Annotated in this window: 39 protein-coding genes, 2 tRNA genes and 3 pseudogenes; 19 read left to right on the forward strand and 25 right to left on the reverse strand. The window is 56.7% G+C overall.

All coding sequences use genetic code 11. The features are described from left to right. Positions 1–270: 270 nt before the first annotated feature. Positions 271–1,470: a tyrosine--tRNA ligase gene (gene tyrS / locus CH74_RS14490; RefSeq protein ID WP_048308248.1), complete on the reverse strand. Its 1,200-nt coding sequence runs from the start codon at positions 1,468–1,470 to the stop codon at positions 271–273. A 101-nt stretch (positions 1,471–1,571) separates the two neighbouring features. Here tyrS and CH74_RS14495 point away from each other — a divergent pair, with 101 nt between their 5' ends. Beyond that, complete coding sequence (locus tag CH74_RS14495) at positions 1,572–2,720, forward strand: anhydro-N-acetylmuramic acid kinase (RefSeq protein ID WP_048308249.1); 1,149 nt, start codon at positions 1,572–1,574, stop codon at positions 2,718–2,720. Here CH74_RS14495 and CH74_RS14500 read toward each other — a convergent pair. After that, the gene (locus CH74_RS14500; RefSeq protein ID WP_048308250.1) at positions 2,717–3,859 is read right to left on the reverse strand and encodes a PilT/PilU family type 4a pilus ATPase; all 1,143 of its coding nucleotides are present in this window, start codon (positions 3,857–3,859) and stop codon (positions 2,717–2,719) included. The two genes, CH74_RS14495 and CH74_RS14500, sit on opposite strands and share 4 nt — an antisense overlap. A gap of 53 nt (positions 3,860–3,912) precedes the next feature. Continuing rightward, on the reverse strand, positions 3,913–4,956 hold the full coding sequence (locus tag CH74_RS14505) for a type IV pilus twitching motility protein PilT (RefSeq protein WP_048308251.1): 1,044 nt from the start codon (positions 4,954–4,956) through the stop codon (positions 3,913–3,915). Between the two features lie 36 nt (positions 4,957–4,992). On the opposite strand from CH74_RS14505, the gene CH74_RS14510 reads away from it, so the two are divergent. The 6 genes and pseudogenes from CH74_RS14510 to CH74_RS14535 all read left to right on the forward strand — a co-directional run bounded on the left by CH74_RS14510 (position 4,993) and on the right by CH74_RS14535 (position 9,468). Further along, positions 4,993–5,700, forward strand: coding sequence for a YggS family pyridoxal phosphate-dependent enzyme (locus CH74_RS14510; protein ID WP_048308252.1), 708 nt, complete (start codon positions 4,993–4,995; stop codon positions 5,698–5,700). 46 nt (positions 5,701–5,746) lie between these two features. Continuing rightward, positions 5,747–6,574: a pyrroline-5-carboxylate reductase gene (gene proC, locus CH74_RS14515; RefSeq protein WP_048308253.1), complete on the forward strand. Its 828-nt coding sequence runs from the start codon at positions 5,747–5,749 to the stop codon at positions 6,572–6,574. 26 nt (positions 6,575–6,600) lie between these two features. Then, entirely contained in the window at positions 6,601–7,191 is a 591-nt protein-coding gene (locus tag CH74_RS14520) for a YggT family protein (protein ID WP_048308254.1), read from the forward strand. Between the two features lie 27 nt (positions 7,192–7,218). Next, a pseudogene (locus CH74_RS14525) lies at positions 7,219–8,378 on the forward strand (homoserine O-acetyltransferase). After that, entirely contained in the window at positions 8,378–8,995 is a 618-nt protein-coding gene (metW, locus tag CH74_RS14530; protein ID WP_048308285.1) for a methionine biosynthesis protein MetW, read from the forward strand. Before CH74_RS14525 ends, metW begins: the two are co-directional and overlap by 1 nt. A gap of 26 nt (positions 8,996–9,021) precedes the next feature. Beyond that, on the forward strand, positions 9,022–9,468 hold the full coding sequence (locus CH74_RS14535) for a DUF4426 domain-containing protein (protein ID WP_048308255.1): 447 nt from the start codon (positions 9,022–9,024) through the stop codon (positions 9,466–9,468). An 18-nt stretch (positions 9,469–9,486) separates the two neighbouring features. Here CH74_RS14535 and CH74_RS14540 read toward each other — a convergent pair whose 3' ends face one another. Continuing rightward, a complete protein-coding gene (locus tag CH74_RS14540; protein WP_048308256.1) occupies positions 9,487–10,374 on the reverse strand; it encodes a ChaN family lipoprotein in 888 nt (295 codons plus the stop codon). A 43-nt stretch (positions 10,375–10,417) separates the two neighbouring features. Next, entirely contained in the window at positions 10,418–11,173 is a 756-nt protein-coding gene (gene sfsA, locus CH74_RS14545; protein WP_048308257.1) for a DNA/RNA nuclease SfsA, read from the reverse strand. Between the two features lie 277 nt (positions 11,174–11,450). On the opposite strand from sfsA, the gene dksA reads away from it, so the two are divergent. The 5 genes from dksA (at position 11,451) to CH74_RS14570 (ending at position 17,408) form a co-directional block, all read left to right on the forward strand. Then, entirely contained in the window at positions 11,451–11,888 is a 438-nt protein-coding gene (gene dksA / locus CH74_RS14550; protein ID WP_048308258.1) for an RNA polymerase-binding protein DksA, read from the forward strand. 62 nt (positions 11,889–11,950) lie between these two features. Then, entirely contained in the window at positions 11,951–12,853 is a 903-nt protein-coding gene (gene gluQRS / locus CH74_RS14555) for a tRNA glutamyl-Q(34) synthetase GluQRS (RefSeq protein WP_048308259.1), read from the forward strand. A 56-nt stretch (positions 12,854–12,909) separates the two neighbouring features. Next, positions 12,910–13,086 (forward strand): hypothetical protein, encoded by a 177-nt coding sequence (locus tag CH74_RS18815; RefSeq protein WP_048308260.1) that lies wholly within the window; start codon positions 12,910–12,912, stop codon positions 13,084–13,086. Further along, the gene (locus CH74_RS14565) at positions 13,076–16,057 is read left to right on the forward strand and encodes an ATP-binding protein (protein ID WP_048308261.1); all 2,982 of its coding nucleotides are present in this window, start codon (positions 13,076–13,078) and stop codon (positions 16,055–16,057) included. The genes CH74_RS18815 and CH74_RS14565 overlap by 11 nt, the downstream gene beginning before the upstream one ends. After that, positions 16,035–17,408: a sigma-54 dependent transcriptional regulator gene (locus tag CH74_RS14570; protein ID WP_048308262.1), complete on the forward strand. Its 1,374-nt coding sequence runs from the start codon at positions 16,035–16,037 to the stop codon at positions 17,406–17,408. Before CH74_RS14565 ends, CH74_RS14570 begins: the two co-directional genes overlap by 23 nt. Positions 17,409–18,166: 758 nt before the next feature. Here CH74_RS14570 and CH74_RS18820 read toward each other — a convergent pair. Then, a complete protein-coding gene (locus CH74_RS18820; RefSeq protein ID WP_172656347.1) occupies positions 18,167–18,376 on the reverse strand; it encodes a hypothetical protein in 210 nt (69 codons plus the stop codon). On the opposite strand from CH74_RS18820, the gene pcnB reads away from it, so the two are divergent. The 6 genes and pseudogenes from pcnB to CH74_RS14600 all read left to right on the forward strand — a co-directional run bounded on the left by pcnB (position 18,293) and on the right by CH74_RS14600 (position 23,914). Continuing rightward, positions 18,293–19,708, forward strand: a complete 1,416-nt coding sequence (gene pcnB / locus CH74_RS14575) for a polynucleotide adenylyltransferase PcnB (RefSeq protein WP_048308263.1) — start codon at positions 18,293–18,295, stop codon at positions 19,706–19,708. The two genes, CH74_RS18820 and pcnB, sit on opposite strands and share 84 nt — an antisense overlap. After that, positions 19,701–20,186, forward strand: a complete 486-nt coding sequence (gene folK / locus CH74_RS14580; protein ID WP_048308264.1) for a 2-amino-4-hydroxy-6-hydroxymethyldihydropteridine diphosphokinase — start codon at positions 19,701–19,703, stop codon at positions 20,184–20,186. The genes pcnB and folK overlap by 8 nt, the downstream gene beginning before the upstream one ends. 173 nt (positions 20,187–20,359) lie before the next feature. Then, positions 20,360–21,151, forward strand: a complete 792-nt coding sequence (gene panB, locus CH74_RS14585; RefSeq protein ID WP_048308265.1) for a 3-methyl-2-oxobutanoate hydroxymethyltransferase — start codon at positions 20,360–20,362, stop codon at positions 21,149–21,151. Next, positions 21,151–22,004, forward strand: a pseudogene (gene panC, locus CH74_RS14590) (pantoate--beta-alanine ligase). The gene panB and the pseudogene panC overlap by 1 nt, the downstream one beginning before the upstream one ends. 131 nt (positions 22,005–22,135) lie before the next feature. Next, entirely contained in the window at positions 22,136–23,317 is a 1,182-nt protein-coding gene (locus tag CH74_RS14595) for an acetyl-CoA C-acetyltransferase (RefSeq protein WP_048308266.1), read from the forward strand. A 225-nt stretch (positions 23,318–23,542) separates the two neighbouring features. Next, positions 23,543–23,914, forward strand: coding sequence for an acyltransferase (locus CH74_RS14600; RefSeq protein WP_156181540.1), 372 nt, complete (start codon positions 23,543–23,545; stop codon positions 23,912–23,914). Positions 23,915–23,992: 78 nt separating this feature from the next. Here the strand turns inward: CH74_RS14600 and pnp are convergent, their stop codons facing one another. The 15 genes and pseudogenes from pnp to rlmE all read right to left on the reverse strand — a co-directional run bounded on the left by pnp (position 23,993) and on the right by rlmE (position 39,264). Further along, on the reverse strand, positions 23,993–26,116 hold the full coding sequence (gene pnp, locus CH74_RS14605) for a polyribonucleotide nucleotidyltransferase (RefSeq protein WP_048308268.1): 2,124 nt from the start codon (positions 26,114–26,116) through the stop codon (positions 23,993–23,995). Positions 26,117–26,287: 171 nt separating this feature from the next. After that, a complete protein-coding gene (gene rpsO, locus CH74_RS14610) occupies positions 26,288–26,557 on the reverse strand; it encodes a 30S ribosomal protein S15 (RefSeq protein WP_048308269.1) in 270 nt (89 codons plus the stop codon). 112 nt (positions 26,558–26,669) lie between these two features. Then, positions 26,670–27,580, reverse strand: a pseudogene (gene truB, locus CH74_RS14615) (tRNA pseudouridine(55) synthase TruB). After that, the gene (gene rbfA / locus CH74_RS14620; RefSeq protein WP_048308270.1) at positions 27,580–27,996 is read right to left on the reverse strand and encodes a 30S ribosome-binding factor RbfA; all 417 of its coding nucleotides are present in this window, start codon (positions 27,994–27,996) and stop codon (positions 27,580–27,582) included. The pseudogene truB and the gene rbfA overlap by 1 nt, the downstream one beginning before the upstream one ends. Before the next feature lie 19 nt (positions 27,997–28,015). Then, on the reverse strand, positions 28,016–30,568 hold the full coding sequence (infB, locus tag CH74_RS14625; RefSeq protein WP_048308271.1) for a translation initiation factor IF-2: 2,553 nt from the start codon (positions 30,566–30,568) through the stop codon (positions 28,016–28,018). A gap of 23 nt (positions 30,569–30,591) precedes the next feature. Then, positions 30,592–32,088, reverse strand: coding sequence for a transcription termination factor NusA (nusA, locus tag CH74_RS14630; protein ID WP_048308272.1), 1,497 nt, complete (start codon positions 32,086–32,088; stop codon positions 30,592–30,594). Between the two features lie 27 nt (positions 32,089–32,115). Then, the gene (gene rimP / locus CH74_RS14635) at positions 32,116–32,577 is read right to left on the reverse strand and encodes a ribosome maturation factor RimP (RefSeq protein WP_048308273.1); all 462 of its coding nucleotides are present in this window, start codon (positions 32,575–32,577) and stop codon (positions 32,116–32,118) included. Between the two features lie 140 nt (positions 32,578–32,717). Further along, positions 32,718–32,794: transfer RNA gene (locus tag CH74_RS14640), tRNA-Met, on the reverse strand. A 108-nt stretch (positions 32,795–32,902) separates the two neighbouring features. Continuing rightward, positions 32,903–32,989 (reverse strand) — tRNA-Leu (locus tag CH74_RS14645). 60 nt (positions 32,990–33,049) lie between these two features. Next, positions 33,050–33,415 (reverse strand): preprotein translocase subunit SecG, encoded by a 366-nt coding sequence (gene secG / locus CH74_RS14650; protein ID WP_048308274.1) that lies wholly within the window; start codon positions 33,413–33,415, stop codon positions 33,050–33,052. Positions 33,416–33,418: 3 nt separating this feature from the next. Further along, entirely contained in the window at positions 33,419–34,168 is a 750-nt protein-coding gene (gene tpiA / locus CH74_RS14655) for a triose-phosphate isomerase (RefSeq protein WP_048308275.1), read from the reverse strand. A 102-nt stretch (positions 34,169–34,270) separates the two neighbouring features. Further along, on the reverse strand, positions 34,271–35,617 hold the full coding sequence (gene glmM, locus CH74_RS14660; RefSeq protein WP_048308276.1) for a phosphoglucosamine mutase: 1,347 nt from the start codon (positions 35,615–35,617) through the stop codon (positions 34,271–34,273). Continuing rightward, positions 35,614–36,474, reverse strand: a complete 861-nt coding sequence (folP, locus tag CH74_RS14665; RefSeq protein ID WP_048308277.1) for a dihydropteroate synthase — start codon at positions 36,472–36,474, stop codon at positions 35,614–35,616. The genes glmM and folP overlap by 4 nt, the downstream gene beginning before the upstream one ends. An 81-nt stretch (positions 36,475–36,555) precedes the next feature. Next, positions 36,556–38,544, reverse strand: coding sequence for an ATP-dependent zinc metalloprotease FtsH (ftsH, locus tag CH74_RS14670; RefSeq protein WP_048308278.1), 1,989 nt, complete (start codon positions 38,542–38,544; stop codon positions 36,556–36,558). A 93-nt stretch (positions 38,545–38,637) separates the two neighbouring features. Continuing rightward, a complete protein-coding gene (rlmE, locus tag CH74_RS14675) occupies positions 38,638–39,264 on the reverse strand; it encodes a 23S rRNA (uridine(2552)-2'-O)-methyltransferase RlmE (RefSeq protein ID WP_048308279.1) in 627 nt (208 codons plus the stop codon). A gap of 185 nt (positions 39,265–39,449) precedes the next feature. Between rlmE and yhbY the strand changes: the two genes are divergently transcribed. Further along, on the forward strand, positions 39,450–39,776 hold the full coding sequence (yhbY, locus tag CH74_RS14680; RefSeq protein WP_048308280.1) for a ribosome assembly RNA-binding protein YhbY: 327 nt from the start codon (positions 39,450–39,452) through the stop codon (positions 39,774–39,776). Between the two features lie 58 nt (positions 39,777–39,834). On the opposite strand, the gene greA is transcribed toward yhbY, so the two are convergent. The 4 genes from greA to dapB all read right to left on the reverse strand — a co-directional run bounded on the left by greA (position 39,835) and on the right by dapB (position 45,817). After that, on the reverse strand, positions 39,835–40,311 hold the full coding sequence (greA, locus tag CH74_RS14685) for a transcription elongation factor GreA (RefSeq protein WP_048308281.1): 477 nt from the start codon (positions 40,309–40,311) through the stop codon (positions 39,835–39,837). Then, on the reverse strand, positions 40,308–43,553 hold the full coding sequence (gene carB, locus CH74_RS14690) for a carbamoyl-phosphate synthase large subunit (protein ID WP_048308282.1): 3,246 nt from the start codon (positions 43,551–43,553) through the stop codon (positions 40,308–40,310). The genes greA and carB overlap by 4 nt, the downstream gene beginning before the upstream one ends. Positions 43,554–43,607: 54 nt before the next feature. After that, the gene (carA, locus tag CH74_RS14695) at positions 43,608–44,753 is read right to left on the reverse strand and encodes a glutamine-hydrolyzing carbamoyl-phosphate synthase small subunit (RefSeq protein WP_172656348.1); all 1,146 of its coding nucleotides are present in this window, start codon (positions 44,751–44,753) and stop codon (positions 43,608–43,610) included. 245 nt (positions 44,754–44,998) lie between these two features. Further along, positions 44,999–45,817: a 4-hydroxy-tetrahydrodipicolinate reductase gene (gene dapB, locus CH74_RS14700; protein ID WP_048308284.1), complete on the reverse strand. Its 819-nt coding sequence runs from the start codon at positions 45,815–45,817 to the stop codon at positions 44,999–45,001. Positions 45,818–45,977: the final 160 nt, after the last annotated feature.

Here is a 45,977-nt window from a genome sequence, read left to right on the forward strand (position 1 = left end):
AATCATTGTGTCTTTGCCCTCAAAAGGACAAACACGATCTTGCTCAAGGTCACAACGTCTCTTGACGAGTCGCTTGCCTCGATCTAAATGACGTCGCATTCGATCGCTTACAAGCGCCCACATGAATTACCTGATCAATTGTTAAAGAGCGGTGCTGCAACCCCGGGGCAAGCCCTCGTCGGCAGCAGCGGATGCGTACTTTACGGATCCAGACCGGAACTGACAAGCCCTTTTTGTAAAAAATTACGGCAAAGGTCGTATAGTCGACATTCAAGCCAGAACAACCCTTGCGTAGCGCTTCTTACCCGCCTGAATTACATAGCTTCTGCCTGTTTCGAGCATATGATCGCGAGGCACGACTTCACCATCGACCTTGACTCGTCCGTTGCCCAGCATGTCCTTTGCTTGAGCGCTGTTATTGACCAGGTTGGCGCGATTGAGCACCGTTGCGATTGGCGCTTGAGTATCATCCTCGAAATCGATGCCAACCTCTGGCATATCTTCGGGAAGCTCTCCTTCGGCAAGCTGGTTACCTGCAGAGCGGTGCGCACTGGCGGCGGCCTGCTCACCGTGATAGCGCGTAATCAACTCGCGCGCCAGCTCCATCTTGATATCCCGCGGGTTAGCCCCGGCTTCGATATCATGCCTAATGCTCTCTACCTCATCATTGCTCTTGAGTGACAACAGCTCGAAATAGCGCCACATCAGACTATCCGGCATGGATACCAGCTTGTTGAACATGACCCCGGGCGGCTCATCGAGACCCACATAGTTCCCTAGCGACTTGGACATCTTCTGCACGCCGTCGAGCCCTTCAAGCAACGGCATGGTGATGACTACTTGAGGCTCCTGGCCAAAATGCTTCTGGATCTCGCGCCCCATCAATAAATTGAACTTCTGATCGGTGCCGCCCAGCTCTACGTCTGCTTTAAGCGCCACCGAGTCATACCCCTGTACCAGCGGATAAAGAAACTCATGGATGGAGATGGACTGGCCCGACCGGTAACGCTTTTCGAAATCGTCCCGCTCGAGCATGCGCGCCACGGTGCTTTGCCCAGCAAGCTCGATCATGTCCGCGGCACTCAGTGTAGTGAACCATTCGGCGTTGAAGCGCACCTCTGTCTTGTCACGGTCGAGGATCTTGAAAACCTGCTCGCGATAGGTCTCGGCATTGGCCTTGACCTCTTCTTCGGTGAGCGGCTTGCGAGTGACATTCTTGCCGGAGGGGTCACCAATACGTCCGGTAAAGTCGCCGATCAAGAAAACGACCTCATGCCCTAAATCCTGGAACTGACGCATCTTGGTCAATAATACGCTATGACCCAGATGAAGATCCGGAGCCGTGGGATCGAAGCCAGCCTTGATACGTAACTTGCGTCCTGAGAGGAGTTTTTTCTCTAGCTCGTCTTCAAGCAATATTTCATGAGCGCCTCGTTTGAGTAACGCTAGCGTATCGGCAACGTCGATCATCGACTCCTCTCCACTAAAAACGATTGTCTGTGTGAACAGGGCAGAATGTTAGCATGTCTTTACTTGGCAGTTGAGCACCCAAACACCCTTGGAGAAGAAGAATGCCCCTGTTCGTTGGTTTGATGTCAGGCACGAGCCTTGATGGCATCGATGCTGCCTTGGTGCGCTGTGGCGAGGGGCGCCCCGAATTGCTGGCCGCAAAGGGCATCGACATGCCTGAGAAATTGCGTCAGCAGCTATTATCGCTGTGTCAGGCTAACAATATTGCTTTTGAAGACCTGGCCGCTGCCGAGGCAGCCTTTTGCCAACTACAGGCCGAAGCCGTCAGGCAACTGCTCGATACAAGCGGTGTATCGATAAAGGAGATCAGCGCAATCGGAAGCCACGGGCAGACCATCGAGCATGCGCCCTATGGTTATAAGGTTGGGAATGACTATAAGGCAGACAGCGCGCGCTACACCCTTCAATTGGACAATCCCAGCCTACTGGCCGAGTTGACCAAGTGCCCTGTCGTTGCCGATTTCCGGCGCCGTGATCTGGCGGCCGGTGGTCAGGCCGCACCGCTTGCCCCCGCCTTTCATGCGGCGCTGTTCACCGCCGAGAACGAATGGCGCGTCGTTCTTAATTTAGGCGGTTTCGCCAACCTGACCTTGCTGCCTCCTGCTACGTCCAAGGCCTCTGTCATTGGCTTCGATACCGGACCTGCCAATGCCTTGCTCGACGAGTGGCACGCCCAGCATCGGCAAGAACGCTTCGATCGCGATGGCCAATGGGCCGCCAGTGGTCAGGTCGATGAGGCATTGCTCGAACGCTTGCTAGATGACGATTTCTTTAGACGTACACCGCCCAAAAGTACAGGGCGGGAATATTTCAACAGGAGTTGGCTTGCCGCTCGGCTGGCAGGCCATGAGTCACCTCAGGATGTACAGGCAACTCTGGCGGAACTGACTGCCGCCAGTGTGACGCTAGGAATCGAACAGGCCTGTCGGCAACAGGCAGTCGATGGCGCGATGACACTTACCCCCTGTGGCGGCGGGGCTCACAATGGCGATCTTCTCAAACGACTCCAGCAACGTCTGCCTCAGGTAACGCTGGCGTTCTGCGAGCAGTTCGGCTGGTCGCCGGACTGGCTGGAGGCAGGCGCTTTTGGTTGGCTTGCCTGGCGACGCCTGGAGAATCTGCCCGGCAACCTGCCCAGCGTAACCGGCGCAGGCGGCCCTCGGGTGCTAGGCGGCGTTTACAGCGCCTAGTAGTCATCGTCCTTCAAAGAAAACCTGCCGGAGGCACTGACCGCAGCATCCAGGCCTGAACACGTCTGTTCACCGTACTTGATCATCATGCGCAGATCATTGGTCGAATCCGCATGTACCAAGGCGACATCCTCGCTGACTTTGTTCTCTCGATAAAGTTCGTAAAGGGCCTGGTCAAAGGTTTGCATGCCGTGATCCTGGGAGCGCGCCATGGTTGTCTTGATGCCGACGATGTCTCCTTTGCGGATCAGATCGCTGATAAGCGGAGTACGCAGCATGAGCTCCACTGCGGCATGTCGGGTCTTGCCATCTAAATCAGGCACGAGCTGCTGAGCAATAACCGCCTTGAGGTTGAGCGATAGATCGAGCCAGATCTGGTCGTGACGCTCCGCCGGGAAAAAATTGATGATGCGATCCAGCGCCTGATTGGCATTATTGGCGTGCAGTGTCGCCAGACAAAGATGACCGGTCTCGGCAAAGGTCAGCGCATGCTCCATGGTTTCCCGAGTGCGTATTTCTCCTATCAGGATGACATCCGGCGCCTGGCGCAAGGTATTCTTGAGGGCTATCTCGAAGGATTCGGTATCGATCCCCACCTCGCGCTGATTGACGATGGCGCGATGATGCGGATGAATGTACTCGATCGGGTCCTCGATGCAGATGATATGTCCACCCTGGGTTTCATTACGATGCTGAATCATCGAGGCCAAGGTCGTGGACTTGCCTGTTCCCGTACCGCCCACCACCAATACCAGGCCGCGCTTGATGTTTGACAGATCCGCAACAGCCTGGGGAAGCGATAGCTCATCGATGTGCGGAATATCGTAGGCGATACGACGTACGACCATGGCCATCTGGCTACGCTGGTAAAAAGCACTGACGCGAAAGCGTCCTTTGCCCGCAAGGCTCAGCGCGAAATTGGCCTCTCGCTCGATCTCGAAACGCTGATGATGATTATTGGGTAGCGTCGCGAGCACCAGCTCACTGACCTGCTCCACCGCTAGTGCTTGTTCCCCCAGCGCCACCAGTTTGCCGCCGATTTTCATACTCGGCGGTGCGCTGGTCGAGATAAGCAAGTCCGAAGCCTCCTTCTCGACCATGATGTTCAACAACTGCTCTAACCACTCTGCCGGCGTCATACCCTGGCACTCCTGTTGATTCTTGATTGTTATCGGCCAGCGCCGCGCACTTTTTAAGCGCCCATTTCCGGCAATGTGCCCTTGGCCTTCGCCTGAGCTTCTTGACGAGTCACGAGATTTTCGCTGACCAGTCTTGCCAGGGACGCGTCCAGGGTCTGCATGCCTTGCCCACCGCCGGTCTGAATGGCGGAGTAAATTTGTGCCACCTTGTCTTCGCGAATCAGGTTGCGTACCGCAGAATTGGCCACGAGGATCTCGTGCGCAGCCACCCGTCCGCCGCCATGCCGCTTGAGCAGCGTCTGGGCAATGACGCCCTGCAGGGATTCAGAAAGCATGGAGCGCACCATGGCCTTTTCGTCGCCGGGAAAGACATCGATGATCCGGTCGACGGTCTTGGCTGCAGAGGTGGTATGAAGCGTCCCGAACACCAGATGGCCGGTCTCGGCAGCGGTCAACGCCAGACGAATCGTCTCCAGGTCACGCATTTCACCCAACAGGATCACGTCCGGGTCTTCCCGCAGCGCCGATCTCAATGCCTCGCTGAAACCGCGAGTATCACGATGCACCTCCCGCTGATTGATCAGGCAGCGCTTGCTGACATGAACGAACTCCACCGGATCTTCAATAGTCAAGATATGGTCGTAGCGGGTGTCATTGATATGATCGATCATCGCCGCCAAGGTCGTGGACTTGCCCGAACCGGTGGGCCCGGTGACCAACACCAGCCCTCGCGGAAGCGATGCCAGGCGCCGGAAGACATCCCCCAATCCCAGCGCCTCCATGCTCAACACCTCAGAGGGTACGACCCGGAAAACCGCGCCCACACCTCGACCATGATTGAAGACGTTGACACGAAAGCGCGACACCCCGGGCACCTCGAAAGAAAAGTCGGTTTCCAGAGACTCCTCGAAATCCCGGCGCTGGATATCCCCCATGATGTCGTAGACCAGGGACCTTATCTCACGATCCTCCAGTGCCGGCACATTGAGGCGACGAATATCCCCATCGACACGTATCATGGGCGGCAGGCCAGCGGAGAGATGCAGATCCGAGGCGTTCTGTTTTGCCGAAAACGCTAGCAGTTCGGTAATATCCACGTTAGCTCCCTACTCATTCAAAAGGTTGGATCCGGCATGTCAGACGCTCCGGTCAGCGATTCACTAAAACGCGCGCAGCAACGGCTTATCGAGGCGCTCGAAAATGCCGGGCGTTCTTCGCAAGACGCGCATCTGCTCGCCGTAAGCAAGACCAAGCCTGCCACACTGATTCGTGAGGCTTATGCCTGCGGTCAGCGCGAATTTGGCGAGAACTATCTTCAGGAAGCGCTCGACAAGCAGGCAGAACTCGCGGATCTACAGGACATCGTCTGGCACTTCATCGGGCCGTTGCAGTCGAACAAGACCCGGGCCGTCGCCGAACACTTCTCCTGGGTGCACAGCGTCGATCGAATCAAGATCGCTCGCCGTCTCTCCGAACAGCGCCCGGACGCTTTGGGCCCACTCAACATCTGCCTGCAGGTCAACGTCAGCGCGGAATCCAGCAAGGCCGGCATCCCACCGGGTGAACTCGACGCCCTTGCCGACGAGATCGCCACGCTCCCCAATCTGCACCTGCGCGGGCTGATGGCCATTCCGGCACCCGCCACCGACCTGGCGAGCCAGCGCCAGCCCCTGGGTCACCTGCGCAATCTTCAGGAAGGGCTGCGTCAGCGCCTGCCGGACGCACCGCTGGACACCCTTTCGATGGGCATGAGCGATGACCTGGAAGCCGCCATTCTCGAAGGCGCTACCTTGGTGCGTCTGGGCACTGCCATATTCGGCGCTCGTGAATCTCATCGCTGATGCTGTATCGTTCACTCTTTCAACTTGCCACCGCACAGGTTTTTTCATGACACACAAGATCACTTTCATCGGTGCCGGCAACATGGCAAGCGCCATCTTCGGCGGCATGATCGACGGTGGCTATCCGGCTGATGCAATCACGGCCACCGCCTCACATGACAACACCCTTACGCAATTGCGCGACCGCTACGGCATCAACGTCAGCAGCGATAACAACACTGCCGTCACCGAGGCGGATGTCGTGGTGCTGGCGGTCAAACCCAACATCATGCGCGACGTCTGCGCTGATCTGCGAGACAGCGTCCAGACACGCCAGCCGCTGATCGTCTCCGTCGCTGCTGGTCTCACCGCAGATACCCTGGACGAGTGGCTCGGCGGCGGACTACCCATTATCCGCTGCATGCCCAACACCCCCTCGTTGGTAGGGGCCGGTGCCTCAGGGCTGTACGCCAACGCCCGAGTCAGCGAAGATCAGCGCCAGCTGACCACCGCCCTGCTGGAAGCAGTAGGCCTGGTCGAGTGGGTCGACGACGAGGCGTTACTGGAAGCCGTCACTGCCATTTCCGGTAGCGGGCCGGCCTATTTTTTCCTTGTTTTCGAAGCCCTGATCGATGCCGGCGAACGTCTTGGCCTGCCACCGGAAAGCGCTCGTCGTCTGGCACTGCAAACCGGCCTGGGCGCTGCCCAGATGGCTCAGCAGAGCGAACACGATCCGGCTCAGCTCAAGCGCAACGTCATGTCGCCGGGTGGCACTACCGAGCGGGCCATCGAAAGTCTCGAAGATGGCGGCCTGCGGCAGTTGTTCAACAATGCCACCCAGGCCTGTGCAGCACGCGCCAGGGCATTGTCTGAAGAGATCGGCAAGAAAGATTAAAAGTTTAATTCATACGGAGGAGCCCTATGGGCAGCCAACTAGGAAGCGCCGGCCTGATGCTGGTCAACACCCTGATCAACATCTACCTGTTTCTACTGATGCTGCGTTTCCTGCTACAGGTGTCGCGTGCTGATTACTACAACCCCCTCAGCCAGGGAGTGGTCAAGGCGACGCAGCCGGTAGTCAAACCCCTGCAAGGATTTCTACGCCCTATCGGGCGTTTCGATCTGGCTACCCTGGGCGCAGGATTCATCATCAAGGCCATCAGCATCGTCGCCATCATGCAGGTCGCAGGCTACGGCATGCCGCCTTTAGGTGGTGTTGCCATCGCCTCGATCGCGGCGCTGGCTAGCGCGATTCTGAAGATCTACTTCTTTGCGCTGATTGGCATGATCATCCTGAGCTGGGTCGCGCCTCAAGCGAGTCATCCTGGGGCCATCCTGATCTTTCAGTTGGTCGAGCCCATCATGGCACCGGTGCGCAAGGTCATTCCGCCTCTGGGAATGATCGATCTGTCGCCGATCGTGGTATTCATCGCCATCAACCTGATCGATGGGGTCGTCGTCGGCTCCCTGACCCGGGCGGCGGGCGTTTCTGGTGCCCTAGTTGGCCTTTGAAAGCTCGGCCTTTGAGAGCAAACCACGATGCCCATTACGCTTCCCGCTGACTCCGTTGGCCTGGTGACACCACAGAAGGCTCATTTCGATGAGCCGCTTGCGCTAGCCTGCGGCAAGACGCTGGCAGCTTATGATTTGGTGTACGAGACCTATGGGGAACTCAACGCCGAACGCAGCAATGCGGTGCTGATCTGTCATGCCCTGTCCGGCAATCATCATGCAGCGGGGTATCATGGCGAAGACGATGCCAAACCGGGCTGGTGGGATGCGCATATCGGTCCCGGCAAGACTATCGACACTCGTCGCTTTTTCGTCATCGCGCCCAACAACCTGGGCGGCTGTCACGGCAGTACCGGCCCTTGCAGCCCCAATCCCGCAACCGGCCGGCCCTGGGGGCCGACATTTCCGCTGATGACGGTGAGCGATTGGGTATCCAGCCAGGCGCGGCTGGCGGATCGGCTGGGCATCAAGCATTTCGCGGCGGTGGTTGGTGGCAGCCTGGGGGGCATGCAGGTACTGCAGTGGACGCTTAGTTATCCCGAGCGTATCGCCAATGCCGTCGTCATTGCCGCCACCTCGCGGCTTTCGGCGCAGAATATCGCCTTTAATGAGGTAGCACGCCAAGCCATTCGCTCGGACCCGGACTTTCATGACGGCTGGTACGGCGAACACGACACCTTGCCCAAGCGGGGCCTGAAGCTGGCACGCATGGTGGGTCACATCACCTATCTGTCCGAGCACTCCATGGGCGCAAAGTTTGGCCGCGATCTGCGCAGCGACGCGCTTAACTTCGGTTACGACGTCGAGTTTCAGGTGGAGTCTTATCTGCGCTATCAGGGCGATATGTTTTCCACCGTCTTCGATGCCAATACCTATCTGCTGATGACTAAAGCGCTGGACTATTTCGACCCGGCGGCGGCTTGCGATGGTAATCTGGCGGCGGCGCTGGCACCTGCCAGCTGCCCCTTCCTGGTAGTGAGTTTTTCCACGGATTGGCGCTTTGCCCCGGCCCGCTCTCGGGAACTGGTGGAAGCCTGATACGCGCGGGTAAATCCGTGAGCTATGTCGACATCGACTCACCCCATGGACATGATGCCTTCCTCCTGCCTGATCCACGCTATCAAGCTGTATTCGGCGGCTTCATGAAGCGGATAACGCGAGAACTCGATCTGGAGAAAGGGGCATGATGCGAGCAGATCTCGCGCTGATTTATGACTGGGTACCCGAAGGTGCACGCGTACTCGACCTGGCTTGTGGCGATGGCACCTTGCTCGATGCCTTGGCCCGGGACAGAAAAGTGGCGGGCTATGGTCTTGAGATCGATCCTGACGGCATCACCGCCTGTCTCGAGAAAGGGGTCAATGTCATTGAGCAGGATCTTAACCTGGGGCTCGCCAACTTCGACGACGACGCCTACGACATGATCATCATGACCCAGGCCCTTCAGGCTCTGCGCCGGCCAGATCTCATGCTTGACGAAATGCTTCGGGTGGCAAGCGAAGGCATCATCACCTTCCCCAACTTTGCCTATTGGCGTCATCGTGTGCATCTGGGCATCAGGGGCTACATGCCGGTGTCCAAATCGTTACCTCATGCCTGGTACGATACGCCCAATATCCATTTGTCCACATTCAACGATTTTGAACATCTATGCCGGCAAAAGGGTCTGATCATCAGTGATCGTGCCGTCGGCAATGGCGATCATGAGGGCCATTGGAGTTCGCGCTGGTGGCCTAATCTGTTTGGCGAAACCGCCATCTTTCGTATTAGCCGCGGCCGGAGCCATGAACGATCAAGGGCATGACAATAGGGAATACGGGGGAAACTACCATGAGAAGGGTTCTGCAAACGATAGCGCTATTCTGGCTTGCCTTGTTGTCGAGCTTGCCTGCCAGCGCGGAACAACTCGAGCGTATTGGTGATTATCGTATTCACTACAGCGCCGTGAATACCAGTTTTCTGACGCCGGAGGTGGCCGCCGCCTACGATATCCAGCGTAGCAAGGTGATGGCCCTGCTGAGTGTCAGCGTCCTTGAGGATCAACCGGATGGTTCTGTCCGGCAGGTACAGGCAAACGTGGAAGGCAAGGTCGGCAATCTCGCAGGACAATCTCAACCCTTGGCCTTTCGCACCGTGCGCGAAGACGAGGCCATCTATCAGCTGGCGTTGTTTCGCATTCAAGAAGACGAGCCCATGCGCTTCAACCTCGAAGTAGGTTTCGATCGCAACGAAGAGCCCGCCGAGATTGCGTTCATGCAACGCTTTTTCATCGAGTAACGCTTTTTTGTTGGGCACCTACTGCGCGAAGCGCTCCCTCAAGGCGATGCAGGGATCTTCGCGATTGGCTACCATCATCGTGAACCAGGCCAGATCGAAAGGCGGCTCAGCGTCGACGCTTGTTGGCAATGCGGATCTCCAGGTCTGGCCCGGAGGCACTTCCACTAAGCCTAGACATAGCGGTGTCTGTTTGGCGTGTAGCGCCACCCCAACGTCCCGGCGTGCATGGCCATTACCGCACACCAGCACGGAAGTCGGCGGTAGGCCGGCAAGTGCTGCAGCCATGGCTTGGTCCCGAGCCACCTGGGCGGCTAGCATGCCATCGAGCATGGACTCCGGCAGCATACCGCAGTGCCCTTCCATAAGCGCCTGGCGCTGTGATCGCGCTACTACCAGCGGCAATTCCGGCGCCAGATCAAGCTTGACGATCTCGCGAATCTCGGAAGCGGTGAGATTCGCCCCACGTACCGGGACATCGAGGCTCAGCGCTAGTTGAAGCGTCGGCCCATAGGCGGACCACTCCCAGCCCCGCTGCCACTTTAGCGCCTTCTGCCACTGAGCATCGGACATCGTTTGCTGCGCATTTTCGGCAAGCTGTTCAAGCAGCGTTTGCTGTTCGCTGTCGAGCATTTCCATAGCGACGCCACCCAATGCCTGTCGCGCAGCTAGCTGCGCGATAAGCCAGCGCTCCAGACGGTGATGCTCCGGGTTGTCATGAGTCTCGCCGATAACCAGGGCAGGACTTTCCACCAGGCGTATCAATAGTTCAGCGCTGCTGAGCCATGTATTCCGACGCAGGTCACGAATACGATTGATGCCAGAGTCCGGACTACCCTGTACAGCCCGCGGCAATCCCGTGCTGGCGACTACAGCAAGCAACATCTTGAGACACTCTCGTCGCTTCATGTTCTCTTCCTATCAGGTTGCGTCGTAGGTCAATCACTATTGCTCAGTCTAGGACCCGCTGGCTCAGGCGGCGTTCAAGCGACAGCGTTACGGGTTGATCGAGACATATACTCTGGGGGGTACCGTCGACACTCTCGATCCGGCAACCATAGGCCAGCACTTCGACCCCCTCGCCAACTACTCGGCGAAGCGCTTTAGCGTAAACCGGGTCGATATGCTCTGCCGGGGCCACATCCTTGATGCCGGTATTGGCTACACAAAACAGCAGTACCGCACGCTGCCCTGATGCGGCGAATCGACCAAGCGTTTCAAGATGGCGTGCGCCTCGCACTGTCACCGAGGCAGGGAAGTAGCCGTGACCATCAACTTCCTTGAGGGTGACTTGCTTGACCTCGATGAAGGCGCATCCCCGCGTCGAGTCCTCAAGACAAAAATCGAGCCGGCCATCTTCCACCCGAACCTCTCGCCGCAATGAACCATAGCCGCAAAGTTCCGGGATGCGCTGAGCCCGGAGCGCTTCTTCGACGATGGCATTGGCGCGTCCGGTATGTATTGATGAGAACGCCATGGAACCATCCGGCTGGGGCAGCTCGATCAACTCCCAGGTCCAGGCCAGCTTCCGCGCCGGATTGGTGCTGGCAGAGAGCCATACGCGACATCCAGGCACATTGGTCGAGCGCATCGAGCCGGTATTGGGGCAGTGCGCTACCACGACCTCGCCGCTGGCCAGTTCGATATCCGCTAAAAAACGTTTGTAGCGACGAAGTAGAATTCCTGGAGTTAGGGGAGCGTACTGCATTACCTGCCACACCTTGCCAATAAAACACTCGAATTCACAAGGGGTTCCTTGCCCGTTGATTGGCGTAGCCACTAGCGCTAAAAGAGGCCATCTTAGCTGACTCGATTCAAGATAGTCAGCGTTTAAACCATTGAGTGGTTGCAAAACACTGGCTTTTTCGCTAAATAAGCAAGGCTTCGGGTGGGTATACTCCGCCCCCGCAGGTTGCACGAAGATGATAAGCGCAACTTGATCGGCCGGGCATCGGCCCAAGTCACTTGAGTAATGAGGCAGCCCCATGCCAGTAGCGGAAAAGAAAACGGAAGCGCCAAAGAAATTCATCCCGTACGAGCCAGCGCCGGATGAAGAGTACATGAACGAAAAGCAGCTGGAGCACTTCCGCCAGATTCTACTTGACTGGAAGATGGACCTGATGGAGGAAGTGGATCGCACCGTGCGTCATCTTCAAGAAGACGCCAACAACTATGCTGATCCTGCGGATCGTGCGACTCAGGAAGAGGGCTTCAGTCTGGAGCTGCGCACCCGCGATCGTGAGCGTAAGCTGCTCAAGAAGATCAACGAAACGATCGAAAATATCGACGACGACGATTACGGCTTCTGTGAAGCGTGCGGGGTCGAGATCGGCATTCGTCGTTTAGAGGCGCGGCCTACCGCCACGCTTTGCGTGGATTGCAAGACTCTAGCAGAGCTCAAGGAAAAGCAGCTCGGCGGCTAATCGTTACACCCCGCTGGCATGGGCGCCCGCTGGCGCCCATTTGCGTTTCAAGAGGGTCACTCATGCCCGGCTATCGTGGCCGCTTCGCCCCCACTCCCTCCGGCCCATTGCATTTCGGTTCCCTGGTTACGGCATTGGCAAGCTTTCTCGATGCGCGTCATGCTAAGGGCTCCTGGCTTGTTCGCATCGAGGACATCGACCCGCCTCGCTGCCCGTCTGGTGCAGATAGCGAAATACTGCGCCAGCTTGAAGCGTTCGGGTTGCATTGGGATGAAGACGTTTGCTACCAGAGCACTCGATACGAGGCTTACCGGGCTGCGCTGGAACAGCTGATCGATCATGGCCTGGCCTATCCCTGCAGCTGCTCGCGCAAGGACTGGCAAGAATACGCCGTGTATCCAGGCTGGTGCCGCAGCGGTGTGCGTCATCCAGAGCGCGCTTTCGCCTGGCGTCTGCGTAGCGATCTAGGTGAGCGCCCCATCGTCTGGCAGGACAGACTGTTTGCACGTCAATGCTTCGATCCGGCGGGGCTTGGCGACGTCGTATTAAAGCGCCGGGACGGTTTATGGGCCTATCAGCTGGCAGTCGTCGTGGATGACGGCGACCAGCATATCAATCAGATCGTGCGGGGTACCGATCTGCTCGACAACACCCCCTGGCAATGCCAGTTACAGCGAGCGCTAAACCTGCCGCAACCCCGTTATCTTCATCTACCACTCATCGCCACTGATGATGGCCAGAAGCTTTCCAAGCAGAATCTGGCGCCGGCGCTACCCATCAACGATAAATCGGTTCGACGCTTGCTGCATGAAGCGTTGATAACCCTCGATCAAGCGCCGCCGCCCTTCCTGAGCGATGCCCCTGTTGCCGAACAGCTAAGTGCAGCTATCGCCGCCTGGGACAGCAACCGGCTGCAACCGCGCACATATCGAGCGCTGCCTTACTCTATCAAGATGAATAAATGATGTGTCCGCAGGTTACCTGGCATCTGACTCAAGAAAGGAAATAGTAGACAGCCTCCATGTACATTTATCGCATCATGCTATTTCTGGTTTTCGGCGGCTATTTACTGTCGCCGGTATTGATGAGCGGCTGGGGCGTGCCAGATATCGCCTGGTATCGCCCTTTCTTGATCTGGGGTGGGCTGATAGCGCTCGGGGTATGGCTGGAGCAAAAGAGAAAGCTCGATGAACGCTAGTCTTGCTGGGATTCTTGCCCTTGGGGCAAGCTATCTATCGTTGCTTTTTCTAAGCGCCATGGCGGTAGAAAAAGGGTGGGTATCAGAACGTTTCGTGCACCACCCGACGGTCTACTCGCTCTCTTTGGGCGTCTATGCCAGTGCCTGGGCCATTTACGGCAGTGTCGAACTGGCTTCTCAGGTCGGCTATGGCTATCTGGCCTACTATCTGGGTGTTTCCGGCGCCTTTTTACTGGTATCGGTCATGCTAGTACCTATTCAGCGTCTGGCGCGCACCTATCAATTGACCTCCCTGGCAGACCTGTTCGCTTTCCGCTTTCGCAGCCGCTGGGTCGGCACCTTGATCACCCTTATTACGCTGATGGCCGTGATACCGCTGCTGGGGCTGCAATTGAAGACCCTTGGCGATGCGCTTCAACGATTGACCGGCAGCGAATCGCCCACGCTGCTGGCCCTACTCTTTTGCGTTCCGATCACACTGCTGGCCATCATGTTCGGCGCGCGCCACAGTCATCTGCCGGTACGCCACGATACCTTGCTGGCGGTCATCGCATTGGAATCTCTGGTCAAGCTGGCTGCCCTGATGCTGCTGGGTGTGATCGCGCTTTACGGCGTCTTCGATGGCCCCAGCGATCTACAGAATTGGCTCGAGGGCCCGGGGCTTGTCTTGCAGAACGATATCACGCGACTTGATACCGGCCAGTGGCGTGTTCTACTGCTGCTGTTTTTTGCTGCAGCCTTCCTAATGCCGCACATGTTTCACATGACCTTTACGGAAACACCCTCACGCAAGGCACTGCTGCAGGCTGGCTGGAGTTTTCCGCTCTACCTGCTGCTGATGGCCTTGCCAATACCCTTGATCGTATGGGCAGCGCAGCGCCTGGGTGTCGACACGTCGCTGCCTGGTGGTGCTTATCTGGCGTTTGAGCTATCCACCAATTTCTGGATCGACGGTCTGGTTTTCATTGCCGGTCTGGCCGCCGCTAGCGGCACGCTGATCATTGTGGCGCTGGCGCTTGCAGGCATGACCTTGAATCATCTGGTGCTGGTTGCACGTCCTCCGGACAATCGGGAAAACCTTTACCGTCGACTACTCTGGTTGCGCCGCATTCTGATCACCTCTGTCATCTTCGGTGCCTGGCTGTTCTATTACAGCGTCGGACAGCGTCACGATCTTGCAGACATGGGGCTGACTGCCTTCGTTGGCATGGTGCAATGCCTTCCTGGCCTGCTTGCGATCCTTTATTGGCCCGGCGCCAACCGCAAGGGCATGCTCTGCGGTCTTGTCACCGGCTGCACGATCTGGCTGTCAGGAATGTGGCTATCCTTGCTCAGCGAGATGTCGCTCATGGAACTGCTGCCTTCCAGCCTGGCCTGGCTCCAGGACGAACCGGCCTGGTATGTCGTTACCCTAATCGCGCTCAACGCCAACATCCTGATCTTCATCCTGGTATCCCTGGTTACTCGAACCTCGTCTGGAGAACGCGCCGCCGCCGAAGCCTGTTCCGTGGAGGCCGTAATTCGCCCACAGCGCCTGCCATTGACGGCGCGAAACGCAGAGGAATTCAAGCATTTATTAGCCGATGCGCTAGGACCAGACGTGGCCAGGCGTGAGGTGGAGAACGCAGCAAGCGCATTGAAGCTATCCCCCCAAGACAACCGACCCTATGCTCTGCGACGCTTGCGGGATCGTATTCAAGCCAATCTGTCAGGGCTGATGGGTCCATCCGTAGCGCAAGATATCGTGGATCGCTTCCTGCCCTATCGAACAGATGGCGCAAGAAGCACGGACGACATCCACTTCGTCGAGCGTCGTCTAGAGGCATATCGCACTCGCTTTACCGGACTGGCCCGGGAGCTTGACGGATTGCGCCGCCATCATCGCCGCACGCTGGAGCGCTTGCCCATCGGCTTGTGTGTCTTCGATGAGGAGGGTGAATTGCTGATGTGGAATGATGTTCTGGCACAGCTTTCAGGCATTGATGGCAATCATGTTATCGGCGCTCATCGGGATGGACTTCCCTCGCCCTGGGGCGATCTTTTCAAGCGCATCTACGATGAACCGCAGGATTATCTTTATAAGCAAGCCGTGACACTGTCATCCCAGGTACGTCATCTGACGCTGCATCGGGCGCTGTTGCCGCCGGAAGAAGGCGATCATGGCGCCATGGTGATTCTCATTGAAGATCACAGCGAGCTGAAATGGCTCGAGGATGAACTGGTACACAGCGAGCGTCTGGCCTCCATCGGTCGTCTGGCTGCAGGCGTCGCCCATGAGATCGGCAACCCGATCACGGGAATTTCATCCCTGGCTCAAAACCTGCACTATGACAGCGACGATCCCAGCGTTCTGCAAACGGCCGAACAGATTCAGCAATTGACCCAACGCGTGTCAGCCATCGTCGGGTCCCTGGTCGGCTTCGCCCACGGGGGACGTCACATTCAGAACACTCGGCTGACGATGCTGAAACTGCGCCCGCTCGTGGATGAGGCACTGCACTTGATCCACCTGGCACGATCGGGCGAGGATATAACCTTTGATAATCGTTGTCCGCTCGAGATACAGGTCGAAGGCGATACACAGCGTCTGGTTCAAGTGTTGGTCAACCTGATCGGCAATGCCCGGGATGCCAGCTTACCAGGAGGTCGGGTGGTCCTAGATGCCGATGTCCAAGAAAACTGGATACGATTGAGCATCACCGATGAAGGTCATGGCATTGACGAATCGATTCGCGATCATCTTTTCGAGCCCTTTGTCACCACCAAAGCACCCGGAGAGGGGACAGGGCTTGGGTTGCCCCTAGTGTATAGCATCGTCCGCGAGCATCATGGCGATATTCGAATCGACTCGCCTGCTCCGGGTCAAGCGCAGGGTACCCGCATCACACTCCGCTTCCCTCGACCGCAAGAGGACAAGCCGCAACCACCACAGGATGATTCATACGCCGATGAGCAGAATTCTGATCGTTGAAGACGAAGCCATCATTCGCAGCGCCCTACGCCGTCTACTGGAACGCCATGACTATCAGATCAGCGAGGCCGGCTCGGTAGAGGAAGCCTTATCTCTCGATCCCAAGCGCTTCGATCTGATCATCAGTGATCTGCGTTTACCCGGCCCTCCCGGTACCGAACTCATCGATGCGGCAGATCCGGTACCGGTATTGATCATGACCAGCTATGCCAGTATGCGATCCGCGGTTGAGGCACTTAAACAGGGTGCCGTCGACTATATCGCCAAGCCTTTCGATCACGACGAACTCATCAAGACCGTTGCAACCACATTGCATCGTCATGCATCCACTTCTCAGGAAGACTGCGTTCAGGACGCGACGGCACCTCAGGAGATGATCGGCGACTGTCCTGCCATGCAGATCGTTTACGATCGCATACGCAAGACGGCACCTGCGGATGTCACGGTACTGGTTCAGGGCGAATCCGGCACCGGCAAGGAACTGGTAGCCCGCGCCTTGCACCGTCAGAGTCGACGTGCCAACTCGCCGTTGATCTGTGTCAACTGCGCCGCAATTCCTGAAACCCTGATCGAATCCGAACTGTTCGGCCATGAAAAAGGTGCGTTCACTGGCGCCAGTGCGGCACGCACCGGCCTGGTCGAGGCGGCGGATAGTGGCACGCTGTTTCTCGATGAAATTGGCGAGCTGCCATTAGATGCTCAGGCCCGGCTGCTGCGGGTTTTACAGGAGGGTGAGATACGCAAGGTCGGCTCCGTGGAGACGCGCCATGTGAATGTGCGCCTGATCGCTGCCACCCATCGCGATCTGCATGCGCTATCGCGCAGCGGTGAGTTCCGTCTCGATCTGTATTATCGCCTCAATGTCATGCAGATCGATCTTCCCCCGTTGCGTGAGCGGGAAGACGACATCTTGAAAATCGCTGACATTCTTCTGGATAGCGCATGCCGGCGCCACGCCCGGGAAGGCTTGAAGCTTTCGCGCGCAGCTCGGCGCGATATTCGTGACTATCCATGGCCGGGAAATGTTCGCGAACTGGAAAACGCTCTGGAGCGTGGAGTAATACTGGCGGAAAGCCATCTCATTCATCCTGAGGATCTTGGGCTTGAGTCGCCTAGACCCTTGCCGAATACGAGCAATCCCGTACCCGCCACGTTGCGCAGTGTTCCCAAGGAAGCGGAAGAGGATCTTTCACTTGAAGATTACTTCCAGCACTTCGTGCTCGAACATCAGGAACAGATGAGCGAAACCGAACTCGCACAAAAACTCGGCGTCAGTCGCAAATGTCTTTGGGAGAGGCGCCAACGCCTGGGTATCCCACGCAGGAAAGCCTCCCGCGCCCGCACCAATTAAGACCTTGGTCGAAAAAACGACCAAGGTCTAATGAGGCGAATTGCGTTTCTAGAAACATATTCTCGCTATATCAAAGCTGAAAATACTTCCTTTGTTACCTTCTTACCCACTTCGCACCACGTTCCGCATCATTTTCGGTAACACACGTTTATCGCCGATTGGGCAAGCACTCTTTGTCGAGCATAACCTCATGTTCTTCCTATAAAAAAAACACGGTGGCACACCACGTGCACTTTCTATGTCTAGAAAAACAAGAAACGAACGCTGATCACTGCGCGTACTCACTGTAATAACAACAAGAAAAACAGATGATGTGGCTGATGACATTCCAATAAGAACAATTGTCGATGAAAGATGCGCTTGCATTGACCCAATAACAACAATTGCCAAGCAACGTCTGTCAGCCCGGTAAGCACAATAAGATTGATTATCCGGTATTTTATCGGAACGCGATGTACCCAGAGCAGACTCGATAACAATAGCCGTCTGTCGGAGGCACGCCCTTGGAAACAATCATAAAAGCCAGGGGAAGGTAGAATTTCTACCGTCGTGGTTGGATTATTGTTTTGAATACGAGACGGTCGCCATCAGGCTTTCCAATAACAATAACACTGCTTACCTGATAGATTTCATTAGTGACCGTGGTGCGTATTCAAGGCGATGCGCCATCACGAAGAAAAACCAACAGCAGGGATGCTGAGCAACTTGCTTTAAGGGGAGGCCATAAGCCTCCCCTTTCTACATGTACTTTTACATATTCAATTAATAGGCCATTTCCGTAAGCCCGCCTCCTTTCCACGATGCCCAGGCATCGCCAATGCTTTGCAAGCCTTCTGCGCTCGGCTACACTTGCCGTTCAATTTACTGCGAGCCAATATCGCTGCATGTTCAAAGGATTTACTCGCTTTTTTCAACGCCCCGGTGAACGTTTGAAGACCCTGTTCGGCAATCAAAACGGCGTAGGTCATGTGACTCGACCCCATATCATTCCCCGCGAAGAGCATCCTATTTCACGTCAATTGTTCAGCGATAGCGCCTTGAAAGTGCTTTATCGGCTGCACAACGCCGGTTTTGACGCCTATCTGGTCGGTGGCTGCCTGCGTGATGCCCTACTCGGCAAGTCGCCCAAGGATTTCGACGTCGCAACCAACGCTACACCGGAGGAGTTGCGCGACCTGTTTCGCAATTCGCGCATTATTGGACGACGTTTTCGTATCGTACACGTGCGCTTCGGTCGTGAGATCATCGAGGTCACCACCTTTCGTGGCCGCCCTAATGATGACCACGGCGAACATCTGGCCCAGCAGTCCGAGCATGGGCTGCTCTTGCGAGACAATGTTTGGGGCAACATCGAAGAAGACGCGCTGCGTCGAGATTTCACCATCAATGCGCTGTACTACAACATCGCGGATTTTTCGCTGCAGGACTGGGTTGGCGGGATGGCCGACATCGACGATCGCGTCCTGCGTCTCATTGGAAATCCTGAAACGCGCTACCGTGAAGACCCGGTACGAATGCTCCGTGCCATGCGGTTTGCCGCCAAGCTAGACTTCTCTCTTGCCCCGGCTACCGAGGCGCCCATTGGCGACATGGCGGCTCTGCTTTTACAGATTCCGCCCGCCAGACTGTTCGAGGAAGTGCTGAAACTGTTCTTGTCCGGCCATGCTGTCGCCACTTTTAACCTGCTACGTCAGTACGGGCTTTCCGCCATGCTCTTTCCCGAAGCGGAAGAAGCCATCGAAGAGCTTCCCTGGGCAGAGCCACTCATCATTCAAGCACTGACTAATACCGATATCCGTATTCGGGAAGAACGACCGGTAACACCGGCCTTTCTTTTTGCAGCCCTACTTTGGCCTGGCGTACAGCAGCGTCGTAAGCAATTGCAAGCCGAGGGTCTAGCCCCCATTCCTGCCCAGCAGACTGCCGCCCAGCAAGCGGTATCCCGCCAGCTTCAGCACACGTCCATACCCAAACGCTTTAGCTTCCCGATGCGCGACATATGGGATTTGCAGCAGCGCCTTCCCAAACGACGTGGCAAACGTGCATTTCAAACGCTTGAGCATCCTCGCTTTCGCGCTGCTTTCGATTTTCTGCTGTTGCGTGAGGCAGCCGGTGAAATCTCTTCTGGGCTCGGCGCTTGGTGGGAGGCTTTCCAGAGTGGCGACGAGCACGAACAGCGGCGCCTTCTGAATAAGGTCGATGCCGATCCCGCTGGCACCAGCGATGCCCGCAAACGCCGACCACGCAAACGCCGGCGCAGTAATAAACCTGAAGGATCAACACCGTCAGGACATGAGTGAATCCGTGCATCATGCCTACATCGGTCTGGGCAGCAACCTGAACGGGCCACGTCAGCACGTCGAGAAGGCATTGATAAACCTGCAGTATCTTCCAGTAACGACGTTGGTGGCTGTATCGCCTTGCTATGCAAGCAAGCCCGTAGGCCCCCAGGATCAACCGGATTTCATCAATGCGGTGGCCCGGGTAGACACACGCCTATCTCCTTTGGCGCTACTCGATCAACTTCAGGCCCTGGAACAGCAGCATCGACGGCGTCGCTTGCGTCACTGGGGGCCCCGCACTCTGGATCTGGATCTGCTTTTGTTCGACGATCTGGATCTTGATCTACCACGTTTGACACTACCCCATCCCGCCATGCAGGAGCGAGCTTTCGTGCTGTTTCCTTTGGCTGATATCGCACCTGAGCTGACGATTGGGGCCACACGATTGAAAGATCTTCTGCTACACATGAAAGACGACGACCTGCAGCGTCTTTGATCCTATAGTTAGGGTTGCAAGATATTTGTTACCCTTCCACACTATCATCGAGCATAAAGTAACAAATACGGGTAACAAACGACTGTGCCCGACATTGAGGCCTTTTTTTAACTGCACTGTTCTCCCATGCTGACAACTTTATTAGCATGCCATTTGAGACGAGATTGCACGCCATGAAGACCGTTACCACGCGCACACTCCAGGCGCTCAAGCACGCCGGTGAAACATTCAGCTGTTTGACCGCGTACGATGCCTCCTTCGCCCGTATTGCGAGCCAAGCAGGCATTGAAGTGCTGCTGGTCGGTGATTCTCTGGGCATGGTGTTACAGGGCCACCCCACTACCCTTCCTGTCACCCTGGACGATATCTGCTATCACATCCGCTGTGTCGCTCGCGGTAAGGAAAAAAGCCTGCTGATGGCAGATCTACCGTTCATGAGCAATACGAGTACGGAGCGTCTGCTGCAAGATGCCGGCGTACTGATGCGTGCTGGCGCCGAGATGGTCAAGATCGAGGGAGAAGCGTGGCTTGCAGAGGGTATCCGTGAGCTGACTCGGCGTGGCGTTCCTGTCTGCGCCCACATGGGACTGACGCCTCAGTCAGTGCACCAATTCGGAGGGTACAGGGTGCAGGGCCGAGATAGCTCTCAAGCCGAGCAGATGATGGCTGATGCCCAGGCATTGGTCGATGCCGGCGCATCAATCATTTTGCTCGAATGCGTACCCGCCCACCTGGGTCGCATCATGCGAGATACTCTAAAGGTACCCGTAATTGGCATTGGCGCAGGCGTCGATGTCGACGGGCAGATCCTGGTGATGCATGACGTGCTGGGCGTCACCCTCGGTCGTCCGCCTCGCTTTGCCAAGAACTTCCTGACCGGAACCGACTCGATCGAAGCTGCTTTCAGGGCTTATCATGAGGCCGTCAAGACGCGCCGTTTCCCCAGTGAAGAGCATAGTTTCTAATGCAAACTCTGAGCAATATCAAAGCGCTACGCCAGACGCTTGCCACTCGTCGTCGCTCAGGCGGCAAAATCGGCCTGGTGCCCACCATGGGCAACTTGCATGCAGGCCATGCGGCCTGGTAAAGATGGCGCGGCAACACTCGGATGTCGTGGTAGCGACGATCTTCGTCAACCCTCTTCAATTTGGCGCCGGCGAAGATCTCGACGCCTATCCGCGCACCCTTGGTGAAGACCAGAGCAAACTGGAGGCTGCCGGATGTGACCTGCTATTCACGCCAAGCAATGCCATGCTCTATCCCGATGGCCTCGAGGCGCACACTCGAGTGATCGTACCCGAGGTTTCACAGGGACTTTGCGGCGCCAGCCGGCCAGGCCACTTCGAAGGTGTAGCGACCGTGGTCACGATGCTTTTCAACCTGGTGCAACCGGACATTGCTTGTTTTGGCGAGAAGGATTATCAGCAGCTAGCGGTGATTCGCAAACTGACCGCAGACTTGCATCTGCCGATTGACATCATTGGGGCATCCACCGTACGAAACGACGACGGGCTGGCGCTATCATCACGCAATGGCTATCTCGATGAGGCTCAACGCGCCAAGGCACCTGCACTATATCGTACCCTATGTCGTGCCCGAGATGCCCTTGAGAACGGCATGCAGAGCAGTGACGTGATACATCAGGCTCTGGAAAGTCTCACTGCAGCACATTTCAAACCGGACTATTTTGAGCTGCGGCGTGCCCATGATCTTGGCCCAGTGACCGATACGACCCGGAACGCCAGGCTGCTTGCGGCTGCCCATCTGGGTACGACTCGCCTGATCGACAATATTCCCATCTCATTACCGGTCAGTTGAGCGGAAGCTGTATCAAGAAATGCCGAATCAGCTTTATTACATGGTCATGGCACGTATTAGCGATTGCGGCGATGCCCATGGGTCTCCTATGCTGATAGCGGGACTATTCGTTCGAACATAAGGAGTTTCGTATGCAAGATGTGGTCATTGTCGCCGCTCGCCGCACCGCCATTGGCACTTTTGGCGGTTCGCTCTCCACGATTCCCGCCAAGGAGCTAGGAGCTCGTGTTATCAAGGATATTCTTGCTAATACCGGCGTCTCTCCCGATCAGGTCGATGAAGTGCTGCTTGGTCAGGTATTGACTGCTGCCTGCGGCCAGAACCCCGCCCGTCAGACCTCCATTCTCGCCGGCTTGCCGGACGCCGTACCTGCCATGACCATCAACAAGGTCTGCGGTTCCGGTCTCAAGGCACTGCATCTCGCGACTCAGGCCATCCGCTGTGGCGATGCGGAACTGATTCTGGCCGGTGGTCAGGAAAACATGTCGCTATCGCCCCACGCTTTGCCCCACTCCCGTACCGGACAGCGCATGGGTGACTGGAAGGCCCTCGACACCATGGTGTATGACGGACTGTGGGACGCCTTCAACGATTATCACATGGGCATTACCGCGGAGAATCTGGGCGAGAAGTACGGTATCACTCGAGAGCAAATGGACGAATTCGCCGCCGCTTCTCAACAGAATGCCAGTGCCGCAATCGATTCCGGACGCTTCGACAGTCAAATCGTGCCAATCGAGATTCCTCAGCGCAAGGGCGATCCTGTCGTCTTCGACAAGGATGAAGGGCCTCGTGCCGGCATCACCGCTGAAAAGCTTGGGGGAATGAAGCCTGCCTTCAAGAAAGACGGTTCAGTGACTGCCGGCAACGCCTCTGGCATCAACGACGGCGCGGCGGTGGCCATGCTGTGCTCCGAGTCCAAGGCACGGGAACTGGGTCTCGAACCGCTGGCATATATCAAAGCCTATGCCAATGCGGGGGTTGATCCGTCGATCATGGGCATCGGTCCGGCGCCGGCAACGCGTCGCTGTCTCGAGAAGGCCGGCTGGAGCATGGACGAGCTTGATCTGGTAGAAGCCAACGAAGCCTTTGCGGCCCAAGCAATGGCGGTGAACAAGGAACTAGGTTGGGATACCAGCAAGATCAACGTCAACGGCGGTGCCATCGCCTTGGGCCATCCTATCGGCGCCTCCGGTTGCCGCGTATTGGTCACGCTACTGCATGAAATGATCGCCCGGGATGCCAAGAAGGGCCTTGCGACGCTATGCATTGGCGGTGGGCAAGGGGTTGCCCTGGCTATAGAACGCCGCTGATCTGTTTGACTGACAACATCACGGCTCTCCTTTCGAGAGCCGTGTTCACGTCCGGCACATCATAAAAGAAGCATTTCGTAACGACATATCTTTGCGTAAAAAAACTTCTCCTGCTAACTTGCCTACCTCTTGATGCTGCCGTGGCATTGCCATCTTGTACGTCGCTTCCCAGGGATGGGACAAACTCATGTTGTTTTCGATTCAGTCACTACGCGTTTTCGCAGCGTGGCTTGGCGTCTTTCACCACTTCGTCTAATTACCTGGGGGCTACCTAGCGCCGCATTGATTATCGCCTTCATCTCCCTGGAGACCGCGTTCAAAGCCAATACAATTTGCAAGACACTCGGCAACTGGTCCTATTCGACCTATCTTTTACACGTCATTGTGCTGTGGACGGCTCAATATGTCCTTGGAGAGACCTTTGGTCTTGCTCCTTACGCCATTCTTGGTTTGTGCCTACCGATCATTCTCCTGCTCTCTTGGGGGAGCTACGAGTTTATCGAGAAGCGATTTGCACGCTATCTCAAACATGCGCTCTCTGCTGTTGTTCGTCATCGAAAGCATCGTTTCCTGGGAAGTGCGAACATATCGCCCTGAAATGCAAAAACCCCGCCATCAGTGGGCGGGGTTACAGGAAGAACAAGCAGACCTTGAAAGGACGGCTCTGATCGTCGGTTATCCGGCCAATTCCGCCTCGAAGGCGGCTTTCTCCTCAGCACCAATCTCCTTGATCGAAAGCTTCACACGATTGCGGTTGTCGATGTCGAGCACCTTGACCGTCACCTCGTCGCCTTCGTTGAGGAACTCCCGCACGTCATTGACGCGCTCCGGTACGATTTGCGAGATATGTACCAGTCCGTCGGTACCTGGCATGAAGTTGACGAAGGCACCGAAGTCGGCGATACGCACCACCTTGCCCCGATAAAGCTTTCCGATTTCGGCTTCGGCGGTAATTCCAAGCACGATGTCGGTTGCCTGCTTGGCAGCCGCCTTGTCGTCGGCGTAGATACGCACGGTGCCATCATCGTCGAGATCGATGGAGGCGCCGGTATCATCACAGATCTTGCGGATGGTGGCGCCACCTTTGCCGATGACGTCACGAATCTTGCCTGAATCGATCTTGATGGTAATCATGGACGGTGCGTTTTCAGACACTTCCGTACGGCTTCGGTCAATCACTTCGTTCATCTGAGCGAGGATGTCCTGACGCGCTTCATGAGCCTGCTGTAGCGCAGTTTCCATGATCTCTTCGTTGATGCCCTCGATCTTGATATCCATCTGCAGAGCAGTGACACCTTTAGCGGACCCGGCCACCTTGAAATCCATGTCACCAAGATGGTCTTCGTCCCCCAGGATGTCCGTCAGCACGGCAAACTTGTCGTCGTTCTTGACCAGTCCCATAGCGATACCCGCTACCGGCGCCTTGAGTGGCACCCCGGCATCCATCAAGGCCAGGGAAGTGCCGCATACCGACGCCATGGAGCTTGAGCCATTGGACTCGGTGATCTCGGACACCACGCGAATAGTGTAGGGAAAGTCCTCGTCGCTAGGCAGCATGGCCTGAACGCCACGCCGGGCCAGCCGGCCATGGCCGATCTCGCGACGCTTGGGCCCGCCCATGAAGCCAGCCTCGCCCACACAATAAGGGGGGAAGTTGTAGTGCAGCAAGAAGCGATCCTTGCGCTCCCCTTCCAGGGATTCGATCAGCTGGGAGTCGCGCAGTGTGCCCAGGGTCGCGATGACCATCGCCTGGGTTTCACCCCGGGTGAACAAGGCAGAACCATGGGTACGCGGTAGCACACCGACCTGAATGTCCAGTGGCCGCACGGTCTTGTGATCTCGCCCATCGATGCGCGGTTCACCATCGATTACGCGGCTACGCACGACGCGCTTTTCCAAACCGGCAAAGGCACCGCTCACGTCATCGGTGCTGAACCGAGCGTCATCGCCGCTAGCCAACTGCTCGACAGCCTCGGCCTTGAGATCTGACAGGGCGTCCTGGCGCGCCATCTTATCGGTCACCCGGTAAGCATCACCAATCTTCGCCTCGAAGCCGCTCGCCAGAGCGTCTTTGAGTTCGGTGTTTTCCTGCGCCGGCTGCCACTCCCACTTGGGCTTGCCGGCTTCGCCGACAAACTCATTGATCGCCGTGATAGCCACTTGCATTTCCTGATGGGCAAAGAGCACTGCACCAAGCATCTCGTCTTCAAGCAGCTCCTTGGCCTCGGACTCCACCATCAGCACGGCTTTCTCGGTGCCGGCAACGACCATGTTGAGTTCTGAGGTCTTGAGCTCCTCGACGCTGGGATTGAGGAAGTAGCCCCGTTCTTCGCTGAAGGCTACTCGAGCGGCGCCAATGGGGCCACTGAAGGGCACGCCGGAAACGGCAAGTGCTGCTGACGTCCCGATCATTGCAGCAATGTCGGGATCCTGATTGCGATCCGCGGACAGTACGTTACAAATGACCTGGACTTCATTCATGAAGCCTTTTGGAAACAGAGGACGAATCGGCCGATCGATCAGCCGTGACGTCAACGTTTCCTTTTCGGTGGGGCGTCCTTCACGCTTGAAGAAGCCACCGGGGATTTTGCCGACCGCATAGGTCTTTTCCTGGTAATGCACGGAAAGCGGAAAAAAGTCCTGGCCTGGCTTGGTATCCTTTCTGGCCACTACGGTACATAGCACCACGGTATCGTCCATGGTGACTTGTACAGCGCCAGTCGCTTGACGGGCGATACGCCCTGTTTCGAGGGTCACGGTGCTCTGACCGTACTGAAATGTTTTCTTGACCGGATTCACGGGGACATCCTTACCTTGTCGATTTCATTGGGGTCGTTTTGACTCGGCGACCATTCTACCAGTCTGGCGGGATCACTGGTTAGCGCCAGCAGGCATCCAAAAACGCAAAACGGGCAACCCTCGGGCTGCCCGTTCTTGTCTTGCATGTGCGCAGAAGCGACTTGTCGATCCTCAGCGACGCAAGCCGAGACGCTGAATCAAAGACTGGTAACGCTCCAGATCCTTGCGCTTGAGATAATCGAGTAGCTTGCGGCGCTGGTTAACCATTCGGATCAGGCCACGACGAGAGTGGTGATCCTGCTTGTTGGACTTGAAGTGAGACTGCAGTCCGTCAATGTTGGCACTCAAAAGTGCGACCTGAACCTCCGGGGAACCGGTGTCGTTTTCACCACGACCGTATTCATTGACGATTTCAGCCTTCTTTTCAGTGGTCAGTGCCATCTGTATACCTCCAGTAAGCAATATGCTTGAGATGATAAATGTCGGAGACCACGCATATTTGCAGTCTCCAGGTTGCGTCGCTATCGGTTAGCGACAAGGCTACTTTCACTCGTCAAGCGGTAGCCACCAGCCGACGGGGGGTTATCTCTCCCGCCATGAGAATCGTGACCAACCCCAAAAAAACGTCGTCACGATACAAGCGTGCCAGGCTGTCTATTGATAGCCCGGCGGTATCTGTTTGTACGCACTGTCCCAGTAACAAACGCCTTGCAACATCGTCAGCGACGCTCAGTCGTGGCAAGTGCTTTACCAGCACGTCCGTTTCCAGCAGCTGCAGCTCGCGCTGGCCTTGATCATTCATCAGGCCAGCGTCTCCAGCGAGACCATACCGCTATCGTCGAAGGTGCCGGTTCGCAGTCGCCGCAGCGCCGTAATATGCGCTCCACATCCCAGTGCATGACCAATATCTTCGGCCAGCGTGCGAATGTAGGTGCCCTTGCTGCAGGCCACTTCAAGCTCGAAACCCGAGGCATCGCGCCCAAGAAGCCGCATATCATAAACCGTCACGGGACGCGGTGCACGCTCGATCGTCTTGCCTTGACGTGCCAGTTCGTACAGTGGCCTTCCTTGATGTTTGAGCGCCGAATACATGGGCGGTACTTGCTTGATCTCACCGCGAAATGACGCCAACGCCCTTTCAATATCGGTATCGGTAAAGCCCGCGACCGAACGACGCTCGACGACCGCACCTTCTGCATCGCCGGTATCGGTGATTTCACCCAGGCGAACGTAAGTGCGATAGCACTTGTCAGCATCCAAGAGATAGGATGAAAACTTGGTCGCCTCGCCAAAGCATACCGGCAACAGCCCCGTCGCCATTGGGTCCAGCGTTCCGGTATGACCTGCCTTTTGTGCTTGAAACAGACGACGAACCCGTTGAAGTGCGTGATTGCTCGACATACCAGCAGGCTTGTCGAGCAACAGCACACCGTTCACCGGCAAGCCTTGGCGACGTCTCGCCATCAGCGCTCCTCTTCTCCTGTAGAGGTTTCGCCATTCCCGGGATCATCGCTGTGATGCGCGCGATCCGCCTCTACAGCCTGATCGATCAGCGAGGAGAGTTCTTGACCTCGCAGGACGCTTTCATCGTAATGAAAACGCAGCTCAGGAACGTGACGCAGCTTGATGCGTCGGGCAATTTGGCTGCGCAAAAACCCGGCGGCATGCTTAAGTACCGCCAGGTTCTCCTTCACTCGTGCCGGGTCGTTGTCGCCCAACAGGGTGATGTAAACCTCGGCATAGCCCAGGTCCCGGCTGACGTCGACACCGCTGACGGTGACCATACCCAACCGCGGATCCTTGACCTCCCGCTGGATGAGCACTGCAAGCTCCTGCTGCAGCTGATCCGCCACCCGATCGGTACGCTTGAACTCACGCATCCTGCTCTCCTTTCTTGCCTTAGAGGGTGCGTTCGACCTTCACCTGATCAAAGACTTCGATCTTGTCGCCGACCTGAACGTCGTTGTAGTTCTTTACGCCGATGCCGCATTCCATGCCATTGCGCACCTCGTTGACGTCATCCTTGAAGCGCCGCAGAGACTCCAGCTCACCCTCGTAGATGACCACGTTTTCGCGCAGCACACGGATCTTCTTGTGTCGATGCACGGTGCCTTCGACCACCATGCAACCCGCGACGGCCCCGATCTTTGGCGCCCTGAACACATCGCGCACCTCGGCAATACCCACGATGTCTTCGCGCCACTCCGGAGCCAGCATGCCGCTCATGGCCTGCTTGACCTCGTCGATGAGCTGATAGATCACACTGTAATAGCGCAGATCCAGCCCTTCGCGCTCGATGATTTCTCTAGCGGCCGCATCTGCCCGCACGTTGAAACCAACGACGATGGCATCACTCGCCAAGGCCAGGTTGGCGTCGGTACCGGTGATACCACCAACCCCGGAGGACACTACTGCTACTTGGACTTCGTCGGTAGAAAGCTCTTCAAGCGCACCCCGAATGGCTTCCAGGGAGCCCTGCACGTCCGCCTTGAGCACGATATTGACCTTAGCCACTTCGTCCTGACCCATCTGGCTGAACATGTTCTCCAGCTTGGCCTTTTGCTGACGCGCCAGTCGCACCTCACGATACTTGCCCTGACGGAAGTTGGCGATTTCCCGCGCCTTCTTGTCGTCCGCCAGTACCATGAAGTCCTCACCGGCTTCCGGTGTGCCATCTAGCCCTTGGATTTCCACCGGCATGGACGGCCCGACCGACTCGACCTGCTGACCAAGCTCGTTGGTCAGTGCCCGCACACGGCCATAATGCAAACCGGCCAGCACGATATCGCCACGCCGCAGCGTCCCGTTCTGGACCAGCACGGTGGCTACCGGGCCGCGACCCTTATCGAGACGCGACTCCACGACCACACCCTTGCCCGGCGCTGACGGTACTGCCTTGAGCTCGAGAACCTCGGACACTAGCTGCACGGCCTCGAGCAGCGAGTCGATATTTTCTCCAGTTTTGGCGGAGACATGCACGAACTGTGTATCGCCGCCCCACTCTTCGGAAATGACACCACGCTGAGACAGCTCGTTCTTGACCCGGTCCGGATCGGCGCCCGGCTTGTCGATCTTGTTGACCGCGACCACTAAGGGTACCTCGGCCGCCTTTGCGTGCTCGATCGCCTCAACGGTTTGAGGCATCACGCCATCGTCCGCCGCCACGACTAGAATGACCACATCCGTCGCCTGGGCACCACGTGCGCGCATGGCAGTAAAGGCTGCGTGGCCCGGCGTATCCAGGAAAGTGACGCCGCCCTGCTGATTACCGACGTGGTAGGCACCGATGTGCTGGGTGATACCGCCAGCCTCACCGGTCGCCACCTTGGTGCGCCGAATGAAATCAAGTAGTGATGTCTTGCCATGGTCGACATGACCCATGACCGTGACCACGGGTGAGCGCGTAATTTCTTCACCTTCGTAAGAAATGCCCTCAAGCACTTCGGTTTCCAGCGCATCGTCCTTGACCAGCTTGGGCGTGTGGCCCATCTCCTCGACGACGATCGCCGCGGTGTCCTGATCGATGGTCTGGTTGATGGTGACCGCAGCCCCCATGGTGAACATGGCCTTGATGACTTCGTTGGCCTTGATTGCCATCTTGTCAGCAAGCTCGGCGACACTGATCGATTCCGGAATTGCCACCTCGCGCACGATTGGCTGAGTTGGCTTTTGGAAAGAGTGCTTGCCGCCGCTTTCACGACCACCGCGGCGGCTGCCGCGACGCTCGGCACGTTTGACTTTCTTGCCGCTACCACGACGACGCTCGCTGCGTTCCTCGCGATCTTCGTCACGGCTGGTATCACGCCCTTTCTTGGCCGGCGCTTTCTTTTGCGCACGGCGATTGTCGCTGCGAGGCTCTTTGGGGGGCGCCTCGACGACCGGCTCGTCACTTTGAGGAAGCTCTGGCTTGCTAGGCTTCTTGGACACTGGCGCCGGCGCTGGCTCTTCCTGTGGGACGGGCGTTGCAGCAGTTTCCTGCTGAGAAGCAGCGGCTTTCTCCTGAACCGCAGCCTCAGACTTTCGTGCTTCTTCAGCTTCGGCTTGAGCACGCTCGGCCTGCTCGGCCTCTGCGCGTGCCTGAGTGGCATTCGCCATATCGCCGACCAATTGACGGGGTCCCTGCTCCTGCTGGGCAGGCTGCTCGGCAACCTCTTCCTCGGCACGCTTGACGTAGGTACGCTTCTTACGCACCTGCACTTCAATGGTCTTGCCGCGTCCTTCGCCGGTTCTGATGCGGCTCTTGGTCTGACGGGTCAAGGTAATGCGATTCTTAGCACCTCGGCCACCACCGTGACTCTTGGTCAGGTGATCAAGCAACCGCTGTTTATCCTCTTCGGACACGGCATCACTCTCGCCCTGATGGGGAAGACCGGCTTCTTTCATTTGCTCCAGCAGGCGGGACGTATCACGACCTACCTTGACTGCGAAATCCTTCACTGTCATTTCTGACATTACGACCCTCCTGAGCCCATGACCTAGTTACTTTCGCTTGCGAACCAGGGCGCACGGGCGGTCATTATCAGTGACGCGGCGCGCTCTTCGTCGATACTCTCGATATCCTTGAGATCGTCGATGGCCTGCTCGGCGAGATCTTCCATCGTGACGATACCGCGACTGGCTAGAATGAAGGCCAAGTGGCGATCCATGCCCTCCATTTCCAATAGATCGTCGGCGGGATGGGCACCATCAAGAACCTCTTCAGAGGCAATCGCCAAGTTCAGCAGCTCATCCTTGGCCCGCGAGCGTAGTTCTTCCACCAGATCTTCGTCGAATTCTTCGATTTCCAGCATTTCTTCAAGGGGAACATAGGCCAACTCTTCGAGAGAGGTAAAACCCTCTTCGACCAATATGCGCGCCAGCTCTTCATCGATCTCGAGATGGTTAATGAAATATTCGACCAAGCTATCGACTTCCTGCTCGCGTTTCCCCTCGGCTTCATCTTCCGTCATCACATTGAGCGCCCAACCGGTCAACTCACTGGCCAGACGCACATTCTGCCCACTGCGCCCAATCGCCTGGGCCAAGTTATCCTCACCGACAGCAACATCCATGGAGTGCGCATCTTCATCGACAAGGATGGAAGCCACTTCTGCCGGCGCCATCGCGTTGATCACCAGTTGTGCGGGATTGTCGTCCCATAGAATGATGTCGACACGTTCATTTTGCAGTTCGTTGGAAACCGCCTGAACCCGGGAGCCCCGCATGCCGACACAGGCACCAACGGGGTCAATGCGGCGATCGTTGGTCTTGACTGCGATCTTGGCTCGCGAGCCAGGATCCCGGGCCGCACCCTTGATCTCGATGAGCTGCTCGGCAATTTCCGGCACTTCGATCTTGAACAGCTCAATGATCAGATCAGGGCGTGTCCGAGTAAGAATGAGCTGAGCGCCACGCGCTTCGGGCTCGACTTTCCATAGCAGAGCACGTACGCGTTCATTCATGCGATAGCGTTCACCAGGGATCATCTCGCTACGTGGCAAGAAGGCCTCGGCATTGTCGCCCAGGTCAATGATCAGCCCATCCCGAGTCGTCTTCTTGACGATGCCCGCCACCAGCTCACCCTCTCGCTCGGCATACTGGCGCACGACTTGCGCACGTTCTGCTTCGCGCACCTTTTGTACAATGACCTGTTTAGCGGTCTGGGCAGCGATACGACCAAAGGCAGCATTCTCGATGCGCTCTTCGACAACGTCTCCCAGAGTCAATGGCGGATTACGACGTTCCGCATAGGACTGCTTGATTTCGGCGTCGGGGGTCTCAAACTCGTCATCCTCAACCACTGCCCAACGACGAAACGTTTCATAATCCCCGGACAGACGGTCGATTTTGACGCGAACACTCGCCTCCTCGCCCTCGAAACGCTTGCGTGATGCACTAGCCAATGCCGCTTCGACTGCCTCGAAGATCACGTCCCGGGGGACGCCCTTCTCGTTCGAGATCGCGTCAACGACCAGCAGAATCTCTTTACTCATGCTAAAGCCTCGCCAAAAAACCAGTCCTCAGGTATCGAACTGCGGAACAACCCGCGCCTGCTCGATCCCATCGATGGGAAAGCAGTACTCTTCACCCTCAAGATGCAGTAGCACCTCGTCATTCTCGATACCCGCCAGCAACCCTTTGAATTTTCGCCGGCCGTCGTAAGGCACACGTAGGCGCAGCGCCACGTTATTGCCTTTGTAACGCTCGAACTGCTCGAGGGTGAAAAGTGGACGATCCATACCGGGAGAAGACACCTCCAGCTGGTATTGTCCAGGGATCGGATCCTCGACATCCAGGATTGCGCTCACTTGACGGCTGACTTCCGCGCAATGATCAACGGTGACACCGTCAGGGCTATCGATATAAATCACCAGACGTGAGTGCCTGCCTTGGGCAGTACGCTCAACTCCCCAAAGCTCAAAGCCCATGGCCATTATCGCTGGTTCGATAAGCGCCTTCAGCGCGACATCCTTGATTGCCACAAACAAAAACTCCTACAACAGTTGCATCAGGCACCTGACCAGGAGTGAGAGAAAAGCTAGGTGGCTGACTGATGTTAGCCGCAAAAAGCGAACCGCTAACAAAAAGCCCCTTCAGAGGAAGGGGCCTTGCATAAGAAACTTGGTAGCGGGGGCCGGATTTGAACCGACGACCTTCGGGTTATGAGCCCGACGAGCTACCAGACTGCTCCACCCCGCATCATAGATCGACAAGTATAAGAACTTGCTTGCTGCTGGGTCAAGAAAGCGAATTGCGTATGACAATACAAAACAATTCTGCTGACATCCTCAAAGCAAACAACATCGTTGGTGCCGAAGGGGGGACTTGAACCCCCACGACCATAAGGTCACTACCCCCTCAAGATAGCGTGTCTACCAATTCCACCACTTCGGCAACAGGGGATGAACAAGCTAAGCGAGATATTTTTCGCTTCACGCCAAACATATCAACGAGTTACTGTTGCTCTCCGCCGACCTCTAGCGCTGGCGCAGCATTATCCGTATTTTGCGCCCCGTCGTCAAGAGTAGGTGCCGCATTACGTTGCTCGATCAACTCGGCATCTGGAATACCCTGCTCTGGGGCTTCCCCTGCCTGAGAAGCAAAATAGGCAAGTGTTAGTGACGTAGCAAAGAATGCAGCAGCCAGGACACCTGTCAATTTAGCAAGAAAGCTACCGCTACCCCGGGAACCAAAAACAGTCTGGGAAGCGCCGCCACCGAATGATGCACCCGCCTCGGCTCCCTTACCCTGTTGCAAGAGAATGAGCGCGACCAGGGCAATGGCAATCACCACATGAATGATGAGAATGACAACTTGCATGTATTAACCTACTGACTGGCAAATGGCTAAAAAATCGTCGACCTTGAGTGAAGCACCGCCTATCAGGCCGCCATCGATATCTGGCTGAGCAAGCAGCTCAGCCGCATTCTCACGTTTCATACTACCGCCATAAAGCAAACGCAGCCTGGAGGCCATCTGCTTATCGTAATCAACCAGACAGGCGCGAATGGCCGCATGAACTTCCTGCGCTTGCTCTGGTGTAGCAGTCCTTCCAGTACCAATGGCCCATACAGGCTCATAGGCAATGACCATATGCTGACGCTGCTGAGCATCGAGCATATCGAATACGGCCTTCACCTGATTCAATACTGTCGTTTCAGTACGCCCTTCATCCCGCTCGTCGAGTGTCTCGCCAACACAGAGAACTGGAATGAGGCCTGTTTTCAAAATGGCCTGAGCCCGCGCCAAAACTGCCTTGTCATCTTCTTGATAAAGCGAGCGCCGCTCCGAATGTCCTACCAGAACATAGCGCACTCCAAATTCCGAAAGCATGCTGGCACTAACCTCACCGGTGTAAGCGCCAGATGGCTCAGGGTTCACCGTTTGCGCCCCTAATCCAAGCGAAGTCTTTCCAAAAGCTGTCTGCGCTGCGGCTAAATAGGGCGATGGAGGCAGTATGACCGCTTCCATCGATGACGATAGATCGGCCTTGGCGAAGGCTTGGCCAAACTGCTCGACCAGCGCCAGAGAACCGTTCATCTTCCAATTGCCGGCAATCAGTGGCACGCGCATGAAGCCCCCTTTCTCGAAGTGGTGCAAAATGGTATAGGAGTCGCCGAGTCAAGACAACCAGCGCGCCTGCAACTACACTATCAACTCTTGGGCTATCGACTTCTACGTCATCAATATTTCGACATCTGTCGCAATTCGTTGTGCTAATGCGACGACATCAAGATGAGGGCGTCCTTCAACCATCACTCGAATCAATGGCTCTGTACCAGAAGGACGCAACAGGACCCGGCCTTCGTCACCAAGCTCCGCCTCGACGTTAGAAACCGTTTCACGCAAGCGATCACTTTCGAGCAATGCCTTTTTGTCCGTTCCAGGCGTTAAACGCACATTGATCAAGGCCTGCGGCGTCTTTTCGAACCCTTTGAGCTCTGCAAGCGAACACCCTTGCCCTACCATGATAGCGAGTACCTGTAGGGCCGATACGATGCCATCCCCCGTGGTCTGAACATGGCCGCAGACGATGTGGCCTGACGATTCGCCGCCTAGATGCCAGCCATTGGCCGCTAGACGTTCCATGACATAACGGTCACCTACCTTGGCGCGCTCGAAAGGAATATCCATTACTTCCAGGGCAGCCGCTAAGCCAAAGTTGCTCATCAGCGTACCCACGACGCCCCCATCCAGTTCGCCACGATCATGGCGATCCTTGGCAATCATGTAGATGATGCCGTCGCCATCAATTTCCTGTCCGTCCGCATCAACCAGTACCACACGATCCCCATCACCATCGAAAGCGATTCCAAGATCGGCGCCCCGTTCGATGACTGCCGCCCGCAGCGATGCCGGGTAAGTTGATCCGACCTGCTGGTTGATGTTCAAGCCATCCGGCTCGGCACCCAGTAAACTGACTTTAGCGCCAAGCTCACGAAAAACACTGGGAGCAATGTGATAGGTAGCCCCGTGAGCACAATCCAGCACGATCTTGAGTCCATGCAGCGTCAGGCGGTGAGGAACGGTAGATTTACAGAATTCGATGTAACGCCCGGCAGCATCGTCGATACGAGTGGCCTTCCCCAAGCGATCCGCTGGCACGGTCTCAAGAGGCTTTTCGAGTTCCTCTTCGATTCGCGCCTCAATCTCGTCAGGCAGTTTAGTTCCGTCCGCAGAAAAGAACTTGATGCCATTGTCTTGAAAAGGGTTGTGCGAAGCCGAGATCACGATACCGGCATCGGCTCTCAGCGTGCGGGTCAAATAGGCAATCCCCGGCGTCGGCATCGGTCCGAGCAAAGAGACATCGACACCTGCCGCGGATAAACCCGCCTCTAAAGCCGACTCGAACATATAGCCCGAGATACGCGTGTCCTTACCGATCAGCACCTTGGCACGACCATCTTGCTTGTTTAAAACACGCCCCATCGCCCAGCCTAACTTGAGCATGAAGTCTGCAGTGATAGGGTATTCACCAACGGCTCCACGAATACCGTCGGTACCAAAATAACGTCTCGTCATAGCTCAGTGCCTTCCTGTAGCACGCTCCAGGTCATATTAATTGCATCTACGTTAGGCGCGACATCATGTACGCGCAGCAGCCGTGCACCACGCTCTACTGCCAATGATGTCAATGCCAGTCCTCCATACAAGCGCTCTTCGACAGCTCGCCCAAGGACGTTGCCTATCATACTCTTGCGCGACATGCCGACCATCAACGGTAGATCGAGCTCATTCAATACCGTCAAGCGATTAAGGAGTCGAAGATTGTGTTTAGTCGTCTTGGCAAAACCGAACCCGGGATCGAGCAACAGTTGTTCACGTCTTATCCCGCCAGCTTCGCAGTCTGCTACTCTTGCTTTGAGAAAACGCAGCACCGCATGCTCCACCGGCTCATCATAATGAGGAGCCTGCTGCATGTCCTCCGGTTCGCCCAGCATATGCATCAAGCAAACTGGTAAACCGTAGCGGGCGGCGGTCTTTATTGCATCGGGCCGACGCAGCGCCCGTACATCATTGATCATTCCCGCTCCGCACTCGGCAGCCTCCTGCATTACTTCAGGAGAGCTGGTATCTACCGATACCAATGTATCTAATTCGCGCACCAGATACTCGACAACCGGAATTACTCGATCAAGTTCCTGTTGGATTGGCGTCGCTGTCGCGCCTGGACGGGTGGACTCACCGCCTACATCAATGACTGCCGCCCCTTCTGCAAGCATCGTTTCCGCGTGGCGCAAGGCCTCATCGCGCAGGACATAGTGCCCGCCGTCGGAAAATGAATCAGGGGTGACGTTGAGGATACCCATTACTCTAGGATAGGAAAGATCAAGGCGGTGGCGACCACAGTGCAATAGATTGGCGTCGATTGGCGTCATCAAACGATCCCGGAGCAAGACATATCAAAGAGACGGAAGGCGCCTTTTGGGCGCCTTCCGTATTCATTGGCAAACAGACTGCTAATGGCCAGCGGGACCACCTAGCGGATCAGAAGGGCGTCGTCGAGGACCCTTGTCCTCCTCCTCATCGCCGTCTGGGCCAGGGCCAACCTCATTGCCGCCGGGACGCTGAGAAGGATCGCCCGTGACAGCGGCGCCTCCACCAGAGCCATCGTCACCCCAATCCTTGGGCGGACGCGGTTTACGTCCTTCAATGATGTCCTTGAGCTGTTCTGCGTCAATGGTCTCGTACTGCATCAAGGCTTCGGCCATCGTATCCAGCTTGTCACGATTGTCTTCGAGAAGCTGTTTGGCCTGAGCATAGCACTCATCGATGATGCGTCGTACTTCCTTGTCCAGCTTGGTGGTTGTGTCTGGCGAATTGAACCTACTACCGGCACCACCCGGCCCCCCCAGGAATTGATGCGATTCATCTTCATCGTACATCAGAGGCCCCATTTCTGAGGAGAGCCCCCATTTGGCCACCATACTATGAGCAAGCTCGGTTGCCCGCTTGATGTCATTGGAGGCACCGGTGGTCACGCCATTCGGCCCCAGGGTCATCTCTTCGGCAATACGCCCACCAAACAGCGAGCAAATTTGGCTGAGAATCTGCTGACGCGAAAAGCTGTATCGATCCTCTTCCGGCAGGAACATGGTGACACCCAGCGCACGCCCTCGAGGAATGATCGTTACCTTATAGACCGGATCATGCTCTGGCATCAGTAGACCAATGATCGCATGACCCGACTCATGGTAGGCCGTATTGAGCTTTTCCTTTTGAGTCATGACCATGGACTTGCGCTCGGCGCCCATCATGATCTTGTCTTTGGCAAGCTCCAGCTCTTCCATATTCACTAACCGGCGATTTCGCCGCGCTGCGAACAAGGCCGCCTCGTTCACCAGATTGGCCAGATCCGCCCCGGAAAAACCTGGCGTGCCGCGCGCGATCACGCTGGGCTTTACATCTTCCCCTAGAGGCACCTTACGCAGATGCACCCCAAGGATGTGTTCACGACCCCGGATGTCGGGCAGACCTACGGTAACCTGACGATCAAAGCGACCGGGGCGCAGCAACGCCGGATCGAGTACGTCAGGGCGGTTGGTCGCGGCGACGACGATAATGCCATCGTTAGCCTCAAAACCGTCCATCTCGACCAATAGCTGGTTGAGTGTCTGTTCCCGCTCATCATGACCACCACCCATGCCAGAACCACGATGTCGGCCTACCGCATCAATCTCGTCGATGAAGATGATGCAAGGCGCCTGCTTCTTGGCCTGCTCGAACATGTCACGCACCCGTGAAGCACCGACGCCCACGAACATTTCAACGAAGTCAGATCCTGAAATACTGAAGAATGGCACTTTGGCTTCGCCAGAAATGGCTTTTGCCAGCAAGGTCTTACCGGTACCCGGAGGGCCTACCATCAACACGCCTCGGGGTATCTGACCACCCAAGCGCTGGAACTTGCTGGGGTCCTTGAGAAAGTCCACCAGTTCTTCGACTTCTTCTTTAGCTTCATCACAACCTGCCACGTCGGCAAAGGTCGTTTTGATCTGATCCTGGGTCAGTAGCTTGGCCTTGGACTTGCCAAAACTCATCGGGCCGCCCTTGCCAGCCCCGCCGCCCTGCATCTGACGCATGAAGAACAGGAAAATAGCCAGAATGATCAATATCGGGAAGCTTGCAATTAGAAGCCTTGTCCACAGGCTTTGCTCTTCTGGCTTCTTGCCGACCACGTTGACATCATTGGCCAATAGATCGTCCATCAGCTTGGGATCTTGAGCTGCCGGACGAATAGTTTGAAATTGCGATCCATCTTCACGCTCACCGGTGACCGTATAGCCATCGATGGTGACCGAGCGGACCTGCCCATTTTGCACCTGCTGCACGAACTGAGAGTAGTTCATTGACTGCGGTGCAGTGTCGACACTGAAATTATTGAACACCGTCAGCAGAACTGCTGCGATGACCAACCACAGAATCAGGTTCTTCGCCATGTCATTCAAGGCAATACCCTCGTTGCATCAATTCGTCTGCCAAACGTCGTGTGTTCTTCTGACACCATAACAGATGGGGTCGTTCCATCGCGATTCCAAGCGTCAACCCTTGTATCTTTTCGCCAGGAGATAGACTTCCCGGGATCGCGCTCGAGAGGATTCAGGTTTACGGGTAACCACCTTGCCAAACGCCTGCCTTAGCGCTTTCAAATAGTCATCGAACCCCTCTCCCTGAAATACTTTTATCAATAGAGTGCCACCAGGGGAAAGCACTTCTCGCACCAAATCCAACGCCAGTTCTACAAGATACATTGCCTGGGGCTGATCGATGGCCGACATACCGCTCATATTGGGCGCCATATCGGAAATGATCAGATCCACTGGTCGTCCTTCAAGTGCTTCTAGAATGGCTGCCAATACATGATCTTCGGTGAAGTCGCCTTGCACGAAATCAACACCTGCCAGAGCATCCATCTCAAGGATATCCGAGGCAACGATGCATCCTTGCGAACCCACCTTGTCCACGGCAATCTGGCTCCAGCCACCTGGGGCTGCGCCTAGATCGATTACCGTCATGCCAGGCTTAAAAAGATGATCCTTGGCATCGATCTCCAGCAATTTATAACTCGCCCGAGAGCGATAACCATCCTGCCAAGCACGCTGAACATAGGTGTCATCGAAATGCTCCTTGAGCCAACCAGCGCTACTCTTGGAGTCGGATCGAGCCACTAAATCACCTGAGTCATCATGAAAATTAAAATGGGGCCATTGATCAAATAGTGATTTTGACGAAAACAGGCTACACCTTCCAAAAAGGCTGGCCACTTTGCACACCTGGACTTTCGCCGTACCATGGCGCGACTCTTCGTCTTATCTCTTTTCGTCATACACCTACGGATCAAGGGCACGATATCATGGGCTTGTCACAGGCACAAAAGAAAGCAATGCGCAGCATCGGGCACCATCTGGACCCCGTGGTAACGGTTGCAGAAAATGGTCTCACTGAGAACGTCATCGCCGAACTCGAGCGTGCCTTGGCCGATCACGAACTGATCAAGATCAAAATAGCGCTAAGCGAGCGTGAGACACGCCAGCAACTCATCGACACCATCGTTCAGCAAACTCAAGCTGAAGTCGTGCAAACCATTGGCAAAATGGCCTTGTTTTATCGTCGCAACCCCAACGCCAATCCCAAGCTTTCCAACGTGGCCCGAGCCAACGAACATCATGGCCGGCACTAGGCAGTAAACCCCGTGGTCAGTAGGTTGAAAGGCCCACTGATTTACTGCACGGGAACGATCAAATGTACTGAACGCCGCTGATCTCGTACTCCACTTCACCACCAGGAGTACGTACCAGCACGACGTCGCCCTCCTCCTTGCCGATCAGTGCCCGAGCGATGGGCGACGTCACCGATATCTTGCCGGACTTTATATCGGCTTCGTCCTCACCAACGATCTGATAGCGGACCTCTTCATCGCTATCCAGATTGAGCAACTCTACGGTAACGCCAAAGATGACTTTCCCCGACTTTGGCATCTTGGTGACGTCGATAACCTGAGAGGCGGAAAGCTTCGACTCGATTTCCTTGATGCGACCCTCGATGAAACCCTGCTCTTCACGGGCAGCGTGATACTCGGCGTTCTCTTTCAGATCGCCATGCTCGCGCGCCTCGGCGATGGCACTGATGACTCGGGGCCGTGCTTCACTCTTAAGCCGACCGAGTTCTTCCCGTAGACGCTGTTCACCCAGCACGGTCATCGGGACCTTGTTCATGTTGTTGCTCCTGCATGCAGTTCCTGAAGACGACGCACCGTTATTTCATTACCGTACTCGAGCGCCATACACACGGCACGCGCACCTGCTAGCGTCGTGGCGTAAGGCACTTTACGCGATAGTGCGGTGCGACGAATCACCGAAGAGTCATTGATTGCCTGACGGCCTTCGGTTGTATTGACGATATAGGCTACTTCATCGTTTTTGAGCATATCAGCGATATGCGGACGCCCCTCGAAAACCTTGTTGACCGTCTCCACCGGGAGTCCCGCAGCCTCAAGGGCGCGAGCGGTGCCGCGAGTGGCGCAAAGGGTAAACCCTAATGCTAGCAAAGATTCCGCCACCTCGATAATGCCGGCCTTGTCCGGCTCGCGCACGGACAAAAATGCCTGGCGATCGCCGGTCAGCGGTGGAATCGCATCGCCGCCGCCCAGCTGGGCCTTGTAGAAGGCTTCGGCGAAGGTAGCCCCGCTTCCCATCACTTCCCCGGTGGATTTCATCTCCGGCGACAAGATGGGATCAACGCTGGGGAACTTGTTGAAAGGGAATATCGCCTCCTTGACACTGAAGTAGCCCGGAATCAGCTCCTGGGTAAAACCCTGCTCTGCAAGGGTCTTGCCGGCCATGCAGCGAGCCGCGATCTGGGCAAGCGAGGTGCCGATGCACTTGGAAACGAAGGGTACGGTACGCGAAGCACGCGGGTTGACTTCGATGATGTAGATCTCACCGTCCTGCCAGGCCAGCTGCACATTCATTAATCCCACCACGTTGAGTTCAAGTGCCATGCGCTTGACCTGGGCCCGCATCGCATCCTGCACATCCGCGGGCAACGAGTACGGCGGCAGTGAACAGGCAGAGTCGCCGGAATGCACCCCGGCCTGCTCAATGTGCTGCATGATACCGCCGATCACCACCTGACGGCCGTCGCTGACTGCATCGATATCGATCTCGATTGCCGCATTGAGGAAGTGATCGAGCAACACCGGCGAGTCGTTGGAGACCTTGACCGCATGGGTCATGTAGCCCTCGAGCTCCGAGGCATCGTAGACGATCTCCATGGCTCGCCCGCCCAGCACGTAGGAAGGCCGAACCACCAAGGGATAACCGATCGTTTCGGCCTTGGCAAAAGCCTCCTCGAAACTACGCGCGGTAGCATTGGGCGGCTGCTTGAGTCCCAGCTTGTCGATCATTTGCTGGAAACGCTCGCGATCCTCAGCCCGATCGATGGCATCCGGCGTGGTACCGATGATCGGTACGCCAGCGGCCTCAAGTGCCCGGGCCAGTTTGAGCGGCGTCTGGCCACCGAACTGCACGATGACACCAACCGGCTGCTCTTTATCGGCGATCTCCAACACGTCTTCCAAGGTCACCGGCTCAAAATAGAGACGATCCGAGGTGTCGTAATCCGTGGAGACGGTTTCCGGGTTGCAGTTGACCATGATGGTTTCAAATCCATCCTCGCGCATCGCCAGGGCCGCGTGCACGCAGCAGTAATCGAATTCGATGCCCTGACCAATGCGGTTGGGCCCGCCCCCCAGCACCATGATCTTCTGGCGATTGGAAGGTGCGGCCTCGCACTCTTCTTCGTAGGTGGAGTACATATAGGCGGTGTGGGAGGCAAATTCGGCAGCGCAGGTATCCACCCGCTTATAGACCGGCCGAATGCCGTGCTTGTGCCGCGTCTGACGAAACTCCTGCTCAGAGACACCGAGCAGATTGGCCAGACGCGCGTCAGCAAAGCCCTTACGCTTGAGAGCGAACAGTTCCCGGGCATCAAGCTCAGCCAGAGAACGCTGGGTCAAGTCCTGCTCGATACGCACCAACTCCTCGAGCTGCACTAGATACCAGCGATCGATATTGGTTAGGGCAAATATTTCGTTCACGCTCATGCCGGCGCGCAGGGCATCGGCGATGAAGAAGATGCGTTCCGCGCCAGCAGCCTGAAGCTCGCCCTTGATCAACCCCAGGTTGGCCTCACTGAATTCGCCGGACTTGTACTCAGGAAACTTGGAATCGAGTCCGTCGTTGCCGGTCTCTAGGCCGCGCAGCGCCTTCTGCAACGACTCTTGAAAGGTACGCCCGATGGCCATCACCTCACCCACGGACTTCATCTGGGTGGTCAGGCGATCGTTGGCCTGAGGGAACTTCTCGAAGGTGAAGCGCGGAATTTTGGTGACCACATAATCGATGGACGGTTCAAAAGAAGCCGGGGTCTTGCCGCCGGTAATGTCGTTTTGCAGCTCGTCCAGGGTATAGCCCACCGCCAGCTTGGCGGCAATCTTGGCGATCGGAAAGCCAGTGGCCTTGGAGGCCAGGGCGGATGAGCGCGACACCCGCGGGTTCATCTCGATCACCACCATGCGCCCGGTGTTCGGATCGACGCCGAACTGCACGTTGGAACCACCGGTCTCGACGCCGATCTCGCGCAGCACCGCAAGGGATGCGTTGCGCATGATTTGATATTCCTTGTCCGTCAGCGTCTGGGCCGGGGCCACGGTGATGGAATCGCCGGTATGAACACCCATGGGATCGAAGTTCTCGATGGCGCAGACGATGATGCAGTTATCGTTCCTGTCGCGAACGACCTCCATCTCGTACTCCTTCCAGCCCAGCAGCGACTCGTCGATCAAGAGCTCATGATTGCTGGAAAGCTCGAAGCCGCGCCCGCAGATCTCCTCGAACTCTTCTTTGTTGTAGGCTACCCCGCCGCCGGAGCCACCCATGGTGTAAGAGGGGCGAATAATGGTCGGAAAGCCCAGTTCGCTTTGAATCTCCCAGGCTTCCTGCATGGAGTGAGCGATTTTTGCCTTGGGACACTCAAGCCCGATGTTACGCATCGCCTTGTCGAACAGATCCCGATCCTCGGCCTTGTTGATGGCGTTGGCGTCGGCTCCGATCATCTCCACGCCGTATTTTGCCAGCACACCGTGCTTGTCGAGATTCAGCGCGCAGTTGAGCGCGGTCTGGCCGCCCATGGTGGGCAGGATGGCATCCGGACGCTCCGCCTCGATGATCTTTTCCACCACCTGCCAGGTAATCGGTTCGATGTAGGTGGCATCTGCCATCACCGGGTCGGTCATGATGGTGGCCGGGTTAGAGTTGACCAGAATGACCCGATAGCCCTCCTCGCGAAGCGCCTTGCAGGCCTGGGCGCCGGAATAGTCGAACTCGCAGGCCTGGCCGATGACGATGGGGCCGGCGCCGATGATCAGAATGCTTTGGATGTCGGTACGTTTGGGCATGACGATTTCCGCTGAAGAAGGTGACTAGCGATGAGGCAAACAGACTCGGCGTAATTATCGACCCGCGCTCAGCATGGCAATGAAGCGATCGAACAAGGGCGCCATATCCTGCGGCCCAGGGCTCGCCTCCGGGTGGCCCTGGAAGCTGAAAGCCGGGCAGTCGGTGCGCTCGATTCCTTGCAGAGTGCCGTCAAACAGCGAGCGATGAGTCGTACGAAGCGTGCTTGGCAGGCTGGTTTCGTCCACGGCAAAACCATGGTTCTGGCTGGTAATCATCACCTGACCACTGTCGAGATCCTGGACCGGATGATTGGCACCGTGATGGCCGTGGTTCATCTTCACCGTGCGTCCACCGGAGGCCAGCGCCAAGAGCTGATGCCCTAGACAAATGCCAAACAGCGGAATGCCACTTTTGAGCAGTTCACGAATCGCCGTGATGGCGTAGTCGCAGGGTTCCGGATCACCCGGGCCATTGGATAGGAAGATGCCGTCCGGCTTCAGTGCCAGCACCTCGGCGGCGGGCGTCTGGGCCGGCACCACCGTCAAACGGCACCCCCGGGAGGCCAGCAGACGCAGAATGTTGTGCTTGATGCCGTAATCAAACGCGACGACATGATAACGTGCCTCATCCGAGGCAGTTTCCGCATACCCCTTGCCTAGCGTCCAGTCGCCCTGGCTCCACTCATAGGTCGCCTCGCAAGAGACAACCTTGGCCAGATCCATGCCGGCCAGACCCGGGAATGCCCGGGCCGCTGCCAGGGCCCGTTCGACGGCATCGCCGCCCTCGGCATCTGGTCCGGCCAGGATGGCGCCGTTCTGGGCGCCCTTGTCCCGCAGGATGCGGGTCAGGCGGCGGGTATCGATATCAGCGATCCCGAGAACACCATGTTCCTGCAGGTAATCGTCCAGGCGCTGCTGGCTGCGAAAGCTGCTGGCCAACAGGGGCAGGTCGCGAATTACCAGTCCAGCAGCTCGAATGCGATCGGACTCGACGTCTTCCTGGTTCACGCCAGTATTGCCAATATGGGGGTAGGTCAAGGTGACTATTTGGCGAGTGTAGGAAGGATCGGTCAGGATCTCCTGATAGCCGGTCATGGCGGTATTGAATACCACTTCGCCAGTGGTTTGCCCACTAGCGCCAATGGCGCTGCCATGAAATACGCTGCCATCTTCCAGGGCCAGTATCGCGGGTCTGTTCAACGCAACGTCCTCCACTCTATTTGAATCCCGTTAAGCCGTTGGCCAAGGCCTTGCCAAGACACTCAAGTCGTAAAAAAGCGGGACGAAACCCGATGCAGACTGGTTTCATCCCGCTTGATTGTATTCGCTCGGCACCATGGCCCTCTTGACACCCGATTGTCTGGCCAAATTGGCGCGATATTACAGGATTCAGTGGATAGGTACTACCCTCCATCATTGGCGGGCCTTGTCATCACTTCAAGTCATCACTTCAAGCCCAGCACGTCCTGCATGTCGTAGCGCCCTGGGGGCTGCTCGCTCACCCAGCGCGCCGCACGCACTGCACCCTTGGCAAAGGTCATGCGACTCGAGGCCTTGTGAGTGATCTCGATTCGCTCACCCTCGGTGGCGAACAGCACCGTATGCTCGCCGACGATGTCTCCGGCGCGTATCGTAGCAAAGCCGATCTCCTTGTCCGATCGCGGGCCACACTGGCCGACACGCTCAAAGACACCGTGTTCTTTGAGGCTGCGGCCCAAGGACTCGGCAACCACCTCGCCCATCTTCAGGGCAGTGCCGGATGGCGCATCGACTTTGTAGCGGTGATGCGCTTCGATTACCTCGATATCGTAACCCTCGTCCCCCAATGCCTGGGCTGCCGTCTCGAGAAGCTTGAGAGTCAGGTTCACTCCCACGCTCATGTTAGGAGCAAATACCAACGGCACCCGATCTCGATAGCCATCCAGCTCGGCCAGCTCGCCTTCGCCAAGACCAGTGGTCCCGATCACCATGCATTTACCATGTTCGGCACAGAACGCCAGATTCTTGAGGGTAACGCGAGGAGCGGTGAAGTCGATCAACACATCGAACTCATCCACCGCGTCTGCCAAGGAATCCACTGCCAAAACGCCGAGTTTGCCCAGGCCAGCCAGCTCACCGACATCCGCGCCTCTCAACGAGCTTCCCGGTTCGACGACACCCACAGCAAGCTTGACCTGGGCGTCCTGGTCCAGGGCAGCGACAAGGGTGCGGCCCATACGGCCAGCCACGCCCACGATGGCGATGCGAGGAGGGTTTGAAAGCATGTAAACTCCTGCTTGATGAGCGAAATTGATGCCAGCATAGCAAAGCGCTTCGGGTACGTCTGTCATGCAGCCCGAACGACAATGGCGTAGGCTTTCAGAAGAGACTAGCGCTGCCAAGGAGGGTCCATGTTTCGTTTGCTGATCGTATCGAGTCTATTTT

This window comes from Halomonas sp. PR-M31 (assembly GCF_001039575.1).
Lineage (GTDB): Bacteria > Pseudomonadota > Gammaproteobacteria > Pseudomonadales > Halomonadaceae > Modicisalibacter.

Coding starts and splice junctions, on each gene's coding strand:
- tyrS (WP_048308248.1), bottom strand. CDS start 1,470: ATGATCGACGTTGCCGATACGCTAGCGTTACTCAAACGAGGCGCTCAT.
- CH74_RS14495 (WP_048308249.1), top strand. CDS start 1,572: ATGCCCCTGTTCGTTGGTTTGATGTCAGGCACGAGCCTTGATGGCATC.
- CH74_RS14500 (WP_048308250.1), bottom strand. CDS start 3,859: ATGACGCCGGCAGAGTGGTTAGAGCAGTTGTTGAACATCATGGTCGAG.
- CH74_RS14510 (WP_048308252.1), top strand. CDS start 4,993: ATGTCAGACGCTCCGGTCAGCGATTCACTAAAACGCGCGCAGCAACGG.
- proC (WP_048308253.1), top strand. CDS start 5,747: ATGACACACAAGATCACTTTCATCGGTGCCGGCAACATGGCAAGCGCC.
- CH74_RS14520 (WP_048308254.1), top strand. CDS start 6,601: ATGGGCAGCCAACTAGGAAGCGCCGGCCTGATGCTGGTCAACACCCTG.
- metW (WP_048308285.1), top strand. CDS start 8,378: ATGCGAGCAGATCTCGCGCTGATTTATGACTGGGTACCCGAAGGTGCA.
- CH74_RS14535 (WP_048308255.1), top strand. CDS start 9,022: ATGAGAAGGGTTCTGCAAACGATAGCGCTATTCTGGCTTGCCTTGTTG.
- CH74_RS14540 (WP_048308256.1), bottom strand. CDS start 10,374: ATGAAGCGACGAGAGTGTCTCAAGATGTTGCTTGCTGTAGTCGCCAGC.
- sfsA (WP_048308257.1), bottom strand. CDS start 11,173: ATGCAGTACGCTCCCCTAACTCCAGGAATTCTACTTCGTCGCTACAAA.
- dksA (WP_048308258.1), top strand. CDS start 11,451: ATGCCAGTAGCGGAAAAGAAAACGGAAGCGCCAAAGAAATTCATCCCG.
- gluQRS (WP_048308259.1), top strand. CDS start 11,951: ATGCCCGGCTATCGTGGCCGCTTCGCCCCCACTCCCTCCGGCCCATTG.
- CH74_RS18815 (WP_048308260.1), top strand. CDS start 12,910: ATGTACATTTATCGCATCATGCTATTTCTGGTTTTCGGCGGCTATTTA.
- CH74_RS14565 (WP_048308261.1), top strand. CDS start 13,076: ATGAACGCTAGTCTTGCTGGGATTCTTGCCCTTGGGGCAAGCTATCTA.
- CH74_RS14570 (WP_048308262.1), top strand. CDS start 16,035: ATGAGCAGAATTCTGATCGTTGAAGACGAAGCCATCATTCGCAGCGCC.
- pcnB (WP_048308263.1), top strand. CDS start 18,293: ATGTTCAAAGGATTTACTCGCTTTTTTCAACGCCCCGGTGAACGTTTG.
- CH74_RS18820 (WP_172656347.1), bottom strand. CDS start 18,376: ATGACCTACGCCGTTTTGATTGCCGAACAGGGTCTTCAAACGTTCACC.
- folK (WP_048308264.1), top strand. CDS start 19,701: ATGAGTGAATCCGTGCATCATGCCTACATCGGTCTGGGCAGCAACCTG.
- panB (WP_048308265.1), top strand. CDS start 20,360: ATGAAGACCGTTACCACGCGCACACTCCAGGCGCTCAAGCACGCCGGT.
- CH74_RS14595 (WP_048308266.1), top strand. CDS start 22,136: ATGCAAGATGTGGTCATTGTCGCCGCTCGCCGCACCGCCATTGGCACT.
- rpsO (WP_048308269.1), bottom strand. CDS start 26,557: ATGGCACTGACCACTGAAAAGAAGGCTGAAATCGTCAATGAATACGGT.
- rbfA (WP_048308270.1), bottom strand. CDS start 27,996: ATGCGTGAGTTCAAGCGTACCGATCGGGTGGCGGATCAGCTGCAGCAG.
- infB (WP_048308271.1), bottom strand. CDS start 30,568: ATGTCAGAAATGACAGTGAAGGATTTCGCAGTCAAGGTAGGTCGTGAT.
- nusA (WP_048308272.1), bottom strand. CDS start 32,088: ATGAGTAAAGAGATTCTGCTGGTCGTTGACGCGATCTCGAACGAGAAG.
- secG (WP_048308274.1), bottom strand. CDS start 33,415: ATGCAAGTTGTCATTCTCATCATTCATGTGGTGATTGCCATTGCCCTG.
- tpiA (WP_048308275.1), bottom strand. CDS start 34,168: ATGCGCGTGCCACTGATTGCCGGCAATTGGAAGATGAACGGTTCTCTG.
- glmM (WP_048308276.1), bottom strand. CDS start 35,617: ATGACGAGACGTTATTTTGGTACCGACGGTATTCGTGGAGCCGTTGGT.
- folP (WP_048308277.1), bottom strand. CDS start 36,474: ATGACGCCAATCGACGCCAATCTATTGCACTGTGGTCGCCACCGCCTT.
- yhbY (WP_048308280.1), top strand. CDS start 39,450: ATGGGCTTGTCACAGGCACAAAAGAAAGCAATGCGCAGCATCGGGCAC.
- greA (WP_048308281.1), bottom strand. CDS start 40,311: ATGAACAAGGTCCCGATGACCGTGCTGGGTGAACAGCGTCTACGGGAA.
- carB (WP_048308282.1), bottom strand. CDS start 43,553: ATGCCCAAACGTACCGACATCCAAAGCATTCTGATCATCGGCGCCGGC.
- dapB (WP_048308284.1), bottom strand. CDS start 45,817: ATGCTTTCAAACCCTCCTCGCATCGCCATCGTGGGCGTGGCTGGCCGT.